58 protein-coding genes and 1 tRNA gene (1 of these 59 only partly in view) are annotated in these 55,743 nt (G+C 51.8%); 37 read left to right on the top strand and 22 right to left on the bottom strand.

Going from position 1 to position 55,743, the window contains the following annotated elements:
- Positions 1-8: 8 nt before the first annotated feature.
- The 3 genes from pgtC to pgtA are packed head-to-tail and all read left to right on the top strand — an operon-like array spanning position 9 to position 4,451.
- Complete coding sequence (pgtC, locus tag NNN64_RS01370) at positions 9-1,208, top strand: phosphoglycerate transport regulator PgtC (RefSeq protein WP_271440254.1); 1,200 nt, start codon at positions 9-11, stop codon at positions 1,206-1,208.
- Positions 1,205-3,214 carry a two-component system sensor histidine kinase PgtB gene (gene pgtB, locus NNN64_RS01375; RefSeq protein WP_271440217.1) on the top strand — a complete coding sequence of 670 codons (2,010 nt, stop codon included), beginning with the start codon at positions 1,205-1,207 and terminating at the stop codon, positions 3,212-3,214. The genes pgtC and pgtB overlap by 4 nt, the downstream gene beginning before the upstream one ends.
- Positions 3,204-4,451: a two-component system response regulator PgtA gene (pgtA, locus tag NNN64_RS01380; protein WP_271440218.1), complete on the top strand. Its 1,248-nt coding sequence runs from the start codon at positions 3,204-3,206 to the stop codon at positions 4,449-4,451. Before pgtB ends, pgtA begins: the two co-directional genes overlap by 11 nt.
- Positions 4,452-4,551: 100 nt before the next feature.
- Here pgtA and NNN64_RS01385 read toward each other — a convergent pair whose 3' ends face one another.
- Both NNN64_RS01385 and NNN64_RS01390 read right to left on the bottom strand, forming a co-directional pair.
- The gene (locus NNN64_RS01385) at positions 4,552-5,091 is read right to left on the bottom strand and encodes a DUF2058 domain-containing protein (RefSeq protein WP_271440219.1); all 540 of its coding nucleotides are present in this window, start codon (positions 5,089-5,091) and stop codon (positions 4,552-4,554) included.
- Positions 5,092-5,206: 115 nt separating this feature from the next.
- Positions 5,207-5,683 carry a WbuC family cupin fold metalloprotein gene (locus tag NNN64_RS01390; protein ID WP_271440220.1) on the bottom strand — a complete coding sequence of 159 codons (477 nt, stop codon included), beginning with the start codon at positions 5,681-5,683 and terminating at the stop codon, positions 5,207-5,209.
- Between the two features lie 168 nt (positions 5,684-5,851).
- Between NNN64_RS01390 and NNN64_RS01395 the strand changes: the two genes are divergently transcribed.
- Positions 5,852-7,231 (top strand): diguanylate cyclase, encoded by a 1,380-nt coding sequence (locus NNN64_RS01395; protein WP_137384247.1) that lies wholly within the window; start codon positions 5,852-5,854, stop codon positions 7,229-7,231.
- A gap of 156 nt (positions 7,232-7,387) precedes the next feature.
- On the opposite strand, the gene NNN64_RS01400 is transcribed toward NNN64_RS01395, so the two are convergent.
- The 6 genes from NNN64_RS01400 to NNN64_RS01425 form a co-directional block, all read right to left on the bottom strand.
- Positions 7,388-7,648, bottom strand: a complete 261-nt coding sequence (locus tag NNN64_RS01400; protein WP_079965309.1) for a Txe/YoeB family addiction module toxin — start codon at positions 7,646-7,648, stop codon at positions 7,388-7,390.
- Positions 7,648-7,893 carry a type II toxin-antitoxin system Phd/YefM family antitoxin gene (locus NNN64_RS01405; protein ID WP_052932205.1) on the bottom strand — a complete coding sequence of 82 codons (246 nt, stop codon included), beginning with the start codon at positions 7,891-7,893 and terminating at the stop codon, positions 7,648-7,650. The genes NNN64_RS01400 and NNN64_RS01405 overlap by 1 nt, the downstream gene beginning before the upstream one ends.
- A gap of 103 nt (positions 7,894-7,996) precedes the next feature.
- A complete protein-coding gene (locus NNN64_RS01410; RefSeq protein WP_271440221.1) occupies positions 7,997-8,242 on the bottom strand; it encodes a hypothetical protein in 246 nt (81 codons plus the stop codon).
- Positions 8,243-8,319: 77 nt separating this feature from the next.
- Positions 8,320-9,150, bottom strand: a complete 831-nt coding sequence (locus NNN64_RS01415; RefSeq protein WP_271440222.1) for a hypothetical protein — start codon at positions 9,148-9,150, stop codon at positions 8,320-8,322.
- Between the two features lie 382 nt (positions 9,151-9,532).
- Positions 9,533-9,604 (bottom strand) — tRNA-Arg (locus tag NNN64_RS01420).
- A 75-nt stretch (positions 9,605-9,679) separates the two neighbouring features.
- Positions 9,680-10,621, bottom strand: coding sequence for a formate/nitrite transporter family protein (locus NNN64_RS01425; RefSeq protein WP_271440223.1), 942 nt, complete (start codon positions 10,619-10,621; stop codon positions 9,680-9,682).
- A gap of 286 nt (positions 10,622-10,907) precedes the next feature.
- On the opposite strand from NNN64_RS01425, the gene mlaA reads away from it, so the two are divergent.
- Positions 10,908-11,663, top strand: coding sequence for a phospholipid-binding lipoprotein MlaA (gene mlaA, locus NNN64_RS01430; RefSeq protein ID WP_005129765.1), 756 nt, complete (start codon positions 10,908-10,910; stop codon positions 11,661-11,663).
- Between the two features lie 60 nt (positions 11,664-11,723).
- On the opposite strand, the gene fadL is transcribed toward mlaA, so the two are convergent.
- Positions 11,724-13,055, bottom strand: coding sequence for a long-chain fatty acid transporter FadL (fadL, locus tag NNN64_RS01435; protein ID WP_005129763.1), 1,332 nt, complete (start codon positions 13,053-13,055; stop codon positions 11,724-11,726).
- A 371-nt stretch (positions 13,056-13,426) separates the two neighbouring features.
- Between fadL and NNN64_RS01440 the strand changes: the two genes are divergently transcribed.
- The 4 genes from NNN64_RS01440 to sixA all read left to right on the top strand — a co-directional run bounded on the left by NNN64_RS01440 (position 13,427) and on the right by sixA (position 18,039).
- Positions 13,427-13,711, top strand: a complete 285-nt coding sequence (locus NNN64_RS01440; protein ID WP_271440224.1) for a YfcZ/YiiS family protein — start codon at positions 13,427-13,429, stop codon at positions 13,709-13,711.
- A gap of 176 nt (positions 13,712-13,887) precedes the next feature.
- The gene (fadI, locus tag NNN64_RS01445) at positions 13,888-15,198 is read left to right on the top strand and encodes an acetyl-CoA C-acyltransferase FadI (RefSeq protein WP_271440225.1); all 1,311 of its coding nucleotides are present in this window, start codon (positions 13,888-13,890) and stop codon (positions 15,196-15,198) included.
- Positions 15,198-17,345 carry a fatty acid oxidation complex subunit alpha FadJ gene (fadJ, locus tag NNN64_RS01450; protein ID WP_271440226.1) on the top strand — a complete coding sequence of 716 codons (2,148 nt, stop codon included), beginning with the start codon at positions 15,198-15,200 and terminating at the stop codon, positions 17,343-17,345. The genes fadI and fadJ overlap by 1 nt, the downstream gene beginning before the upstream one ends.
- A 208-nt stretch (positions 17,346-17,553) precedes the next feature.
- A complete protein-coding gene (gene sixA, locus NNN64_RS01455; protein WP_048211041.1) occupies positions 17,554-18,039 on the top strand; it encodes a phosphohistidine phosphatase SixA in 486 nt (161 codons plus the stop codon).
- Positions 18,040-18,139: 100 nt separating this feature from the next.
- Here the strand turns inward: sixA and smrB are convergent, their stop codons facing one another.
- Complete coding sequence (gene smrB / locus NNN64_RS01460; RefSeq protein ID WP_271440227.1) at positions 18,140-18,691, bottom strand: endonuclease SmrB; 552 nt, start codon at positions 18,689-18,691, stop codon at positions 18,140-18,142.
- 166 nt (positions 18,692-18,857) lie between these two features.
- Here smrB and prmB point away from each other — a divergent pair, with 166 nt between their 5' ends.
- The 6 genes from prmB to NNN64_RS01490 are packed head-to-tail and all read left to right on the top strand — an operon-like array spanning position 18,858 to position 23,408.
- Complete coding sequence (gene prmB, locus NNN64_RS01465; protein WP_271440228.1) at positions 18,858-19,790, top strand: 50S ribosomal protein L3 N(5)-glutamine methyltransferase; 933 nt, start codon at positions 18,858-18,860, stop codon at positions 19,788-19,790.
- A 39-nt stretch (positions 19,791-19,829) separates the two neighbouring features.
- Positions 19,830-20,915 (top strand): chorismate synthase, encoded by a 1,086-nt coding sequence (gene aroC, locus NNN64_RS01470; protein WP_271440229.1) that lies wholly within the window; start codon positions 19,830-19,832, stop codon positions 20,913-20,915.
- Positions 20,916-20,918: 3 nt separating this feature from the next.
- Positions 20,919-21,743: a penicillin-insensitive murein endopeptidase gene (gene mepA, locus NNN64_RS01475; protein WP_271440230.1), complete on the top strand. Its 825-nt coding sequence runs from the start codon at positions 20,919-20,921 to the stop codon at positions 21,741-21,743.
- The gene (locus NNN64_RS01480) at positions 21,743-22,552 is read left to right on the top strand and encodes a sulfite exporter TauE/SafE family protein (RefSeq protein ID WP_016153874.1); all 810 of its coding nucleotides are present in this window, start codon (positions 21,743-21,745) and stop codon (positions 22,550-22,552) included. Before mepA ends, NNN64_RS01480 begins: the two co-directional genes overlap by 1 nt.
- Positions 22,552-23,100 carry an elongation factor P hydroxylase gene (locus NNN64_RS01485; RefSeq protein ID WP_271440231.1) on the top strand — a complete coding sequence of 183 codons (549 nt, stop codon included), beginning with the start codon at positions 22,552-22,554 and terminating at the stop codon, positions 23,098-23,100. The genes NNN64_RS01480 and NNN64_RS01485 overlap by 1 nt, the downstream gene beginning before the upstream one ends.
- A 32-nt stretch (positions 23,101-23,132) precedes the next feature.
- The gene (locus NNN64_RS01490; RefSeq protein ID WP_005129722.1) at positions 23,133-23,408 is read left to right on the top strand and encodes a YfcL family protein; all 276 of its coding nucleotides are present in this window, start codon (positions 23,133-23,135) and stop codon (positions 23,406-23,408) included.
- Between the two features lie 151 nt (positions 23,409-23,559).
- On the opposite strand, the gene mnmC is transcribed toward NNN64_RS01490, so the two are convergent.
- Complete coding sequence (mnmC, locus tag NNN64_RS01495) at positions 23,560-25,560, bottom strand: bifunctional tRNA (5-methylaminomethyl-2-thiouridine)(34)-methyltransferase MnmD/FAD-dependent 5-carboxymethylaminomethyl-2-thiouridine(34) oxidoreductase MnmC (RefSeq protein WP_271440232.1); 2,001 nt, start codon at positions 25,558-25,560, stop codon at positions 23,560-23,562.
- 159 nt (positions 25,561-25,719) lie between these two features.
- Here mnmC and fabB point away from each other — a divergent pair, with 159 nt between their 5' ends.
- Positions 25,720-26,940, top strand: a complete 1,221-nt coding sequence (gene fabB, locus NNN64_RS01500) for a beta-ketoacyl-ACP synthase I (RefSeq protein ID WP_005129715.1) — start codon at positions 25,720-25,722, stop codon at positions 26,938-26,940.
- Positions 26,941-26,995: 55 nt separating this feature from the next.
- Here fabB and NNN64_RS01505 read toward each other — a convergent pair whose 3' ends face one another.
- The 3 genes from NNN64_RS01505 to NNN64_RS01515 all read right to left on the bottom strand — a co-directional run bounded on the left by NNN64_RS01505 (position 26,996) and on the right by NNN64_RS01515 (position 28,281).
- A complete protein-coding gene (locus NNN64_RS01505; RefSeq protein WP_271440233.1) occupies positions 26,996-27,505 on the bottom strand; it encodes a YbjP/YqhG family protein in 510 nt (169 codons plus the stop codon).
- On the bottom strand, positions 27,505-27,873 hold the full coding sequence (locus NNN64_RS01510; RefSeq protein WP_271440234.1) for an NlpC/P60 family protein: 369 nt from the start codon (positions 27,871-27,873) through the stop codon (positions 27,505-27,507). Before NNN64_RS01510 ends, NNN64_RS01505 begins: the two co-directional genes overlap by 1 nt.
- Before the next feature lie 150 nt (positions 27,874-28,023).
- Positions 28,024-28,281 (bottom strand): helix-turn-helix domain-containing protein, encoded by a 258-nt coding sequence (locus tag NNN64_RS01515; RefSeq protein WP_271440235.1) that lies wholly within the window; start codon positions 28,279-28,281, stop codon positions 28,024-28,026.
- 171 nt (positions 28,282-28,452) lie between these two features.
- Here NNN64_RS01515 and NNN64_RS01520 point away from each other — a divergent pair, with 171 nt between their 5' ends.
- Both NNN64_RS01520 and NNN64_RS01525 read left to right on the top strand, forming a co-directional pair.
- On the top strand, positions 28,453-28,827 hold the full coding sequence (locus NNN64_RS01520) for a hypothetical protein (RefSeq protein WP_271440255.1): 375 nt from the start codon (positions 28,453-28,455) through the stop codon (positions 28,825-28,827).
- 179 nt (positions 28,828-29,006) lie between these two features.
- Positions 29,007-30,185, top strand: coding sequence for an MFS transporter (locus NNN64_RS01525; protein WP_271440236.1), 1,179 nt, complete (start codon positions 29,007-29,009; stop codon positions 30,183-30,185).
- Here the strand turns inward: NNN64_RS01525 and flk are convergent.
- Positions 30,182-31,189, bottom strand: a complete 1,008-nt coding sequence (gene flk / locus NNN64_RS01530) for a flagella biosynthesis regulator Flk (protein WP_271440256.1) — start codon at positions 31,187-31,189, stop codon at positions 30,182-30,184. The two genes, NNN64_RS01525 and flk, sit on opposite strands and share 4 nt — an antisense overlap.
- A 108-nt stretch (positions 31,190-31,297) precedes the next feature.
- Here flk and pdxB point away from each other — a divergent pair, with 108 nt between their 5' ends.
- From pdxB to hisP, 15 genes are all read left to right on the top strand, one after another.
- A complete protein-coding gene (gene pdxB / locus NNN64_RS01535) occupies positions 31,298-32,434 on the top strand; it encodes a 4-phosphoerythronate dehydrogenase PdxB (protein ID WP_271440237.1) in 1,137 nt (378 codons plus the stop codon).
- Between the two features lie 67 nt (positions 32,435-32,501).
- Positions 32,502-33,515, top strand: coding sequence for an aspartate-semialdehyde dehydrogenase (locus NNN64_RS01540; protein ID WP_271440238.1), 1,014 nt, complete (start codon positions 32,502-32,504; stop codon positions 33,513-33,515).
- Positions 33,515-34,327: a tRNA pseudouridine(38-40) synthase TruA gene (truA, locus tag NNN64_RS01545; protein WP_271440239.1), complete on the top strand. Its 813-nt coding sequence runs from the start codon at positions 33,515-33,517 to the stop codon at positions 34,325-34,327. Before NNN64_RS01540 ends, truA begins: the two co-directional genes overlap by 1 nt.
- Positions 34,328-34,351: 24 nt before the next feature.
- Positions 34,352-35,011 carry a DedA family protein gene (locus NNN64_RS01550; RefSeq protein ID WP_003028140.1) on the top strand — a complete coding sequence of 220 codons (660 nt, stop codon included), beginning with the start codon at positions 34,352-34,354 and terminating at the stop codon, positions 35,009-35,011.
- Between the two features lie 149 nt (positions 35,012-35,160).
- The gene (gene accD / locus NNN64_RS01555; RefSeq protein ID WP_137384179.1) at positions 35,161-36,075 is read left to right on the top strand and encodes an acetyl-CoA carboxylase, carboxyltransferase subunit beta; all 915 of its coding nucleotides are present in this window, start codon (positions 35,161-35,163) and stop codon (positions 36,073-36,075) included.
- Between the two features lie 69 nt (positions 36,076-36,144).
- Positions 36,145-37,413, top strand: a complete 1,269-nt coding sequence (folC, locus tag NNN64_RS01560) for a bifunctional tetrahydrofolate synthase/dihydrofolate synthase (RefSeq protein ID WP_271440240.1) — start codon at positions 36,145-36,147, stop codon at positions 37,411-37,413.
- On the top strand, positions 37,403-38,065 hold the full coding sequence (dedD, locus tag NNN64_RS01565; protein ID WP_271440241.1) for a cell division protein DedD: 663 nt from the start codon (positions 37,403-37,405) through the stop codon (positions 38,063-38,065). Before folC ends, dedD begins: the two co-directional genes overlap by 11 nt.
- 202 nt (positions 38,066-38,267) lie before the next feature.
- On the top strand, positions 38,268-38,756 hold the full coding sequence (gene cvpA / locus NNN64_RS01570; protein ID WP_005129678.1) for a colicin V production protein: 489 nt from the start codon (positions 38,268-38,270) through the stop codon (positions 38,754-38,756).
- A gap of 33 nt (positions 38,757-38,789) precedes the next feature.
- Positions 38,790-40,307, top strand: a complete 1,518-nt coding sequence (gene purF, locus NNN64_RS01575; protein WP_137384176.1) for an amidophosphoribosyltransferase — start codon at positions 38,790-38,792, stop codon at positions 40,305-40,307.
- 96 nt (positions 40,308-40,403) lie between these two features.
- Positions 40,404-40,973, top strand: coding sequence for a UbiX family flavin prenyltransferase (locus tag NNN64_RS01580; protein WP_271440242.1), 570 nt, complete (start codon positions 40,404-40,406; stop codon positions 40,971-40,973).
- A 287-nt stretch (positions 40,974-41,260) separates the two neighbouring features.
- Positions 41,261-42,043, top strand: a complete 783-nt coding sequence (gene argT / locus NNN64_RS01585; RefSeq protein WP_271440243.1) for a lysine/arginine/ornithine ABC transporter substrate-binding protein ArgT — start codon at positions 41,261-41,263, stop codon at positions 42,041-42,043.
- A 247-nt stretch (positions 42,044-42,290) separates the two neighbouring features.
- Positions 42,291-43,073, top strand: a complete 783-nt coding sequence (gene hisJ / locus NNN64_RS01590) for a histidine ABC transporter substrate-binding protein HisJ (protein WP_003028120.1) — start codon at positions 42,291-42,293, stop codon at positions 43,071-43,073.
- Positions 43,074-43,259: 186 nt separating this feature from the next.
- Complete coding sequence (locus NNN64_RS01595; protein ID WP_271440244.1) at positions 43,260-43,946, top strand: histidine ABC transporter permease HisQ; 687 nt, start codon at positions 43,260-43,262, stop codon at positions 43,944-43,946.
- Positions 43,943-44,650: a histidine ABC transporter permease HisM gene (gene hisM, locus NNN64_RS01600; RefSeq protein ID WP_271440245.1), complete on the top strand. Its 708-nt coding sequence runs from the start codon at positions 43,943-43,945 to the stop codon at positions 44,648-44,650. Before NNN64_RS01595 ends, hisM begins: the two co-directional genes overlap by 4 nt.
- 13 nt (positions 44,651-44,663) lie before the next feature.
- Positions 44,664-45,437, top strand: a complete 774-nt coding sequence (gene hisP, locus NNN64_RS01605; RefSeq protein WP_271440246.1) for a histidine ABC transporter ATP-binding protein HisP — start codon at positions 44,664-44,666, stop codon at positions 45,435-45,437.
- A 33-nt stretch (positions 45,438-45,470) separates the two neighbouring features.
- Here the strand turns inward: hisP and NNN64_RS01610 are convergent, their stop codons facing one another.
- The 4 genes from NNN64_RS01610 to yfcG all read right to left on the bottom strand — a co-directional run bounded on the left by NNN64_RS01610 (position 45,471) and on the right by yfcG (position 48,023).
- Entirely contained in the window at positions 45,471-45,986 is a 516-nt protein-coding gene (locus NNN64_RS01610; RefSeq protein WP_271440247.1) for a GNAT family N-acetyltransferase, read from the bottom strand.
- A 71-nt stretch (positions 45,987-46,057) separates the two neighbouring features.
- The gene (locus NNN64_RS01615) at positions 46,058-46,951 is read right to left on the bottom strand and encodes a TIGR01777 family oxidoreductase (RefSeq protein WP_271440248.1); all 894 of its coding nucleotides are present in this window, start codon (positions 46,949-46,951) and stop codon (positions 46,058-46,060) included.
- 19 nt (positions 46,952-46,970) lie between these two features.
- Positions 46,971-47,333 (bottom strand): dihydroneopterin triphosphate 2'-epimerase, encoded by a 363-nt coding sequence (gene folX, locus NNN64_RS01620; protein WP_005129505.1) that lies wholly within the window; start codon positions 47,331-47,333, stop codon positions 46,971-46,973.
- A gap of 54 nt (positions 47,334-47,387) precedes the next feature.
- Positions 47,388-48,023, bottom strand: a complete 636-nt coding sequence (yfcG, locus tag NNN64_RS01625; protein ID WP_271440257.1) for a GSH-dependent disulfide bond oxidoreductase — start codon at positions 48,021-48,023, stop codon at positions 47,388-47,390.
- 134 nt (positions 48,024-48,157) lie between these two features.
- On the opposite strand from yfcG, the gene yfcF reads away from it, so the two are divergent.
- Genes yfcF through yfcD form a run of 3 tightly spaced genes read left to right on the top strand, consistent with a single transcriptional unit; the run spans position 48,158 to position 50,020 of the window.
- The gene (gene yfcF, locus NNN64_RS01630; protein WP_271440249.1) at positions 48,158-48,802 is read left to right on the top strand and encodes a glutathione transferase; all 645 of its coding nucleotides are present in this window, start codon (positions 48,158-48,160) and stop codon (positions 48,800-48,802) included.
- A 55-nt stretch (positions 48,803-48,857) separates the two neighbouring features.
- Entirely contained in the window at positions 48,858-49,409 is a 552-nt protein-coding gene (yfcE, locus tag NNN64_RS01635; protein WP_271440250.1) for a phosphodiesterase, read from the top strand.
- A 56-nt stretch (positions 49,410-49,465) separates the two neighbouring features.
- Positions 49,466-50,020, top strand: coding sequence for an NUDIX hydrolase YfcD (gene yfcD, locus NNN64_RS01640; protein ID WP_048211064.1), 555 nt, complete (start codon positions 49,466-49,468; stop codon positions 50,018-50,020).
- A gap of 85 nt (positions 50,021-50,105) precedes the next feature.
- Here yfcD and yfcC read toward each other — a convergent pair whose 3' ends face one another.
- From yfcC to ackA, 3 genes are all read right to left on the bottom strand, one after another.
- Complete coding sequence (yfcC, locus tag NNN64_RS01645) at positions 50,106-51,626, bottom strand: putative basic amino acid antiporter YfcC (RefSeq protein ID WP_271440251.1); 1,521 nt, start codon at positions 51,624-51,626, stop codon at positions 50,106-50,108.
- A 216-nt stretch (positions 51,627-51,842) separates the two neighbouring features.
- Positions 51,843-53,984, bottom strand: a complete 2,142-nt coding sequence (pta, locus tag NNN64_RS01650) for a phosphate acetyltransferase (RefSeq protein ID WP_137384163.1) — start codon at positions 53,982-53,984, stop codon at positions 51,843-51,845.
- Between the two features lie 75 nt (positions 53,985-54,059).
- The gene (gene ackA / locus NNN64_RS01655; RefSeq protein ID WP_006683648.1) at positions 54,060-55,262 is read right to left on the bottom strand and encodes an acetate kinase; all 1,203 of its coding nucleotides are present in this window, start codon (positions 55,260-55,262) and stop codon (positions 54,060-54,062) included.
- A 339-nt stretch (positions 55,263-55,601) separates the two neighbouring features.
- Between ackA and yfbV the strand changes: the two genes are divergently transcribed.
- A protein-coding gene (gene yfbV / locus NNN64_RS01660) for a terminus macrodomain insulation protein YfbV (protein WP_003028087.1) crosses the window boundary here: on the top strand, positions 55,602-55,743 show its start. The gene runs 314 nt beyond the window's last position; only the first 142 of its 456 coding nucleotides appear in the window; the start codon lies at positions 55,602-55,604; the stop codon falls past the right edge of the window.

The raw sequence follows: 55,743 nt of genomic DNA on the forward strand, positions 1-55,743 counted from the left end.
TGTGTTTTATGTCGCTGTCGGCGACCTGTCTGGCACAGGGGAAGGAGCTGGTGATGGCGACGACGTTTTCCCCGGGGGCAACGGCCTGGATTATTCAGCGCTGGCAAACGGAGCCGGGGTCCGTGATGATCCGCACGCTGAACCGGACCAGTTCTTCTCTCGAACAATTGCTCGATACGGCGAATGCGGAAAACGTTGACCTGATTTTAACCTCTTCGCCGATGCTACTACAGCATCTTCAGGAGCATCAGAAACTTGCTCCTTTTGATAACGCATTGCCGGAAAGCCAGCGGCTGGTGCCTGAGTCAATACGGTCGACGTCTGTAGCCGTGGCGATCTCAGGATTTGGTCTGCTGATTAATCGTTCAGCACTGACGGCGCGACATCTGCCTCCACCGACGGACTGGGGGGATTTAACGCATCCTAAATATCAAAATGCCCTGCTGATGAGTAGTCCATCGCGCTCCGATACCAATCACCTGATGGTTGAATCACTGCTGCAGCAAAAGGGGTGGCAAGAAGGTTGGGCGACATTGCTGGCCAGTGCCGGGAACCTGGTGACCATCTCATCACGCAGCTTTGGTGTTGCGGATAAAATTAAGAGCGGATTGGGCGTTGCGGGACCGGTTATTGATAACTATGCCAATCTGCTGCTCAATGACCCCAATCTGACCTTTACTTACTTCCCACACTCTGCGGTCTCGCCGACCTACGTAGCTGTGCTGAAAAACAGCCCGCGTGCCAATGAAGCACAACGTTTTATCCGCTATTTATTGAGCCCGGAAGGACAGCGGATCCTTGCCGATGCGAATACCGGTAAATATCCGGTAACGTCGCTGGCAGCAGATAACCCGCGTGCAGCCCAACAGGCCATTTTGATGAAACAGCCACCGCTTAATTACCGTCTGATCCTGAAACGTCAACAGCTGGTCCAGCGGATGTTTGATACGGCCATCAGTTTCCGCCTCGCACAGCTTAAGGATGCCTGGCGAGCGCTGTACAGTGCGGAAGCACGTCTGAAACACCCGTTACCCGAAATCAGAGCGCTGTTAACCCAGGTCCCAATCGACGCCAGGAGCAGCGAAGATGAAGCCTGGCTTGCTCAATTCGATAATAAAAGTTTTGCTGAACAGCAAATGATGGAGTGGCAACTCTGGTTTCTTAACAACCAGCGCCTGGCGATATCAAAACTGGAAGAACTACAATGAAAGGCGGTTCGCTATGGCAACGTCTTCGTCAGCTCAGCATCAGCAGCAGTTTGCGGGGTGCTTTTCTGACGGGAGCTTTACTGACGCTAAGCGTGAGCTGTGTCAGTTTGTATTCCTGGCATGAGCAAAGCTCGCAAATCCGCTATTCGCTCGATGACTATTTCCCGCGCGTGCATTCCGCTTTTTTGATTGAAGGGAATCTTAACCTGGTTGTCGATCAGCTTAATGAATTCCTGCTTGCCCCCAACACGACTGTACGGCTGCAACTGCGCAATCAGATCATAGAACATCTGGACAAAATTGAACTGCTGAGTCGGGGATTGCAACCCACGGAACAGCAACAGCTGGCGGTGATTTTGCAGGATAGCCGGGCGTTGATGACCGAGCTGGACAGGGTGCTCTACAACATGTTCCTGGTACGCGAAAAAGTCAGCGAACTTTCCGCGCGAATCGACTGGTTACATGATGATTTCACGACCGAACTGAACTCTCTGGTGCAGGATTTCACCTGGCAGCAGGGAACGTTGTTGGATCAAATTGAAGCGAAAAATGGTGACGCGGCGTTGTACCTGAAACGCGCCAGGGAGGTGCAAAATGAGCAGCAACAGGTGTACACGCTGGCAAGAATTGAAAACCAGATTGTCGATGATTTACGCGACAGGTTGAATGAACTGAAGTCAGGTAGCGACGACGGCATGCTGGTAGAGAATCATATTCGTTATCTGGAAAATTTGAAGAAAACGGCGGATGAAAATATCCGCACCCTGGACGACTGGCCCAGTACTATCACGTTGCGACAAACCATCGACGAATTGCTGGAAATCGGGATGATGAAAAACAAAATGCCCGATACGATGCGCGATTACGTCGCGGCGCAAAAAGCGCTGGTTGATGCCAGTCATGCCAGAGAAGCTACGCTTGGTCGTTTTCGAACATTGCTTGAGGCTCAGTTGGGAAGTAGTCATCAGCAAATGCAGATGTTTAACCAGCGACTGGAGCAGATTGTTCGCGTCAGCGGTGGGCTTATTCTGCTGGCGACGCTATTGGCGCTGCTTCTTGCCTGGGGGCTCAACCACTACTTTATCCGTTCACGGTTGGTGAAGCGTTTTACCGCGCTCAACCAGGCCGTGGTGCAAATTGGTCTTGGCAGAACCGATGCCTCGATCCCGGTTTATGGTCGTGATGAGCTAGGGCGCATTGCGGGGTTACTGCGCCATACGCTGGGTCAGCTCAATACGCAAAAAAGTCAGCTTGAGCAGGAAGTGGCAGAGCGTAAGGAGATTGAAGCCGATCTGCGAGCGACCCAGGGCGAATTGATTCAGACGGCGAAACTGGCGGTGGTTGGACAGACCATGACCACGCTGGCCCACGAAATCAATCAACCACTGAATGCCTTGTCGATGTATCTGTTTACTGCGGGCAGGGCAATTGAACAGGAGCAGTTGGTGCAGGCCAGAAGTACGTTAACCAAAGCTGAAGGACTCATTACCCGTATCGATGCCATTATTCGCTCATTACGGCAGTTTGCGCGCCGGGCCGGGCCGGGGGCTCCACTGCATCCGGTCGATTTACGACAAACCTTCAGCGCGGCCTGGGAGTTATTGTCTATGCGGCATAAACCGCAGCAGGCTACGCTTTCGCTGCCGGTTGAGTGCGTGTGGGTTACGGGCGATGAGGTGAGAATTCAGCAAGTTCTGGTAAACATACTGGCAAATGCGTTGGATGCCTGCCCGATTGCCGCGAAGATTGACGTTCACTGGCAGACCGAAGGTAGTACGGTATGTGTCTTTGTCAGCGATAATGGCCCCGGCTGGCCTGGTGCACTGCTGCCGTCGCTATTAAAACCGTTTACCACCAGTAAGGATGTTGGTCTTGGTATTGGGCTATCAATTTGTGTCTCGTTAATGACGCAGATGAACGGTGAGCTACGCCTGGCATCGACGCTGGGGCGCAATGCCTGCGTGGTACTGCAATTCAACCTGACGGATGTAGAAGATGTTGAGTGATGAATATTCTGTTCTGCTGATTGATGATGATGCCGATGTCCTTGATGCTTACACCTTGTTGCTTGAGCAGGCAGGCTATCGGGTATGCGCGTGCAATAACCCCTATGATGCCCGAAATTGGCTACAGGCTGACTGGCCCGGTATCGTCCTGAGTGACGTGTGTATGCCCGGCTGTAACGGTATCGAACTGATGGCTCTTTTTCATCAGGATGATAACCAACTGCCGATCCTGCTGATTACCGGACATGGTGATGTGCCGATGGCGGTGGATGCGGTGAAGAAAGGGGCATGGGATTTTCTGCAAAAGCCGGTCGATCCCGGCAAGCTGCTGTTGCAGGTTGCAGAGGCGTTGCAGCAGCGAAAATCTGTGATTGCCCGTCGTCATTACTGCCAACAAAAGCTGCAGGTTGAGCTGGTTGGCTACAGCGACTGGATAAATCAGTACCGTCAACGCCTGCAGCAACTGGCAGAAACGGATCTTGCCGTCTGGTTTTATGGGGAGCCGGGGACGGGACGCATGACGGGAGCCCGTTATCTGCATCAACTGGGACGTAGCGCCCAGGGGCCGCTTATTCGCGCAGAGCTCACCATCGGGAACACCGCTCAGCTCGATGAGCTGATTGCACAAGCGCAAGGCGGGACGCTGGTATTAAGCCATATAGCGTGTTTGACGCGCGAGCAGCAGCAGCAGTTGGTTCACCTGCAAAGCCAGGAGCGGCGTCCTTTTCGGTTAATTGGTATTGGTACGACATCGCTGGTGGAGCTGGCGGCAACAAACCAGATCGTGGCCGAACTGTATTACTGCTTCGCCATGACGCAAATCGCCTGCCAGCCTCTATCCCTGCGCCCGGACGATATTGAGCCGCTATTTCGCCATTACCTGCAAAAAGCCTGCCTGCGTCTGAACCACCCCATTCCGGAGGTCGACGGGGAATTGCTGAAAGGGATGCGACGTCGTGTATGGCTGAGCAATGTGCGAGAGCTGGCAAACGCCGCAGAGCTTTTTGCCGTTGGGTTGCTGCCATTGGCGGAAACCGCCAATCCGCAGTTGCATATGCCGGAACCGACACCGTTAGATCGCCGGGTTGAAGAGTATGAGCGGCAAATCATTACCGAAGCGCTAAATATTCATCAAGGGCGTATTAATGAAGTGGCAGAATATCTGCAAATTCCGCGCAAAAAACTGTATTTGCGGATGAGAAAATACGGGCTAAGCAAAGAGCATTATAAGTTCTAGAGAGAGGAGGCGCGGTTATGATAAGGGTAATTGAATGAACATCTGAGTCGTCACCTCATTATTAGAAAAAATGCCGGACTTATTATCCGGCATTTTTCACTTACCACATTAAATCGTCAGGTACGACGAAGTCAGCATACGGATCGTCTTCGTCTTTCGCTTCCTGGCTCAGCTCACAATTTAAGACGATGTAGCTGTCGTCACGTTGTGCAATTTTATCGGCAACGACGGCCGGGATAATAGCATATTCACTGTCGCGGTCGCTTTCGGCAGTCAGCCGGGCAATAGCCAGACGCCCTTTAATCAATTGCGCCTGTGTCAGCTTATCCACGTAGATTTTTTTTATCAGATTATTATCGGTGAAGTTATACCCAATATCACCTTTAGAAATGGTGATTTTGTTCATTTCAATAAGCTGCTTTATCTGCGCTTTGTATTCTTTCGACAGCGTCGCTTGTTTCTGTTGATCGCTTAACTGCTTATCCCGTTCAATTTGTGCTTTTTTATTCTCTTCAACCGCTTCTCTGGCTTCACGGGCCTGAACGCGCGATTTTTTCGCTGTTCTCTGTACTTTCGCCATTTTTTTGCTGGAGACTAAGCCAGCTTTCAGCATCTGCTCTTGTAGGGTGAGTTTTGTCATTTTTGCGTCTGATCCAATAAAATCGTTGTCAGGATTATAACCTTAACGTCCAACGGGATGCCAGAATACGGGGTTTGCCAAACTGGTTTGGCTTCTGTCTGTTACCGCGACAGGCTCAGGCGCTAAACGGCGCATCTCCGGGCTGAACATGCTGATACCAGGCTATCAACTCAGCCGTACCGGGCTCGCCCTCGGCAGGCGCCCAGGCCGCAACGTCTTGTTCGGCCACGGGTTGATAACCACCGTGTTTAACTTCAAAAATAACGCCCCCCTTATCCAGGGACAAGACGGCGTGCCAGGTACCGGCATCCATCTCCAGCGCCATACAGTCCTCTCCTAACACAACACGCCGCGTAACGACGCCGCTCTCATCAAAATTCAATACCACAAAGCGCCCGCTGAGAGGTAATAACAGCTCAAAGGTATGTGGGTGGCGATGAGGACGGACATAGGTTCCGGGTTCCATCGCAATCGCCAGACGCTGAACGGGATCGCTTAGTTGCGGATGAAAATTACGATGTGCGCGCAAGCGAGGAGAATGGGCTGCCGCTTCACTTTGTTGTTGCAGATCGCTGAAGGTTATTTGTTTCATGTTAGCCGCCAGAAAGGAGTCCAGTGTCAGTCAGTCTGTTTGGATTGTGCAAAGCAGTGTATGTGAAGGCGATATTGGTAGGGAAGGCATTCATACCCAATAATCATAACAGACTATAATTTGCCAGCCGTATCGAAAAAGGTAACAACTTACCCTGAGGACCATCCTATGGAAACCTATCTACAAACCGTGAAGGACGAGTGGGTACAGTTGATTAATGAGACGGACCCATACGTCCATCAGCTTGCAGCACAACTGGCACATGTTCATGCGCCGGTGCTGATCGCAGAGTTTTACCGCGTTGTATTGGCTGACCCTAATGCCGCGGAGTTTTTAACCACCGAGCAGGTAGAAAGGCAGCTACAAGAAGCATTACGTCGTTGGCTTATCGATGTGCTTTCCTGCCAGGTAGAACAGGTTGAAGAACAGATGCGTGCCCAGCAGCGTGCCGCGGATGTTCACGCTCGCATCGGGATCTCTGTTGATCTGGTTGAAATGGGCTTCAGAGTACTAAAAAAATTACTGCTGCCGCTGATTAATACCAGCCCGCACACCTCTGAAATCAAACTCAACATTTACCACTACGCCATCAACAGTATCGATCTGGCGATGGAGGTTATGTCACGAGCGTATGTCTTCAGTGAGAACAATGCGGCCAAAGAGGACGAAAACTATCGCATCTTCTCACTGATGGAGAATGCAGAAGAGGAAAAGGAACGGCAGACTAACGCGTTACTGACGTGGGAAATGACGCTGCTTTATAAAGTCATGTTTGACTCCAGCATCGGGAATAGCAGCCCGCTTGGTCAATCTGATTTTGGACTGTGGTTTAGCCATAAGGGACGTCACTACTTCAGTGGGATTGCTGAGGCAGGACATATATCCCGCCTGATCCAGGATTTTGATGACATCTTTAAAGATATCCGCATCTCTGACGATGCCCTCGCCAGTAAACCGCGGCGGGTTAAGTTTTTGCAGCAAACACGGAACATACTCTCGCAAATCGTCACTTTACTGCGCGAACTGTTTGATGAAGTCTCGCGACATGAGGTGGGGATGGACGTGTTGACGCGCTTGCTGAACCGTCGTTTTCTGCCAACCATTTTTAAACGCGAAATCATTCACGCCAGTCGGAGCGGGATACCTCTTTCGACGCTGCTGATTGATGTCGACAAATTTAAGCAGATCAACGATACGTGGGGACATAACACCGGAGATGAGATCCTGCGTAAAGTTGCCGGTGCGTTTTATGACAATGTGCGTACCTGCGACTATGTTTTTCGTTATGGCGGCGATGAGTTCCTCATCATCCTGACCGAAATCACCGTGGCAGACACTCTGCGCATTGCGGAGCGGATCCGCAAAGGTGTGGAGAGAATTAAGGTGAACTCTCCGACAGGCGAACCCATTTTACTTTCTCTTTCAATCGGTGCAGCGATGTTTAATGGACATCCCGATTATGAGCGCCTTATCCAGGCGGCTGATGAAGCGCTATATGGCGCAAAACGCCGAGGGAGAAACTGTGTGGAGCTATGGCAAGTACCGTGATGGTGAAATAAATCGCAGCGTTGCGTGATAGATGTGATGGTGTCCCCTGCAGGAAACGCATCTAATGATAACTTATTGATATTCAATTTGTTTTTATGATGATAATTTAATTAGCTGGCAAAGTTTAAGGCAAACCCGCCAGCCAGGGAAAAGCTGTTAGATCGTGGTGTAGTGATAACGACACGCGACAATGTACAGATCGCCTTGCTCAACGTAATACACCAGACGGTGTTCTTTCGTGATGCGACGTGACCAGAGGGGCTTACGGTGCTTTAGCGCCTCCGGCTTCCCTATCCCCTTGAAGGGGCTTTCCTTAGCCGATTTGATTAACTCCATTACCTTGTTATGCGTCTTTGGGTCATTCTCGGCCCAGTACTGAAGATCGCTTTTTGCCTGCGGGGATATCCTGACTTTCATTAAATGTCCAGTTCCTCATAATCGCCGCGTTCGAGCGATGCAAGGCTGGCTTCAATGTGTGCCGCGTTCGCCGGGTTACTGAACAGGTGTAACGTTTCCTGAATCGATGCGAACTCCTCCGCGTCGATCATTACCACGCTTTTAGCACCCTTACGCGTAACCAGGATTGGCGCACGATCATCATTAGCCTGCTGCATCAGGTCAGCTAAATGCTGTCGAGCATCGGTGTAGTTTACGTGTTGCATGACTTCTCCAGGGTGTCGAGACTTGATGGTTCAATCATGGCATACGTACAACTACTTGTACATGTGATTTTATGTTACTTATTTAGTTGTGATCGAACTATTATCAAATAGCGACAAGTGCTGTGTGGTGCAAAGCTGATTGGCGTACCAGCGTTAAAGGCTCCCAGCGCTTCGCGAGAAACCAGATAACCAGGGCCACCATATGTTCAGTATGCGGATATGTTGACAATAATAAGCATGCTTTGGCGCGCGTGTTATTGCCTTTGGCTGTTACCCGATGCCAATCCAGCATTTCTGATTTTGCGTATATTTGATTTTGGCGAGCTAAGCTCAAGTGAAGTGACGACATTGGTACCCCCCTCTTTCTAATTCCAATTCGATGGGGGGCATTCTCATGTATTGCATTGTCGTAAGTCGCGAAAGTCGCTAGCTGTTTTCGTTTTTAGCTTTCGCTTCTTTCATCCAGTTCTGTAGCGTCCTATCCGTTTCTGTGATTGTAAATCCTTTAGTTTCAAGAGCTTTACGAAATTCTTTCGCGGTCATCCTTGGAGCATAATGTTTTAACGCCTCTGCTTTGTTGTTGTTACCTCTTGGGGATTGGCTCTTTCTGCCTCCATTGCTGCGCTGGATATGCGTTAGTGCAGCCCAATGACGCATGATCCGATTGCTTTCCTTAAATGCGTTATCGACATCCCAGTGATTTAGCGCCTCCCGGATAACAGCTGGACGCTCCTTCACACTTTTGGTGCTTAAGTCGATTCCACGCTGTTTGCAGATGTGGTAATAGATTGAATCTTTTATATGACCGGGAGTAGTGAGTAAGCCGTACCGGTTCCTCATCACGTCAATCACCTTGAGGTTTTCTTGCACTTCACCGCAGATAAGGCTGATAAGTTCGGCGGATAAATGGCGTAGCTGCAACTCACTCAGCTTGGAGCAATGAATATCTGCTGCAATCCCCCCAATGTATCCAGCGTTGTTACGATAATCTGCTAACAGTTTATCTTTCCAGAATTCTACTAGCTCATCGCTGCGCAACTCGTTAGGGATGTTTGTTGGCGATTCGCCTTTTTGACACTCCCAAAGTGAGATTTCAAGTTGTTCAAGGCGTAGGTTTGACAGTGCCAAATCTTTTTCGTATTTGGCTATTTTGTCTTTTTCTTCTCTAATCTGCTTTTCGTAGTAGCTGCAACATTGACTCCAATCAGGCTCGGTTTTGCAGTTAATTTGCTCAGTAATTTTTAATTTATCTGTCATAGTATTCGCTGTTACGGAATAAAGAACGAGAAATTTAAGCACGGTTCTGATCGTTAAACTTTCAACTTTGCCTCATGTGTTTTTTGAACGTATTCCATGATCAAATACAAAGCTGTAGCTCGCATTATTGCCCAACTCGTTCATCAAGGTTTGATATTGGCAAGCCAACGTTATGTGTTTATCAGTCTCCCCGGATAGTTCGTGACAAGGCCATAAGTATCCCTCCCGAAGTTCTAACAGCGTGAGGGTACTTTAAAGGGACACTTTTAGTTGTGTTTCTGGGTGCTATTGGCTGGACATGGTTGGATATTGATTTCGGCTCTAAGCCTTGTGTGGTGAGGGTTTTGTGGGATTATTTAGTGGGGGACATAAGCGCTCAAAGTGTCCCCTGCAGGAATCGAACCTGCAACTAGCCCTTAGGAGGGGCTCGTTATATCCATTTAACTAAGGGGACGAAGCGGCACGAGTATAGCGTTTTTTACTCTCAACGGTAAGTCTCAGGCTGCCTGACTGCTCAAACAGTCGCCATTCAGGTCTGTTTTTTCTGGTTTTTCTGCGGTTGTGCTTCCCGCTTTGCTTGCAACCTGGCTTCTTCCTTGCGTTTATTGCTCATATCATTGCGGATCTGCGCGTGACTCATCAGCGCAAAGATAAATGTCCCGCCACAGATATTTCCGGCCAGTGTCGGTAAGGCAAAAGGCCAGAAAAAGTCGCCCCAGTGCAGTGTTCCATTAAAGACCAGATAGAGAATTTCAACTGAACCCACGACGATATGTGTGGTATCGCCTAAGGCAATCAGCCAGGTCATCAGGACAATGACGACAATCTTTGCGGCTCCGGCGGCGGGAAACATCCAGACCATCGTGGCAATCAACCATCCGGAGACAATGGCATTGGCAAACATCTCCGTCGGGTTATTTTTCATTACATCCATGCCTATTTTGACGAAGGCGTCGCGGGTCGCCTCATCAAAAATCGGCATGTATTCAAACGCCCATGCTGCAACCCCGGTGCCCACAATATTACCCAGTAGTACTACGCCCCACAGACGCATCAACAGACCAAAATTGCCGAGGGTGGGGTTTTGCATAACGGGTAAGACGGCGGTGACGGTATTTTCCGTAAAGAGTTGTTGGCGGGCCATAATCACAATAATAAAGCCGAAGGTATAACCGAGATTCTCCAGCAAAAATCCGCCGGGAACACCCTCCAGTTGTACGTGAAAAATTCCCTTTGCCAGCAGTGAGGCTCCCATTGACAGTCCGGCAGCGATGGCTGACCACAATAGCGCCATCGCGTCGCGTTCCATCTCTTTTTCTCCGTCCTGGCGGATATGCTCGTGGATCGCCATTGCACGTGAGGGGAGTCTGTCCTCATTGAGTTCTATCTTTTTTCCGCTCCGCTTTTCTTCGCTTTCCACCTGGAGTTCGTCGCTGTGACGATCAATCTTCTCTTTTTCGATGTCATTCATACCAGGATCCTGAATAAGCACGTATTGCTAAAGCGTAGCGGTTTTTATTTGAAGGCTGGTGGATAAAGTCTGAAATCGCAAAAATGGTAACGCATGTTTTTATTGGCTTCGTTAAAATGAACCATCACTGTGTCTGTATTACCAGGCTATGATCAAATCAGTAAGTTAGGGCATATAGACATCGATTGACGTGCTGTTACAATCGCTCACATCTAATCAGGCGGATACATCATCGTTCCGTCATGGATGGCAATCAGCGATAGCCATAATACACAGGGAGACACTTATGAAGCTTCGCCTGTCGGCGCTTGCGCTGGGAACCACACTTTTGGTGGGGTGTGCGAGCTCCGGTACTGAACAGCAGGGGCGTTCGGACCCATTTGAAGGGTTCAACCGCACCATGTACAACTTCAACTTTAATGTGTTGGATCCATATGTTGTTCGCCCGGTGGCTGTAGCCTGGCGTGATTATGTTCCGCAGCCGGCCCGTAATGGTTTGAGCAACTTTACGGGCAACCTTGAAGAACCGGCTGTCATGGTTAACTATTTCCTGCAAGGCGACCCCTATCAGGGGATGGTGCATTTTACCCGTTTCTTCCTGAATACCTTGCTAGGTATGGGCGGGTTTATTGATGTGGCGGGAATGGCGAATCCGAAGTTGCAGCGTGTTGAACCACACCGCTTCGGCAGCACATTAGGCCACTATGATGTCGGTTACGGTCCGTATATGCAGCTTCCGTTCTACGGCAGTTTCACGCTGCGTGATGATGGCGGCGATATGGTGGATACGCTGTATCCGGTTCTGTCCTGGTTAACCTGGCCATTGTCGATAGGTAAATGGACGGTTGAAGGAATTGAAACGCGTGCGCAACTGCTCGATTCTGACGGGCTGCTGCGCCAATCTTCAGATCCTTACATCATGGTGCGTGAAGCTTACTTCCAGCGTCATGACTTTATTGCGAATGGCGGTAAACTCAAACCCGAAGAAAACCCGAACGCAAAAGATATTCAGGATGAGTTAAAAGAGATCGATTCTGAGTAAGGAATTGAGGCAAATAAAAAGGTGAGCTAAAAAGCTCACCTTTTTTACGTCTGATGAAAATCAGAATGCGTAGTTCAGGTTCATACCGTACAGCCAGGCTTTCCCTTCTGATTCGAAGGAGTACGGGCCTTCTTCGAATTTCACTTTCTGACCGTGCATATAAGAAATGCCGACATCCAATGAAGCATCTTTATTAAACGCATAGGTGGTACCCGCACTCAGCCAGAAGCGGTCCTGATCCGGAATAGAGATGGAACGGCGGTTAGCTGGAACTGGGCTATCATCGAAAGCGATACCGGTACGGAATGTCCAGGTATCATCATAGTAGTAGGTAGTACCCAGCGCGATGCGGTAAGAGTCTTTGAAACCTTCTTCTTTATAGAACAAGGTCTGACCGTTGCTGCCTTTCGCTTTCAGCTCCTGGAACTGACTCCAGCTGGTATACGCCATGCTGTAGTGAACCGCCCACTGTGGTGCAACGCGGTTATAACCTGAGAATTCCCACATTTCTGGCAGATTCAGATCCAGTGAACCGTCGATTGTGTTGCCGTTAGTGCCAGCAGGCAGGCTAGCGAACACCGGGCGCAACTGCGCTGGAATACGGTCCATTGATGGCAGGCTGCTGCGGTAATCACCGTCGAAGTCAACTTTTACTTCCGAACGGTAGGTGAAACCGTAACGGTTGTCTTTATCCACTTCATAAAGAATACCGGCGTTCCAGCCGAAGCCCCATTCGTCACCCTTCAGGCGCGCAATCTGGGTATCTGCCGGGTATTGTGCGGCCAGTGCGGGAGGAACCCGGCCACCAGAGCCTGCAACGATTTGCTGCGGCAGGTCGCCTGCATAACGCTCAAGCTTCGCTTTGGCATAGACGGCGTTAAAACCGAGGCCGAAGCTAAAATGATTATTCAGACGGTAGGCACCGCTCAGGTTTAAGTTGAGCGTTTCCAGATCGGTTTTTCCGCCCATCGAGCCGGCTGCATAATTATTGTTAAACTCCGTTGCCAGACCATAGTTAGAGGTAACTGAGGCCCCCCAACCAAATTGATCGTTAATTGGGGCAACAAAGTGCACGTTCGGTATCCAGGCGGTTGGGGCGATATTATCCTGGCTGGCGTCGTTACCAATACGTGAGCGTCCGGAAATATCGACATCCGGGTCAACGAAAATCGCACCAGCAGAGAAAGTAGGGCGATCAAACATCATGATCAGCGCGGGGTTACGACTGGCGTTACCTGCATCATCTGCAATAGCGCCTTCACCCGAATATGCCCGGCCAAGGCCAGAGGAAGAAAATTCGTTTAACTGAAAGCCTGCAGACCAGGCCTGTGTGGAGATAATTGCCACTGCGACTGCGAGAGCAGACTTTGTAAACAGGGTTTTCTGGCTCATGACCATAACCTCATAGATTTATTTTTATACAAACTATGTTACATGCCGTAACAGGAGCGCGAAGTGTAGGGTCTGAGGTACCACATAGAAATCAGACCAGTGGCGAGAGTATAGGTCGGACCAGCCAGAATGTTGCAAGTATGTTTATAAATATTTTCAATTCTGATCTAAGAAACGCGATCCAGCTGGCAAAATTGCGGGTGCGCGCACTCACCTGTTTGGGCGATTTTTGTTTTAGATCATTTTTAAGTGTGATTTCGGTCACTTATCTCATTTCATACAATTAACGACTGGAGAGGCGAATAATGGGAGCGTAAAATATCCCCATCGTTTATCTGGCACCTCAGGTGCGAATACAGAGGAAATCTACAATGAGTAAATGCAGTGCTGATGAAACCCCGGTTTGCTGCTGTATGGATGTTGGCACCATCATGGACAACTTCGATTGCACCGCTTCCTACAGCCGCGTGTTCGCGAATCGCGCAGAGGCAGAAGAAACGCTGGCCGCTCTGACTGAGAAGGCACGCAGCGTGGAATCTGAACCTTGCAAAATCACCTCGACTTTCACTGAAGAGTCTGAGGGTGTGCGTCTGGATATCGACTTTGTTTTTGCCTGTGAAGCTGAAACGCTGATTTTCCAGCTGGGCTTGCGTTAATCCCTTCTGCTAATGCCCTTGTCACCTAGTGGCAAGGGCATTTTCGTAACAGTCAGTGACTATTCACTGTGTCATAGCTCTCACTTTCTTTTCTCCCCGCTTGGCTAAATGTAAAAAATTGGTTAAGACTGTGATCAGGTCAGACCACTTATTTTTATTTTTTACAGGGGAGTGTTATGAGTCAGGCTTTACCGCTGGTTACCCGCCAGGGCGACCGTATCGCCATCGTGAGCGGATTGCGTACGCCATTTGCCCGTCAGGCTACCGCGTTTCATGGCATTCCCGCCGTTGATTTGGGAAAAATGGTTGTTAGTGAATTGCTGGCTCGCAGCGAAATACCCGCTGACGTGATTGAACAACTGGTTTTTGGCCAGGTGGTTCAAATGCCAGAAGCCCCCAATATTGCCCGGGAAATTGTTCTGGGAACCGGGATGAATGTGCATACGGATGCTTACAGCGTAAGCCGGGCTTGTGCAACCAGCTTTCAGGCCGTGGCGAATGTTGCAGAAAGCCTGATGGCCGGTACTATTCGTGCTGGGATTGCCGGCGGCGCAGATTCCTCTTCCGTTCTGCCTATTGGCGTCAGCAAAAAGCTGGCGCGAGTACTGGTGGATGTCAATAAAGCCCGCACAACCGGACAACGTCTGAAGCTCTTCTCCCGATTGCGCTTGCGCGATTTGATGCCTGTGCCACCGGCTGTTGCTGAATATTCCACCGGTTTACGCATGGGGGATACCGCCGAGCAAATGGCCAAAACCTATGGTATTACCCGAGAGCAGCAGGACGCGCTGGCGCACCGTTCTCATCAGCGCGCGGCTCAGGCATGGTCTGAAGGAAAACTTGCGGATGAGGTGATGACAACCTACGCGCCCCCCTTTAAAGATCCTTTTTCAGAAGATAACAATATTCGCGGTAACTCGACGATGGCGGATTACGCCCGGTTGCGTCCGGCATTTGACAGAAAACACGGTACCGTTACGGCGGCCAACAGCACGCCGTTAACAGATGGTGCTGCGGCCGTGATTTTGATGACGGAATCGCGTGCGAAAGAGTTAGGGCTGGTACCTCTGGGATATCTGCGTAGTTTTGCCTTTACCGCTATTGATGTCTGGCAGGACATGCTGTTGGGGCCTGCATGGTCGACACCACTTGCCCTGGAGCGCGCAGGGTTAACCATGGCGGATTTAACGCTCATTGATATGCATGAAGCCTTTGCCGCACAAACGCTGGCGAACCTCCAGTTGCTGGGCAGCGAGCGTTTTGCCCGCGAAGTGCTGGGGCGCTCCCATGCTACTGGCGAAGTCGACGACAGTAAATTTAACGTGCTGGGTGGCTCAATTGCCTATGGGCACCCATTCGCCGCAACCGGTGCACGAATGATCACCCAAACCCTCCATGAATTACGCCGTCGTGGCGGTGGGTTTGGTTTAGTCACCGCATGTGCGGCAGGTGGTTTGGGTGCGGCAATGGTTCTGGAGGCAGAATAATGGAAATGACATCGGCTTTTACGCTCAATGTGCGTCTGGATAACGTCGCCGTTGTCTCCATTGATGTACCCGGAGAGAAAATGAATACCCTGAAAGCGGAGTTTGCTTCTCAGGTTCGGGCCATTCTGAAACAAATTCGCGACAATAAAGCGTTGCGTGGCGTCGTGTTCATTTCGGCGAAACCCGATAATTTTATCGCCGGTGCCGATATCAATATGATAGGTGATTGCCGCAGCTCACAGGAAGCTGAAACGCTGGCCCGTCAGGGGCAGCAGATCATGGCGGAAATTAATGCATTGCCGATCCCGGTTGTCGCCGCGATTCATGGTGCCTGTCTGGGCGGTGGGCTGGAGATGGCGCTGGCCTGCCATAACCGTATCTGTACCGATGACGTTAAAACCGTGCTGGGTTTACCGGAAGTGCAGCTAGGCCTGCTTCCCGGTTCCGGAGGCACCCAGCGATTGCCCCGTCTTATTGGTGTCAGTACAGCGCTGGATATGATCCTGACAGGAAAACAGCTCCGGGCAAAACAGGCGCTAAAAGTGGGGTTGGTGGATGAAGTTGTACCACAGACCATTTTGCTGGAAGCCGCGGTTGAACTGGCTAAAAAAGACAGTTCGGCGCACCGGGTTCTGCCCGTACGTGAACGCGTGTTGGCGGGGCCGCTGGGACGTGCGCTGCTGTTTCGTATGGTCAGCAAAAAGACGGCGCAAAAAACGCTGGGCAACTACCCCGCAACGGACCGCATTCTTGAGGTGATCGAAACCGGTCTCGCGCAGGGCAGCAGCAGCGGCTATGAGGCGGAAGCTCGCGCGTTTGGCGAGCTGGCGATGACTTCGCAGTCTAAGGCGCTACGGAACATCTTTTTTGCCAATACCGATGTGAAAAAGGATCCCGGTAGTGAAGCGAAGCCCGGCCCGCTGAATAGCGTCGGTATTTTGGGCGGTGGCCTGATGGGCGGCGGTATTGCTTACGTCACTGCCTGTAAAGGTGGCTTGCCGGTGCGCATCAAAGATATTAATGCTAAAGGAATCAACCACGCGCTGAAGTACAGTTGGGATCAACTTGAAACGAAGGTTCGTCGCCGTCATATCAAAGCGGGTGAACGTGACAAACAGCTGGCGCTGATTTCGGGAACCACCGATTATCGCGGTTTTGCTCATCTCGATCTGATTATTGAAGCAGTATTCGAAGATCTGTCGTTAAAACAACAGATGGTGGCAGAAATTGAACAAAATTGCGCCCCTCATACTATTTTTGCATCGAACACCTCATCTTTACCGATTGGCGACATTGCGGCTAATGCTGCCAGACCTGAACAGGTAATTGGTCTGCACTTCTTTAGCCCGGTAGAAAAAATGCCACTGGTGGAAGTGATCCCGCATGCAACAACCTCTGAGCAGACGATTGCCACAACCGTTAAGTTAGCGAAAAAACAGGGCAAAACGCCGATTGTTGTCCAGGATAAGGCAGGCTTTTACGTTAACCGTATTTTAGCGCCTTACATCAACGAAGCGATTCGCATGCTGACCGAAGGCGAACGTGTCGACACGATTGATGCCGCGCTGGTTAAGTTTGGTTTTCCGGTAGGGCCAATCCAACTTTTGGATGAGGTCGGAATTGATACGGGCACTAAAATTATACCAGTGCTTGAGGCCGCATATGGAGAACGTTTTAGCGCGCCTGCAAATGTTGTTGCTTCAATTTTGAATGACGATCGCAAAGGTAGAAAAAATGGTCGGGGTTTCTATCTTTATGGCGCGAAAGGGCGTAAAAGCAAAAAACAGGTCGACCCTGCAATTTATACGCTTATTGGCGTCCAGGGTCAGGGCCAACTCGCAGCCCCGCAAATTGCCGAGCGGTGTGTCATGTTAATGCTTAACGAAGCAGCACGCTGTTTTGGTGAGCAGGTCGTCCGCAGCGCACGTGATGGTGATATCGGCGCTGTATTTGGTATTGGTTTTCCGCCATTCCTCGGCGGCCCGTTCCGGTATATGGATTCTCTCGGTGCGGGTGAAGTGGTTGCGGTTCTGCAACGACTGTCCACGCAATATGGTTCACGGTTTACTCCGTGTGAACAGTTATTGCAGATGGCGGAACGTGGTGAAAGATTCTGGAATATCGGGGAAACTGACCTGAATTCATGAGGTCAAAGGTAGGATGAATCCGCACCGAATGTATGTGTTGCGCTCAAAATGTAAACAGAGATTGACTATACTTACGCCGTTGAGGTAAAAAACAGCGTTTCATTCGGTGAATGGATAAGGCACAATGCCGGCCACCACATAGTTACCACAGCCAATAGGGGCTTTGTGTAAACGTGTTGGTGATTCTGGTTAACAAAAGCGGTGCAATATGCAAGTTTTTATCATGCGTCACGGCGACGCGGCCCTCGATGCCGCCAGTGATTCGGTTCGTCCTTTAACCTCTTGTGGTTGTGACGAATCTCGCCTGATGGCGAACTGGCTGAAAGGTCAAAAAGTGGATATCGAACGTGTTCTGGTGAGCCCGTTCCTACGAGCCGAACAGACGCTGGATGTGGTGGGAGAATGTATGAACCTGCCAGCCGGTGTGGATGTTTTGCCGGAGCTGACTCCCTGCGGCGATGTCGGTCTGGTCAGCGCCTATTTACAGGCTCTGGCCAATGAAGGTATCGCGACGGCGCTGGTGATTTCTCACTTACCGTTAGTGGGATATCTGGTGTCTGAGCTTTGCCCGGGTGAAACGCCGCCGATGTTTACCACATCTGCGATAGCCAGCGTAACGCTTGATGAGAGCGGAAAGGGCATTTTTAACTGGCAGATGAGCCCGTGTAATTTGAAAATGGCAAAAGCGATTTAATCGAATCCGTGCCATGTTTCATCGTCCGGATAAGGCAGAGTCGCCATCCGGAAAATAAAAGAGCCGCAAATGCGGCTCTTTTTGTTTCTGAATTGCTGCCTCAGGGAAGTTCCGGTGGCAACCACTCTTCCACTTCGATCAGTACCAGCAGTGCGGCATCGCCACCGTACTCTTTCGGTGCCTGATGGAAGGCCATCACATGCGGATGTTGTGCCAGCCACAGCGGCGTTTGCTGTTTCAGAATGTGCTTCCCGTGGCCATGCATTACGCAGGCGCAAAAGACATGCTCACGACGACAGGCGGCAATCAATGCACCGAGCTCCTGTTTGGCCTGTTGTTGCGTCAATCCGTGCAAATCAAGAAACAGCTCCGGGGAGTAATCACCACGGCGCATTTTCTTCAGTTCAAAATGGCTGACATCGGACCGCACGTATCTTACCGGACCGTCCGTGTTCAGCAGCGGCTGAAATTCATCCGAGAAATAATGGCTGGCATCAGCCTGTTCCTGTAGCAGTCTTTTGACCGGAACCTCAGTGATTTTTTTGCGTAGTGGTCGATGGACAATGGTGTCCTGCTTAATTTGCCGGGTGCCGGTCATCAGCTGGCGAAACAGCGTCTGATCCTCCTCGCTGAGCGATGTTTTCTTTTTCATTCGAGTGTCTCATCTTTTATTTTCCGTTAGTTTAACCCGACTCGACGGGCATCCGATCGCTTAAAACGCAATTTTCGCGTTCAGGCTCCGTGTGAATGCTGATTTATCGCCGTCTTCGTGGCAAACTAGCCGCCGAATTTAATGCGAGCATGCCCTGGAGGAATACGTGGATAAAATTTTCGTCGATGAAGCAGTGAGTGAACTGCATACCATTCAGGACATGTTGCGTTGGGCGGTCAGCCGTTTTAGCGCAGCGAACATTTGGTATGGCCATGGTACGGATAACCCGTGGGATGAGGCCGTACAGCTGGTGCTGCCGTCTCTTTATCTGCCGCTGGATATTCCAGAGGACATGCGTACCGCACGTCTGACATCCAGCGAGCGTCATCGTATTGTTGAGCGTGTGATCCGTCGCGTCAACGAGCGTATTCCGGTGGCTTACCTGACTAACAAGGCCTGGTTCTGCGGGCATGAATTCTATGTTGATGAGCGCGTGCTGGTTCCGCGTTCGCCTATTGGCGAGCTGATCAATAACCGCTTTGCGGGTCTTATCAACGAGCAGCCGCAGCATATCCTCGATATGTGCACCGGCAGCGGTTGTATTGCTATCGCCTGCGCCTATGCTTTCCCGGAAGCTGAAGTGGATGCGGTTGATATTTCGACGGATGCGCTGGCGGTTACCGAACACAATATTGAAGAGCACGGTCTGATTCATCACGTAACGCCGATCCGTTCCGACCTGTTCCGCGATTTGGTGAAAATCCAGTATGACCTGATTGTCACTAACCCACCGTATGTTGATGCGGAAGACATGTCAGACCTGCCGAACGAATACCGTCATGAGCCTGAACTGGGTCTGGCATCCGGTAGTGATGGACTGAAGCTGACTCGCCGTATTTTGGGCAATGCTCCGGACTACCTGTCTGATAACGGTATTCTGATTTGTGAAGTCGGAAACAGCATGGTACATCTGATAGAGCAATACCCTGATGTGCCGTTTACCTGGCTGGAATTCGACAACGGTGGAGACGGTGTATTCATGCTGACCAAAGAGCAGTTGATCGCCGCTCGTGAGCACTTCAGCATTTACAAAGACTAAATACACGCGCAGATACACAACACGCATAACGGAGCCGTGATGGCAGGAAATACAATTGGGCAACTCTTTCGCGTAACAACCTTCGGCGAATCACACGGGCTGGCGCTCGGTTGTATCGTTGATGGTGTTCCGCCGGGCATTCCTCTGACTGAAGCCGACCTGCAGCACGATCTCGACAGGCGTCGTCCGGGCACGTCGCGTTACACTACCCAGCGTCGGGAACCGGATCAAGTGAAGATCCTCTCCGGCGTATTCGACGGCGTCACCACCGGTACGAGTATTGGCCTGCTGATTGAAAATACCGATCAGCGTTCTCAGGATTATGGTGCCATCAAGGATGTTTTCCGTCCAGGACACGCCGACTATACCTACGAGCAGAAATACGGCTTGCGTGATTACCGTGGCGGTGGACGTTCATCCGCTCGTGAAACGGCAATGCGTGTAGCGGCGGGAGCAATCGCCAAGAAATATCTGGCGGAAAAATTCGGCGTTAAAATCCGTGGTTGTCTGACTCAAATGGGCGATGTTCCGCTGGAGATTAAAGACTGGTCTCAGGTCGAATTGAATCCCTTCTTTTGCCCGGACCCGGATAAAATCGAAGCGCTGGATGAATTGATGCGCGGGTTGAAAAAAGAGGGCGACTCCATTGGCGCCAAAGTCACCGTTGTTGCTGACGGTGTGCCGGCGGGTCTTGGTGAACCTGTTTTTGACCGTCTTGATGCCGACATCGCGCATGCGTTGATGAGCATTAACGCTGTAAAAGGCGTAGAGATTGGCGATGGTTTTGACGTTGTGGCGCTACGTGGCAGTCAGAACCGTGATGAGATCACCAAAGACGGTTTCCAGAGCAACCATGCGGGTGGCATTTTGGGAGGGATCAGCAGCGGGCAACAAATTATTGCCCATATGGCGCTGAAACCGACGTCCAGCATCACTGTACCTGGGCGTACTATCAACCGCTTTGGTGAAGAAGTCGAAATGGTAACCAAAGGACGTCACGATCCGTGCGTTGGGATCCGCGCAGTGCCGATCGCAGAAGCGATGCTGGCTATTGTGTTGATGGATCACCTGTTGCGCCAGCGGGCGCAAAATGCGGATGTGAAGACTGACATTCCACGCTGGTAAGAAATGAAAAAAACGGCACTTGCGGCGCTGGCTCTGTTTGCCAGCACCGCCTGTCTGGCGGCAACGCCCTGGCAGAAAATTACCCATCCGGTTGCGGGCAGCGCGCAGTCTATCGGCGCGTTTTCCAATGGCTGTATCGTGGGGGCGGATACGCTTCCGGTACAGTCAGAACATTATCAGGTGATGCGCACCGATCAGCGTCGCTACTTTGGTCATCCGGACCTGGTGAGGTTTATCCAGCGTCTGAGTAATCAGGCCAATAGTCAGGGGCTGGGTACGGTGTTAATCGGCGATATGGGTATGCCGGCCGGTGGGCGATTCAATGGCGGTCACGCCAGCCACCAGACGGGACTGGATGTGGATATTTTCCTGCAACTGCCAAAAACGCGCTGGACCCAGTCGCAACTGCTGCGACCGCAGGCGTTAGATTTGGTCTCACAGGATGGCAAACGTGTCGTGCCGTCACTGTGGAAGCCGGAGATTTTCAGCCTGATCAGGCTGGCTGCAAAAGATAATGAAGTAACGCGTATTTTCGTGAACCCGGCGATTAAGCAGCAACTTTGCCTGGATGCAGGGACCGACAGGGACTGGTTGCGTAAAGTGCGGCCATGGTTCCAGCATCGTGCGCATATGCATGTCCGGTTACGTTGCCCTGCCGACAGTCTTGAGTGCGAAGACCAACCGTTACCACCACCGGGTGACGGCTGCGGCGTGGAGTTGCAAAGCTGGTTCGAACCTCCAAAACCTGGAACCACCAAGCCTGAGAAGAAGACACCGCCGCCGTTGCCGCCTTCCTGCCAGGCGCTACTGGACGAGCATGTACTCTAATGGATCATTTTGCCTCTCTGTTTATGGTGTCGCCACTGCTGTTAGGTGTGCTTTTTTTTGTGGCGATGCTGGCAGGTTTTATTGATTCTCTGGCCGGAGGCGGTGGTTTACTCACCATTCCGGCATTGATGGCGGCCGGGATGCCACCCGCGCAAGCGCTGGCGACCAATAAGCTGCAGGCCTGCGGGGGATCTATCTCTTCCTCCCTCTATTTTATTCGTCGTGGTGTGGTTAACCTGGCGGATCAGAAGCTCAATATCTTCATGACCTTTATCGGCTCAATGAGCGGCGCACTATTGGTTCAGCACGTGCAGTCAGATATTCTGCGCCAGATCCTGCCGGTTCTGGTTATCTGTATTGGCCTTTACTTTCTGTTAATGCCGAAAGTGGGCGAAGAAGATCGGCAGCGTCGATTGCACGGGTTGCCTTTCGCGCTGGTAGCCGGTGGCTGTGTTGGCTTTTACGACGGTTTTTTTGGCCCGGCAGCGGGATCATTTTACGCGCTGGCCTTTGTCATGCTGTGTGGCTATAACCTCGCGAAGTCGACAGCCCATGCCAAGGTATTGAATGCCACATCGAATATCGGCGGGCTATTGCTGTTTGCTCTCGGCGGCAAAGTGATTTGGGCGACCGGGTTTGTGATGCTCATTGGCCAGTTTATTGGCGCACGGATGGGGTCGCGACTGGTGCTCAGCAAAGGACAAAAACTCATTCGGCCGATGATTGTCATTGTTTCCGCAGTGATGAGTGCCAAATTACTTTACGATAATCATGGACAGGAGATTCTCCACTGGCTGGGGATGAACTAATGAATAATACCCATCACTACGAACAGTTAATTGAGATTTTTAACGGCTGCTTTGCCGATGAATTTAATACCCGTCTGATTAAAGGCGACGACGAACCGATCTATCTTCCTGCCGATGCGGAATTACCGTATCACCGTATCGTTTTTGCGCATGGTTATTACGCCAGCGCGTTACACGAAATATCACACTGGTGCATCGCCGGCAAGGCGCGCCGTGAGCTGGTCGATTTTGGTTACTGGTACTGCCCGGACGGGCGTGACGCGAAGACGCAATGCCAGTTTGAAGATGTGGAAGTGAAGCCGCAGGCGTTTGACTGGCTGTTTTGCATGGCGGCGGGCTACCCGTTTAACGTCAGTTGCGACAACCTGGAAGGGGACTTTGAACCGGATCGCGTGGTATTCCAGCGTCGCGTTCATGCCCAGGTGATGGAGTACCTGGAACAGGGGATCCCCGAACGCCCGGCGCGTTTCATTAACGCACTACAGAATTATTATCACACGCCTGAACTTAAGGCGGAACAATTCCCGTGGCCCGAAGCGCTCAACTGACGCCGATGCCACGTTTACAATGAGGAAAGAAGATGATCGCGGAGTTTGAATCACGCATTCTGGCATTAATCGACGATATGGTAGAGCACGCCAGCGATGATGAGTTGTTTGCCAGTGGTTACTTGCGTGGGCACCTGACGCTGGCCGTTGCTGAACTGGACGGTGGTGAGGACCATTCCGCTGAAGCATTGTACGCCAATGTGACCAGCAGCCTGGAGAAAGCCATCAGTGCGGGCGAACTCTCGCCACGTGACCAGGCATTAGTGAAAGAGATGTGGGACACCTTGTTCCAGAAGGCGACAAAATAATCATTGCCCGTAGCCGACCGCCATCCGGCATTCTCAGCTTGCCGGGTGGCGCTACGCTTACCCGGCCTACGATTTTTTTACCCACAAACGATTCAGATTGGGGTTGTAGGCCTGATAAGCGCCGCGCATCAGGCAATAATGAGATGGTATCTTATTTCACCGTTTTACCCTTCAATAACTTCCGTACCCACAGACGATTCGGATTCAGCGCCGCCAGCGTGCTGGCATCCATTGGGATCGGTTCATCACTCATTTGCGCGGCCAGAATTTCTGCACATAGCGGGGCAGAACATAGCCCACGTGACCCCAGCGCGCCTAACATGAACAAATCCGGGTATACCGGTGCGCTTAAAGCATGTTCTTTGTCTTCTGCAAGCCGGGCATACTGATCGAGAGTGGTGTTATAGTCCGGCACATTACCGACCATCGGTAAATGATCGCGCGTGGCACAACGGACGCCGCAACGGGCAGCATTGTCACTGACATTCACTTCTTTCGCCCATGCCGCATTCGGCAAGCAGTCGATCAAACGCTGACGGTTTTGTTGCTGGTCATCATGACGGAATGACGTCTCCTCACTCCCCCGATGATAGCTGGCGCCAATACAGTGCTGCTGATTTTCCGGATTTTGCGGGGTAAGGTAGCCGTCGTAGCACAGAACCTGACGCAGTGCGGAAAGCGAAGGCGTCGTGGGAATGTGACTTACCTGACCGCCAACGGAATACACCGGTAGTGATTGAGTCTGTTCAAAACGGTGAATACAGTGCCCGTTCGCCAGAACCACGACCTCATGTGTTACCGCTTCTCCGCTGGCGAACTGCAGCTGCCAGCTATCGGTGTGATGAGCAAGTGAGGTCAGGGTGTGTTGGTACTGGGTACGTAACCCAAGAGTTGTCGCATAGTCGAGAACGGCAGTGGTGAGCTGTGCCGGACACAGCCATCCACCGGCCGGGTACTGGATGCCATCACATTCGGTCATAACGCCTGTGGTTTGCAAGATTTGGTCTGCGTCCACCCCGACGGCGAGTGCCTTGGGAAGTTCAAGTGACAGCATTTGGTTGATTTTCTGTTGGCTTTTCTCATCCCAGGCGAGCTGCGTGACGCCACACCAGTCATGGGCAAAGTTAACGGGTAGGGCATCGTACAGGCGACGAGCAAAGGTAAATGCGGTGGGGAAGAAAAGCGTAATCGCTGCGTCATGTTTGCTGAGCAACGGATAGAGTGCACCCTGACGATTGCCGGAAGCTCCCTGCGCAGGTTTATCGTCAGCGCAGTAGAGTGTGACCTGCCAGCCTCTACGCAGTAGCGCCAGAGACAGTAATGCGCTGGCAATACCACCGCCAATAATGGCCGCTTCACGTTTCTTCGTTCCTGTACGCAAAAACCACGGGGCTGATGAAGGGGGCGTCATCGTCTGTTCCATCACGCCACACAGCATTTCACGTTTTCGACCAAAACCTTTGCACTTCTGCATTGTAAATCCGGCTTCCTGCAATCCCCGGCGTACAAAACCAGCCGAAGTGAAGGTTGCCAGCGTACCACCCGGTCGGGCCAGTCGAGCCATGGCATTAAAGAGTGTTGGCGTCCACATATCCGGATTTTTTGACGGGGCGAAGCCGTCCAGAAACCAGGCATCAACCTGTTGGTTCAGGGACTCGTCCAGCTTTCCGGTGAGTTCGTTGATGTCACCGAACCACAGATCCAGAGTAACCCGCCCCTCATCAAGCAGTAGACGATGGCAACCAGCCAGCGGCAGTGGCCACTGTGCCTGGAGTTGCTCTGCCCACGACGCCAGTTCCGGCCAGTGCTGATGCGCTAACGCCAGATCCTCACGCGTCAGCGGGAATTTTTCAAAACTGATGAAATGTAATCTTTCCAGGGTAGCGTCAGGGTGTGCGTTGCGAAAGGTGGCGAATGCCTGCCAGAGCGTGAGGAAGTTTAGCCCGGTACCAAAGCCACTTTCTGCCACCACGAACACCGGGCGAGGGTGCACAGGAAAACGTTCGGCGAGGTGGTTGCCACCGAGGAAAACGTAACGTGTCTCTTCCAGCCCGTTATCATTGGAAAAATAGACATCATCAAAATCTCGGGAAACAGGTGTACCCTCAGCGTTGAATTCAAGGTTGGCAGGTTGTATAGCGTATTGTTTCACGTAAGTTACTCGTCTGACAGGCTGTGCCCCGATCTTAACGAGGAGTGCCTGGCTGCGCAAATTTCCACATTAAATGGCTGATCGGACTTGTTCGGCGTACAAGTGTACGCTATTGTGCCACTCGAAACTTTAAAATAGTGCGACTTACAGAGGTATTGAATGAAACGTGCAGTGATTACTGGCTTGGGCATCGTTTCCAGCATCGGTAATAACCAGCAGGAAGTCCTGGCATCTCTGCGTGAAGGACGTTCAGGGATCACTTTCTCTCAGGAGCTGAAGGACTCCGGCATGCGTAGCCACGTCTGGGGCAACGTAAAACTGGATACCACTGGCCTCATTGACCGCAAAGTAGTGCGCTTTATGAGCGACGCATCCATCTATGCTTTCCTTTCTATGGAGCAGGCAGTGGCTGATGCCGGCCTTGCTGCAGAAGATTACCAGAACAATCCGCGCGTTGGCCTGATTGCAGGTTCCGGCGGCGGCTCCCCGCGTTTTCAGGTATTCGGTGCTGACGCAATGCGTAGTCCGCGCGGTCTGAAAGCGGTTGGCCCGTATGTGGTCACCAAAGCGATGGCATCCGGCGTTTCTGCCTGCCTCGCGACACCGTTCAAAATCCACGGCGTTAACTACTCCATCAGCTCTGCCTGTGCGACTTCTGCACACTGTATCGGCAATGCTGTTGAACAAATTCAGTTGGGCAAGCAGGACATCGTTTTTGCTGGCGGCGGCGAAGAGCTGTGCTGGGAAATGGCGTGCGAGTTCGACGCAATGGGCGCGCTGTCTACCAAATATAACGACAACCCGTCTCAAGCTTCCCGTACTTATGATGCACACCGTGACGGTTTTGTTATCGCAGGCGGCGGCGGTATGGTTGTTGTCGAAGAACTGGAACACGCACTGGCTCGTGGCGCGCACATCTACGCTGAAATCGTAGGTTACGGCGCAACGTCTGATGGCGCAGACATGGTTGCTCCGTCAGGTGAAGGTGCAGTTCGCTGCATGCAGATGGCGATGCACGGTGTTGATACCCCGATTGATTACCTGAACTCCCACGGTACTTCTACTCCGGTAGGCGACGTGAAGGAACTGGGCGCAATACGCGAAGTCTTTGGCGATAACAGCCCGGCCATTTCTGCAACCAAAGCCATGACCGGTCACTCACTGGGTGCGGCTGGTGTTCAGGAAGCTATCTACTCTCTGCTGATGCTGGAGCACGGTTTTATCGCGCCAAGCATCAACATTGAAGAGCTGGATGAGCAAGCTGCAGGTCTGAACATCGTGACTAAACCGACCGAGCAAGCGTTGACGACTGTTATGTCTAACAGCTTCGGTTTTGGCGGCACCAACGCCACGCTGGTTATGCGTAAGCTGAAAGCATAAGTCTCGGCTCATGCCGTACACGAAAGGGAGCCGTCAGGCTCCCTTTTTTACTTATTCATCTTTTGTACTCTGGTGCGATCTCCGCAGACCATGCTTTCGCACGGGTAATATCCCCGGCACTGTAGATGGGCTGTTCATAACGATCGCTAATATCGCGAACGCGATAAATTTTCCAGCGCCTGTCTTCCCAGCGCGTATACACTTCCAGCAGCATGGGTGCCTGGCCTGTCGGCCCACCTAATTGTACTTCCACCTTTTCGCCACCGAGAAAGGGTTGAGCCGGCTCAACCCGTAACAGCGGGATCCATTTTGGGTCGTAATCCTGTACGTACATAAAGTAGTCAGAATCCAGGATTTCCTGCTCGTAAAGGGAATCAATCAGCGTGAGGCGTTCGATAACGTCTTTCGCCACATAACGTTGCATGAGCGCGGACGTATCTCGATCTTGTGTGTAGGCGGACATCCACGCGAGATAGAATTGTTTAACATCCTGAGTGCTGTCACTGCGTGATGAAGAGCAGCTACAAAGGAACAAAACCAGAGCAATCAGCGAGAACGCTTTCATTACTGCTTCCTGTAAATAGTATATGGCGGTTTTGCCGCCCGATAGCCAGGCCCCGCCCACCTATCACGTTGTCTAAAATCGGAGTACCACTCCTGACCGTCAAATATCGCCATATGACCGCTTGGGTTTCCTCCCTCATACGGTTGAATGATGATTACATCTCCTGCCCGGGGCTGTTCAACGTGGCCAATGGGGCTGAAACCGGCACTTTTTAGCATGGGGCCATAATCTTTAGCATGATAAGTATGCCCAAGAGTGATACCTCCTGCCTGAATAGCTTTGCGGGTAAATTCCGCGCAGCGTCCTTGAGAATGTGAACCCGCGTGTGATTTAGCATAATTAACCGCTGTTGTTTTATTCCAACTCATCATGACTCCTGTTAATGGAATAGGTAATAAATTCGTATGTTGCTTTAACAGGATTTAATCTGATGGGAATGACCGATAGTGCTATTAATATCGTAAATATATTTGATTGAGATATTAATCAATCTGCCGGGTAAATTATGGATAATATATTTATAATTGATGGTTATTCTTTGTGACGACTTTTTTTGCTGATTTCGTGAGATAGCGTGACGGCCAAATTACGTCCGGCGTGGTTTCCAGCGCCTGTGCGATGATCTGTTCTGCACGCGGCCAACTGCGGGTAAATACATTACGCAGCGAGTCAGGAGATAAACCCGCCGAACGTGACAATTCTCTGAGTGTAATACCTCTTTTTTCCAGTGCACTTTTAATATCTGCACGATGCCAGTCTTGGCTTTTTTGTTCCATTCTGTAATCCTAAGAAGATGTGTTATCGGCACCGATATTTTTCAGGTTATAAATTAGAAAGACAAAAGAACGTTACTTTCTTTTTATCGTGGGAATATTGCCAGAATTAATTTGAAATTTCGCGAAAAAGAAAAAATATTTTTATTTCATCAGCAGAAAGGAAAGAAACTGATGGTAAAAGAGTGGTTCACGGTAAAGGAGTGTCTTGAATTACCGGGGTTTCCAGGAAGCGCACCCGCTGTTCGCCTGCGCTTAAATACTTACAGTGAAGGGAAAGAGGGCGTTAAGCGCAAGCGTGCGAAATCTAAGGCCGAGGAATTTCATATTTCTGTGTTCCCACTGTATGTACGCTCGTATCTGAATGAAAATGAGAAAACAGAAGCACCAGATCGCAACATCGTGCAGGAAGCAGGACCCAAAGAGATTTGGGATATGATGTTCCTGCTCCTGACGCCGCAGCAGCGTGAACAGGTAACCGGGCGGTTCAGAGCGAAAGGCATTGATGCGGTATTTCCCTTTTTGTTCGTAGAGAAATCACCGCTTTGACACGCACGGCTATGCTTTCACAGTTGACAGCCAGGGCCACTCGCAGGCAGACTCCAGCTTCAACATTATCCTCTTGATAATGCGTAAGCGTTTAACGTTATCCAACGCACCTTAATCCTGATAGTCAGGTAGAGGGGGCGTGGACATTCCTCGCCTTACTCTGCATTTTGGAGTAACGCATGACAGCTGTAACCCAACAAGAAAAAACACCTTCGGCGAATTTTTCGCTGTTTCGTATCGCTTTTGCGGTTTTCCTGACCTATATGACGGTCGGTTTACCTTTGCCCGTTATTCCTCTGTTTGTGCACCAGGAGCTGGGCTATGGCAATACCATGGTCGGTATCGCTGTGGGCATCCAGTTTCTGGCAACGGTATTAACACGTGGTTATGCCGGTAGGTTAGCCGATCAGTATGGCGCCAAGCGCTCGGCGCTGCAGGGGATGTTTGCCTGTGCGCTGGCGGGTGCAGCGTGGTTGCTAGCGGCGCTTTTGCCCGTTTCCGTTCCGGTGAAGTTTGCGTTGTTGATTGTCGGACGTTTAATTCTCGGTTTTGGTGAAAGCCAACTGCTCACCGGAACGCTGACCTGGGGGCTTGGGCTGGTCGGGCCAACACGCTCCGGTAAGGTGATGTCGTGGAACGGAATGGCGATTTACGGCGCGCTGGCGGCCGGTGCACCGCTGGGGCTGCTGATCCACAGCCATTTTGGCTTCGCGGCGTTGGCAGGTACCACGATGGTATTACCGCTGTTGGCATGGGCGTTCAACGGTACCGTCCGTAAAGTCCCTGCCCATGCAGGAGAGCGTCCTTCCTTGTGGAGCGTGGTGGGGCTTATCTGGAAACCGGGTCTGGGCCTGGCGCTGCAGGGCGTTGGTTTTGCGGTAATCGGTACTTTTATTTCGCTCTACTTTGTCAGCAATGGCTGGACGATGGCAGGGTTTACCCTGACTGCGTTTGGTAGCGCGTTTGTGCTGATGCGTATTCTGTTTGGCTGGATGCCAGACAGGTTTGGCGGGGTGAAGGTCGCGGTTGTCTCTTTGCTGGTTGAAACTGCGGGTCTGATTTTACTGTGGCAGGCTCCATCCGCCTGGATTGCACTGCTGGGAGCCGCATTAACCGGTGCCGGGTGTTCGCTGATCTTCCCGGCGCTGGGCGTGGAGGTCGTGAAGCGAGTGCCTGCCCAGGTTCGTGGTACGGCTCTCGGCGGTTACGCCGCATTTCAGGATATCTCCTACGGCATAAGCGGTCCTGTCGCCGGGGTTCTGGCCACTGCGTACGGTTACTCCTCGGTATTCCTTGCCGGGGCGATTTCCGCTGTAGTGGGCATTTTCGTGACGCTGCTGACTCTGCGAAAAGGTTAAGCAAGCAACCAGAACAGGGCTAATGCTACCAGCAAGGCGACAAACATCAGCCCTGGTCGTGCCGACAGTGTTTTTACCGTTTCAATCACCGGCGCGAACGGGCTGAAAATGGGTTGAAGATGACGCGGATCGTTTAATTCCTGCTCCCGATCACGTTCCACGCGGCGCAGGAAAATTTGATTCAGCAAGTCCTGCACTTGTACCGCTGTCAGGATCGTTTGCGGCTGGATCTGGTACGTTTGCTGCGCATACTCTTTTATGGTTGTTAGCTCATTTGGTTCCAGCGGCTGTTTTAGCGCCGCCTGCAGCGTTTGCAGCGTTGGCGCATTTTGCAGGCTGAGGGTCTGGCGTGCCTGCAGCCATGTCACCAGATGGGTGAACTGTTTTGCCGGGATAAGCTCGCCGCTTTTTACACCAGACAGTTCCAGCATGGACTGCCAGATCATTTTCCCCGACTCTCCCGTGGCGGCAGCCAGCTTAGTGACCAACTGATTCAACGTATTGTGCTCGGCGGGTAATAAAGGGCGATCGGTTGCCGGCCGCTGCTGCGGCTGCGGAATTGAAAGCTGCCCTTGTTGCAACAAGGTGAGAACGTTCTTCAACTGCTCAGGCGTGAGCTGGCTGAGCGCCGTTTGCCCGTACTGCTGACGGATAAAATCACTCACCGCCTGGCGGGTATTTCCCTGGCTCAATAATTCAGTGAGCTGCGACAGAACCTGACGGTTAGCATGATTCTGCTGAGCAACCCCCAGACGCTGATTCAGGTTTTGCTCAGCTGCAGGGAAGTGACGTGACTGCAGCGGCGTATCGTTTTTAACGCCCAAATCGTGCTTCATTCCAGCCCACACCTCAGCGCTTTGCTGTTGGGTAAGCGAAATCAAACGGGTAATCAGTCGTTCCAGAACGGTACGCTGCTGCGTGGACAGTGGCTGCTCGCCGGCAACGGAAGGGGGAGTTTGGCCTTCGCCAGGAGGGCGTGCGGGCGTACCTGAAATGGGCTGCATCATCTCTGTTCCTTAAATCTGTGCTAACCAGGTCTCGCAGTATGCCTGGCGGCGAGATTATGGCACACTTGCCCGGTTAACTCTCGTTCTCAAACAGGTGAGAAAGACGTGAAAATCCTCGTTGATGAAAATATGCCCTATGCCCGCGAACTGTTCAGTCGTTTGGGGGAGGTCAAAGCGGTTCCCGGTCGCCCGATTCCCGTCGCAGAACTGGATGATGCGGATGCCTTAATGGTGCGCTCGGTGACGAAAGTAAACGCATCGCTACTCAGTGGAAAACCGGTAAAGTTTGTCGGTACGGCAACGGCAGGCACTGATCATGTGGATGATGCCTGGCTTGCGCAGTCAGGCATTGGTTTTTCTGCTGCTCCCGGCTGTAATGCGATTGCGGTAGTGGAATATGTCTTCTCTGCGCTGCTGATGCTGGCTGAGCGCGACGGTTTTACGTTACGTGACCGTACGGTCGGTATTGTTGGTGTAGGTAATGTGGGAGGGCGTTTACAGGCGCGACTGGAAGCATTAGGGATCCGCACCTTGCTGTGCGATCCACCGCGTGCCGATCGGGGCGACGAAGGCGATTTCCGCGCACTGGAAGAACTGGTTGAGCAAGCCGATGTGTTGACCTTCCACACGCCGCTGTTCAAAGATGGTCCGTACAAAACGTTGCACCTGGCCGATGAGGCGCTGATTAGCCGCCTGAAACCGGGCACCATTCTGATTAATGCCTGCCGCGGGCCGGTCGTGGATAATTCCGCCTTACTGAACCGACTCAACGCCGGGCAGCCGCTGAGCGTCGTGCTGGATGTCTGGGAGGGTGAACCTGACCTGAATGTGGCACTGCTGGAGAAAGCGGACATTGGCACGGCACACATTGCCGGCTATACCCTGGAAGGGAAAGCGCGTGGGACAACGCAGGTCTTTGAGGCCTATAGCAAATTTATTGGCCGTGAGCAGCACGTTGCATTAAACACGCTGTTGCCCGCGCCGGAATTTGGCCGTATTACCTTGCATGGTCCGTTAGATCAGCCAACACTGAAAAGGCTGGTTCATTTAGTGTATGATGTGCGCCGCGACGATGCGCCACTGCGCAAAGTTGCTGGAATTCCGGGTGAATTTGATAAACTGCGCAAGAATTATCTTGAACGTCGCGAGTGGTCGTCTTTATACGTAATGTGTGACGACGCTGCTGCCGCAGCCCTGTTGTGTAAGCTGGGTTTTAACGCCGTTCATCATCCGGCACATTAATGTCTTCTTAATGCTCCCTGTTGAATAATACGACAGGGACGCTTATGTATTTCTGGAGTAAATCACCATGTCTGAAGGCTGGAATATTGCCATTCTGGGCGCAACGGGCGCCGTAGGCGAAGCCCTGCTCGATACGCTGGCTGAACGCCAGTTCCCGGTCGGTGAAATCTATGCGCTGGCACGTAATGAAAGTGCTGGTGAACACCTGCGTTTTAACGGTAAATCGGTCATTGTTCAGGATGTCGCTGACTTTGACTGGACCCAGGCTCAGTTGGCATTTTTTGTCGCGGGAGTTGAAGCTACTGCGGCATGGGTGGAAGAAGCAACCAATGCCGGTTGTCTGGTGATTGACAGCAGTGGCCTGTTTGCGCTTGAACCTGACGTTCCGCTGGTCGTCCCGGACGTTAACCCATTTGTACTGGCAGACTACCGCAATCGCAACGTTATCGCGGTGCCAAACAGCCTGACCAGTCAACTGCTTTCTGCGCTGAAACCGCTGATCGATGACGGTGGTCTTTCACGGATTACGGTAACCAACATTATCTCGGCTTCTGCCCACGGTAAAAAAGCGGTAGACGCGTTGGCCGGACAAAGTGCGAAATTGCTCAACGGGATCCCGATTGACGAGGATGACTTCTTTGGTCGCCAACTGGCGTTCAATATGCTGCCGCTGTTGCCCGATCGCGAAGGCAGTGTGCGCGAAGAACGTCGTATCGTCGATGAAGTCCGTAAAATTATGCAAGATGATGGTCTGTTGATTTCAGCCAGCATCGTGCAGTCACCGGTGTTCTACGGTCATGCGCAGATGGTGAATTTTGAAGCGCTGCGCCCGCTGGCCGCAGAAGAGGCGCGTGATGCCTTTACTCGTGGTGAAGATATTGTTCTGTCAGAAGAGACCGATTTCCCGACCCAGGTTGGCGATGCGTCTGGTACACCGCACCTGTCAATTGGTTGCGTGCATAACGACTATGGTATGCCGGAGCAGGTTCAGTTCTGGTCCGTGGCGGATAACGTGCGCTTTGGCGGTGCATTGATGGCAGTAAAAATTGCGGAAAAACTGGTGCAGGAGTACCTGTACTAATGTCTGACCTGCAACAGCCGTCAACGCATAAAATTGCGCTGGGCATTGAGTATGACGGCAGCAAGTATTATGGCTGGCAGCGCCAGAATGAAGTGCGCAGCGTTCAGGAAAAACTGGAAAAAGCGCTCTCTCAGGTTGCTAATGAACGCATCACTGTATTTTGTGCGGGCCGCACGGATGCAGGTGTTCATGGTACGGGACAGGTGGTGCATTTTGAAACCACCGCGCAACGTAAAGATGCGGCGTGGACGCTGGGGGTAAATGCGAATTTACCTGGTGACATTGCCGTGCGCTGGGTGAAAGCTGTACCGGATGATTTTCATGCCCGATTTAGCGCGACGGCTCGCCGTTATCGCTACATCATCTACAATCATCGGTTGCGTCCCGCCGTTTTGGGAAAAGGCGTGACGCATTACTACGAGCAGCTGGATGCTGAGCGTATGCATCGTGCGGCTCAGTGCCTGATTGGCGAGAATGATTTTACCTCGTTTCGGGCAGTGCAGTGTCAGTCACGCACGCCGTGGCGTAATGTGATGCATATAAACGTTACGCGTTTCGGCACTTATGTGGTGGTGGATATTAAAGCGAATGCCTTTGTACATCATATGGTCAGGAATATTGTCGGCAGCCTGATGGAAGTAGGCGCCCACAACCAGCCGGAGAGCTGGATTGCAGAACTGTTAGCAGCAAAGGACAGAACGTTAGCAGCAGCAACGGCGAAGGCGGAAGGTCTGTATCTGGTCGCGGTAGATTACCCTGACCGGTTCGACCTGCCAAAACCGCCTATGGGCCCGCTATTTCTGGCGGACTAATTTGAGTCGTATAAAGGCATAATTATGGATCTGATTTACTTTCTTATCGATTTTATCCTGCACATTGATGTGCACCTGGCGGAGCTGGTCGCGGAATACGGTATCTGGGTATACGCTATTCTGTTTTTGATTCTGTTCTGTGAAACGGGACTGGTGGTCACGCCGTTCCTGCCAGGAGATTCGCTGCTGTTTGTCGCCGGTGCACTTTCTGCGCTGCCAACCAACGATCTTAATGTTCATCTGATGGTGGCACTGATGATTGTGGCGGCGATTGTGGGCGATGCGGTGAACTACACTATTGGCCGATTGTTCGGGGAAAAACTTTTCAGTAACCCGAACTCCAAAATTTTCCGCCGCAGCTACCTGGATAAAACCCATGCGTTCTACGAGCGTCATGGCGGCAAAACAATTATCCTGGCGCGTTTCGTGCCAATCGTGCGTACATTTGCGCCGTTTGTTGCCGGTATGGGACATATGTCCTACCGTCACTTTGCGATGTATAACGTCGTAGGCGCATTGCTGTGGGTATTGTTGTTCACCTACGCAGGCTACCTGTTCGGCGATCTGCCGATCGTCCAGGAAAACCTGAAATTATTGATTGTGGCGATTATCGTCCTTTCCGTATTGCCGGGGGTGATTGAAGTAATTCGCCATAAGCGTGCTGCGTCACGGGCTGCAAAATAGAAAGTAACTCAGCGGTTCGACCACTTTTTTATCCAAAGTTTCGGGCTGTTATGTTTTAATGTGCAACATTCATGGTCTGTTTGGGGTAAAAATGGCATTATGCGCCCCTTATAACAAAGCTGACTAGGGTTCAGGCAGAAAGGTCACCAATGAGCTGGATTGAACGAATTAAAAGCAACATTACTCCCACCCGCAAGGCAAGCATTCCTGAAGGGGTGTGGACCAAGTGTGATAGCTGCGGTCAGGTTTTATACCGTGCTGAGCTGGAACGTAATCTTGAGGTCTGTCCGAAGTGTGACCATCACATGCGCATGTCGGCGCGTAATCGCCTGCATAGCCTGTTAGATGAAGGTTCTCTTGTGGAACTGGGAAGCGAGCTTGAGCCGAAAGATGTGCTGAAGTTTCGTGATTCCAAAAAATACAAAGACAGACTGGCTTCTGCGCAAAAAGAAACCGGTGAGAAAGACGCGCTGGTGGTAATGAAAGGTACGCTTCACGGCATGCCGGTCGTTGCAGCTGCATTCGAGTTCGCTTTTATGGGCGGCTCCATGGGCTCTGTCGTCGGCGCGCGTTTCGTCCGTGCGGTTGAACAGGCGCTGGAAGACAACTGCCCGCTGATCTGTTTCTCCGCGTCTGGCGGAGCGCGTATGCAGGAAGCGCTGATGTCACTGATGCAGATGGCAAAAACATCTGCGGCGCTGGCAAAAATGCAGGAACGCGGTTTACCGTACATTTCCGTACTGACTGACCCTACCATGGGCGGTGTTTCTGCAAGCTTCGCGATGCTGGGCGATCTCAACATTGCTGAGCCGAAAGCGCTGATCGGCTTTGCAGGTCCGCGAGTTATTGAGCAGACCGTACGTGAAAAACTGCCACCGGGATTCCAGCGTAGTGAATTTCTGATCGAAAAAGGCGCTATCGATATGATTGTACGCCGCCCGGAAATGCGTCTGAAACTGGCAAGTGTTCTGGCGAAGCTGATGAATCTGCCCGCGCCGAATCCGGATGAACCACGTGAAGGTGAGGTGGTACCTCCGGTACCCGATCAGGAATCAGAGGCCTGATAACTGAAAAGGGCAGGGCCACAGGCGCTGCCCTTTTGCTTTTCTCAACGTAACGAATCTACAGGCATCATGGACAATAAACGTATTCCCCAAGCCACGTCGCCCCTGGCCTCGTGGCTTTCTTATCTGGAAAACCTGCACAGTAAAACCATCGATTTAGGTCTTGAACGCGTGAGTCTGGTGGCGCAAAAACTGGGCGTATTAAAACCTGCGCCGTTTGTTTTTACCGTCGCGGGAACCAACGGTAAAGGCACGACTTGCCGAACGCTGGAGTCCGTGCTCACCGCGGCCGGATATAAAGTTGGTGTATACAGTTCTCCTCACCTGGTGCGCTACACAGAACGTGTCCGCGTGCAGGGGGGCGAGTTGCCGGAATCTGCGCATACCGCTTCGTTTGCAGAGATTGAAGCGGCGCGCGGCGATATTTCCCTGACCTACTTTGAATACGGCACACTGTCAGCATTGTGGCTGTTTAAACAGGCGCAGCTTGATGTGGTGATTCTGGAAGTGGGTTTAGGCGGCCGTCTTGACGCAACCAATATCGTCGATTCCGATGTCGCGGTGGTCACCAGCATTGCGCTTGACCATACTGACTGGCTGGGGCCCGATCGCGAAAGCATTGGCCGCGAGAAGGCGGGTATCTTCCGTGCAGAGAAACCGGCTATTGTCGGTGAACCGGAAATGCCCTATACCATCGCGGATGTGGCGCAAGAGACAGGGGCGATACTGCAGCGCCGTGGTGTGGACTGGCGCTATTCGGCTACAGAGAACGACTGGTCATTCACTGATAGCCACGGTACGCTGACGCAACTGCCGTTACCGCAGGTCCCGCAACCTAACGCCGCAACCGCACTGGCAGCACTGAGAGCCAGCGGACTTAACGTCAGCGAGCAGGCGATTCGTGAAGGTATCGAGCAGGCTATTTTACCGGGGCGTTTTCAGATTGTGAGCGAGTCACCGCGGGTGATTTTTGATGTTGCTCATAATCCGCATGCGGCAGAATATTTGACTGAACGTCTGAAAAAGTTAGTGAAAAGCGGGCGCGTACTTGCCGTTATCGGTATGCTACATGATAAAGACATTGCCGGTACGTTAGCCTGGTTGAAAAGCGTGGTTGACGATTGGTATTGTGCGCCTCTGGAAGGCCCGCGTGGTGCATCGGCAGAACAACTGCTGGAGCATCTGGGTAATGGCGAAGCCTATGACAGCGTGGCTCAGGCATGGCTTGCGGCCCTGGCCGCGGCAAAACCAGAAGATACCGTGTTGGTGTGTGGATCGTTTCACACTGTCGCACATGTCATGGAAGTACTAGACGTGGGGAGAAGCGGTGGCGAGTAAGTTTCAGAATCGATTAGTTGGCACGATTGTGCTGGTCGCGCTTGGGGTGATTGTGCTTCCCGGGCTGCTCGACGGGCAGAAAAAACATTATCAGGATGAGTTTGCGGCGATCCCGCTGGTACCAAAACCTGGCGATCGCGATGAACCGGACATGATGCCTGCGGCGACGCAGGCACTGCCAACGCAACCGCCGGAAGGTGCCGCAGAAGAGGTACGTGCCGGTGATGCGGCCGCGCCGTCGTTGGATCCATCGCGTTTGACGGCAGCAAACAACGCAGAGTTCGATCCTATCCCTGCGCCTGTGGAGCCACCAAAACCTAAACCGAAGCCGCAACCTGTTGCTGCTGCTCCGGCGCCCGTTCCAGCACCAGCACCGAAACCGGTCGTCGAAGACGCGCCGGCACCAACCGGGAAAGCCTACGTTGTGCAGCTTGGTGCGTTGAAAAATGCGGATAAGGTCAATGAGATTGTCGGTAAGTTACGTGGTGCGGGCTTCCGGGTATATACTTCCCCGTCAACGCCGGTACAGGGTAAAATAACCCGAATTCTCGTTGGGCCTGATGCGTCCAGAGATAAGCTGAAAAACTCGCTGGGGGAACTGCAGAAAATCTCCGGCCTGAGTGGGGTTGTGATGGGGTATACCCCTAATTAAGGGGCTGTCTCATGTCGGTCGGATACGGTATTAACACCGCTATCCGGCAGTGCCCGAAGAGGCATAAAACCGTATGGCGTTGAAGATTTTTTCAGCGCCATTTTTATTTACGCGTGGAAAGGAAATCCCTACGCAAACGTTTTCTTTTTCTGTTAGAATGCGCCCCGAACAGGACGACAGGGCGTAAAATCGTGGGACACTTATGGTCTGGATTGATTACGCCATTATCGCGGTGATTGGTTTTTCCTGTCTGGTTAGCCTGATCCGTGGCTTTGTACGTGAAGCATTATCGTTGGTGACTTGGGGTTGTGCTTTCTTTGTCGCCAGCCATTACTACACTTACCTGTCTGTCTGGTTTACGGGCTTTGAAGACGAACTGGTTCGGAATGGGATTGCTATCGCGATACTGTTTATCGCGACACTTATCGTCGGCGCTATCGTTAACTTTGTGATAGGCCAGCTGGTGGAGAAAACAGGCCTGTCGGGTACTGACAGGGTGTTGGGGATCTGCTTCGGTGCTCTGAGAGGGGCGTTGATCGTCGCCGCCATATTGTTCTTTCTCGATACATTTACCGGTCTGTCGAAAAGTGAAGACTGGAGTAAGTCGCAGCTGATCCCGCAGTTCAGTTTCATCATCAGATGGTTCTTTGACTATCTGCAAAGCTCGTCAAGTTTCTTGCCCAAAGTATAAACTTTGGGTCGTTGCTGAACGAGGAAAAGACGTATGTGCGGTATTGTCGGTATCGCCGGTGTTATGCCGGTAAACCAGTCGATTTATGACGCGTTAACGGTGCTCCAGCACCGTGGTCAGGATGCCGCAGGCATCATCACCATTGATGCCAATAACTGCTTCCGTTTGCGTAAAGCAAACGGAATGGTGAGCGATATTTTTGAAGCGCGCCATATGCAGCGTTTGCAGGGCAATATGGGCATCGGTCATGTGCGTTACCCAACGGCTGGCAGCTCCAGCGCCTCCGAAGCTCAACCTTTTTATGTCAACTCACCGTATGGCATCACGCTTGCCCACAACGGCAACCTGACCAACGCGCATGAGCTGCGTAAAAAGCTGTTCGAAGAAAAGCGCCGTCACATCAATACCACTTCTGATTCAGAAATTCTGCTGAATATTTTCGCCAGCGAGCTGGATAACTTCCGCCATTATCCGCTGGAAGCCGACAATATTTTTGCCGCGATTGCAGCGACCAACCGTCAGATCCGTGGTGCCTATGCCTGTGTGGCGATGATTATCGGTCACGGTATGGTGGCGTTTCGCGATCCTAATGGTATCCGCCCGCTGGTGCTGGGCAAACGCGATATCGGCGACGGCCGTACCGAGTACATGGTGGCGTCTGAGAGCGTGGCGCTGGATACGCTGGGCTTTGAATTCCTGCGTGATGTTGCTCCTGGTGAAGCGGTGTATATTACCGAAAAAGGCCAGTTGTTTACCCGCCAGTGTGCCGATAATCCGGTCAGCAACCCATGCCTGTTTGAATATGTTTACTTCGCGCGTCCTGACTCCTTCATCGACAAGATTTCCGTCTACAGCGCCCGTGTGAATATGGGAACAAAGCTTGGCGAAAAAATTGCCCGTGAGTGGGAAGACCTGGATATCGACGTGGTGATCCCCATTCCTGAAACCTCTTGTGATATCGCGCTGGAAATTGCCCGGATCCTCGGTAAGCCATATCGTCAGGGGTTTGTGAAAAACCGCTATGTGGGACGTACCTTTATCATGCCGGGTCAGCAGCTGCGCCGTAAATCCGTGCGCCGTAAGCTGAATGCCAACCGCGCTGAGTTCCGTGATAAAAATGTACTGCTGGTTGATGATTCCATCGTGCGTGGAACGACTTCAGAACAGATTATCGAAATGGCGCGTGAAGCTGGCGCGAAGAAGGTTTATCTGGCCTCTGCCGCACCGGAGATTCGCTTCCCTAACGTTTATGGCATTGACATGCCAACAGCGACGGAGCTGATTGCTCATGGTCGTGAAGTAGACGAGATCCGCCAAATCATTGGCGCGGATGGGCTCATCTTCCAGGATCTGAACGATCTGATCGATGCTGTGCGTGCTGAGAACCCGGATATTCAGCAGTTTGAATGCTCCGTGTTTAATGGCGTCTATGTCACTAAAGATGTTGACCAGCAGTATCTCGATTTCCTGGACTCTTTGCGTAATGACGATGCCAAAGCGGTATTGCGCCAGAACGAAGCGGAAAATCTTGAGATGCACAACGAAGGTTAACGTTTGCTCGTAAGCAAGGGGGCAACCTGCACCCTTGCTTGCAACTCACCGTAAATTCCTGCAAAGTCGGCCCTGAACAAGCAAGGGCGATTAAACATGAAACGACTCATCATTGGTATTTCCGGCGCAAGCGGTGCAATTTATGGCGTGCGGCTGTTACAGGTTTTACGCGACGTTGCTGACGTGGAAACCCATTTGGTGATGAGCCAGGCGGCGCGACAGACGCTGGCGCTGGAAACGGACCTCTCTGTACGTGACGTGCAGGCCCTGGCGAATGTGAATCACGATACGCGCGATATCGCCGCCAGTATCTCCTCCGGTTCTTTTCAGACCGCCGGAATGGTTATTCTGCCGTGTTCAATCAAAACGCTTTCTGGCATCGTTCACAGCTACACCGATGGACTGCTTACCCGTGCGGCAGATGTGGTGCTGAAAGAACGCCGTCCGCTGGTGCTGTGTGTACGTGAGACTCCGCTGCATCTCGGGCACTTGCGTCTGATGACTCAGGCGGCAGAAATTGGCGCGGTGATTATGCCACCCGTTCCCGCCTTCTATCATCGGCCACAGACGCTTGATGATGTGATTAATCAAACGGTTAATCGCGTACTTGATCAGTTTGATATCACTCTTCCGCAGGACCTGTTCACTCGCTGGCAAGGGGCGTAAGCCGTTCCATCAGCGTGCAAAGAAACATCCGTTGCCCTGTTTCAGGGCAATTTTGTAACCGCGATCATATCCTCAACATTTAATTCGTTAAAACGCAACGAAACGCTGCGGTTCAACCGTCAGACCTGCTATCTTCAAAATCAGGACAATATTGCAACGTTTTATTAACATATTTAACGTCGAATATCCTCATCGATGCGAAAATGGCATAAGACCTGCATGAAAAAGTCTGCAAACACACAACACAACGTAAAACATAATAAAATTACGCCACTTGAGGGTTATGTATGAAGAAGACGGTTCTTGCTTTGTCTTTGCTGGTAGGACTCTCCGCCACCGCGGCCAGCTACGCAGCACTTCCGCAGACGGTTCGTATTGGTACAGATACAACGTACGCTCCTTTTTCCTCTAAAGATGCCAAAGGCGATTTTGTCGGTTTTGATATCGATCTGGGAAATGAGATGTGTAAACGTATGCAGATCAAATGTACCTGGGTCGCCAGTGATTTTGATGCGCTGATCCCGTCGCTCAAAGCGAAAAAAATTGATGCCATCATCTCTTCGCTTTCCATCACCGAGAAACGCCAGCAAGAAATTGCTTTCTCAAACAAACTTTACGCAGCAGATTCACGTCTGATCGCGGCGAAAGGCTCCCCAATTCAGCCGACTCTGGATTCACTCAAGGGTAAACATGTTGGCGTACTGCAAGGTTCGACGCAGGAAGCCTATGCCAATGATAACTGGCGCAGCAAAGGCGTGGATGTTGTGGCCTATGCGAACCAGGATCTGATCTATTCTGACCTGACGGCGGGCCGTCTGGATGCGGCATTGCAGGACGAAGTCGCAGCCAGCGAAGGTTTCCTGAAACAACCTGCAGGTAAAGATTACGCGTTTGCCGGTCCTTCAGTAAAAGATAAAAAATACTTTGGCGACGGGACCGGGATTGGTTTACGCAAAGACGATGTCGAGCTGAAAGCGGCGTTTGATAAAGCGCTGGGCGAACTGCGTAAAGATGGTACCTACGACAAAATGGCGAGTAAGTATTTTAACTTTAATGTCTACGGCGATTGATACGCTGAAACGGGGAATTAACTGCACCATAGGGGTTAACCATTACGGTGCATAATGATTTCAGTGCACTGTTTTGGTGCTTTTATCGTGGTCTTAATAAGCATGATTGCATACTTAAGCGCTTTTCATGCAAATAAATACCGCTGACAAGGTAGAATGCTTTGCCTTGTCGGCCTGATTAATGGCACGATAACTGCACCTGGTCCTGTAAAGATCCCCTATAAAAGACAGTCTGTTGAGGATAGTTATGAAAAAACTGGTGTTGTCTCTTTCTCTGGTTCTGGCTTTCTCCAGTGCTACCGCAGCATTTGCAGCCATCCCGCAAAAAATTCGTATCGGTACAGATCCTACTTATGCACCGTTCGAATCGAAAAATGCACAGGGTGAATTGGTCGGTTTTGATATCGATCTGGCTAAAGAGCTCTGCAAACGCATCAATACACAATGTACCTTCGTGGAAAACCCGCTGGATGCGCTGATCCCTTCGTTAAAAGCGAAGAAGATCGATGCCATCATGTCGTCGCTTTCCATTACTGAAAAACGTCAGCAAGAGATTGCCTTTACCGACAAGCTTTATGCAGCAGACTCTCGTCTGGTGGTTGCTAAAGATTCCGCTATTCAGCCGACCATCGAGTCTCTGAAAGGTAAGCGTGTCGGTGTGCTGCAGGGCACGACTCAGGAAACGTTCGGTAACGAACACTGGGCGCCAAAAGGCATTGAAATCGTCTCTTATCAGGGGCAAGACAATATCTATTCTGACCTGACTGCCGGGCGTATTGATGCCGCATTCCAGGATGAAGTCGCGGCCAGCGAAGGCTTCCTGAAGCAGCCAGTAGGTAAAGATTACAAATTCGGCGGCCCGTCAGTGAAAGACGAGAAACTGTTCGGCGTCGGTACCGGTATGGGGCTGCGCAAAGACGATAATGAACTGCGCGAAGCACTGAATAAAGCATTTGCAGAGATGCGTGCTGACGGTACTTACGAGAAGCTGGCGAAAAAGTATTTCGATTTTGATGTTTACGGCGGTTAATCACCGCAGGTGCTGATAAAGCCCGTAGATTTTTGACGCGTTGAATTTATGCCTGATGGCGCTGCGCTTATCCGGCCTACGGTGATTGTGTAGGCCGGATAAGGCAAAGCCGCCATCCGGCATTTAACGGTTAGTCTGAAATCAAAAGAGGCTTATTACTCCACCACACACGACAGGACAGGCAGCATGTTGTATGGCTTTTCAGGTGTTATTTTACAGGGCGCGATTGTTACGCTGGAGCTGGCTCTCAGCTCGGTAGTGCTGGCGGTCATGATAGGCCTTGTTGGCGCGGCAGCGAAGCTTTCGCAAAACCGGGCAATGGAGCTTATTTTCGAAGGGTACACCACGCTTATCCGCGGGGTTCCCGATCTCGTCTTAATGCTGCTCATTTTCTACGGATTACAAATCGCGCTGAACACGATTACCGACGCAGTGGGTATCAGTCAGATTGATATCGATCCGATGGTTGCAGGGATTATTACGCTCGGATTTATCTACGGAGCCTATTTTACGGAAACCTTCCGTGGCGCGTTTATGGCAGTACCGAAAGGTCATATTGAAGCGGCGACGGCATTCGGTTTTACCCGTTCGCAAATTTTTCGCCGCATTATGTTTCCAGCAATGATGCGCTTTGCCTTGCCGGGGATTGGCAACAACTGGCAGGTTATTCTGAAGGCCACGGCGCTGGTGTCACTGCTTGGACTTGAAGATGTGGTGAAAGCCACTCAGCTTGCCGGAAAAAGCACCTGGGAGCCGTTCTATTTTGCCGTGGTATGTGGGGTCATCTATCTGGTGTTTACCACCGTGTCTAATGGTGTGCTGCTGTACCTTGAGCGCCGCTACTCCGTGGGTGTGAAGAGGGCTGACCTGTGATTGAAATTATTCAGGAGTACTGGAAATCCCTGTTGTGGACTGACGGCTATCGCTTTACCGGCGTGGCGATCACATTGTGGTTGCTGATCTCATCGGTGGTGATGGGCGGGATTCTGGCACTGTTTTTGGCGATTGGTCGTGTATCAAGCAATAAATTTATCCAGTTTCCTATCTGGTTGTTCACCTATATTTTTCGTGGAACGCCGCTGTATGTTCAGCTGTTGGTGTTTTATTCCGGCATGTATACGCTGGAGATTGTGAAAGGGACAGATTTTCTCAACGCGTTTTTCCGCAGCGGGCTGAACTGTACCGTACTGGCGCTGACGCTGAATACCTGTGCCTACACGACGGAGATTTTTGCCGGGGCCATCCGTTCCGTGCCGCATGGCGAGATTGAAGCCGCACGAGCTTACGGTTTCTCTTCCTTCAAACTGTACCGCTGCATTATCTTGCCTTCCGCACTGCGTATCGCGTTACCGGCATACAGCAACGAAGTCATTTTAATGCTGCATTCCACGGCGCTGGCATTTACTGCGACGGTGCCGGATTTGTTGAAAATCGCCCGTGACATCAACTCGGCAACCTACCAGCCATTTACCGCATTCGGTATTGCCGCTGTACTGTATTTGATGATTTCGTATGTCCTGATCAGTTTGTTCCGTAAAGCGGAAAAACGCTGGTTGCAGCATGTATCCTCTAAATAGTTCGAGTAACACGATGCCTGAGAATAAATTAAACGTTATCGATTTACATAAGCACTACGGCGAACATGAAGTGCTGAAAGGGGTATCGCTGCAGGCCAATGCGGGTGATGTTATCAGCATTATTGGTTCGTCAGGTTCAGGTAAAAGTACCTTCCTGCGCTGCATTAACTTTCTGGAAAAACCGAGCGCCGGAACGATTGTGGTTAGCGGTCAGAATATTGGTCTGGTACGCGACAAAGACGGTCAGTTGAAGGTTGCAGATAAAAATCAGCTGCGTCTGTTACGTACGCGACTGACGATGGTTTTTCAGCACTTCAACCTGTGGAGTCACATGACGGTGCTGGAAAACGTCATGGAAGCACCTATCCAGGTGCTGGGGCTGAGCAAGCATGAAGCCCGCGAGCGTGCGGTGAAGTATCTGGCCAAAGTCGGTATTGATGAGCGCGCGCAGGGGAAATACCCGGTGCATCTGTCCGGCGGTCAGCAGCAGCGTGTGTCAATTGCCCGTGCGCTGGCGATGGAGCCGGAAGTTCTGCTGTTTGATGAACCCACCTCGGCGCTAGACCCAGAGCTGGTCGGCGAAGTGCTGCGCATCATGCAACAGCTGGCTGAGGAGGGGAAAACCATGGTGGTCGTGACGCATGAAATGGGGTTTGCCCGCCACGTATCCTCACACGTTATTTTCCTGCATCAGGGAAAAATTGAAGAAGAGGGCAATCCGGAGCAGGTGTTCGGGAACCCACAAAGCCCGCGTTTACAGCAGTTCCTTAAAGGATCGCTGAAGTAATTGAGTTGCCCGGAGGCGCTATGCTTGCCGGGCCTACCGTTTTAACGCGCTGTACTCCAAACGATAAACCCAGTCGTCATGCGCTATGCCGTTCACTTCATAGGCTTTTTCAAGCACCTGAGTGCGTGTAAATCCTGTTTTTTCCAGAATGCGTATCGATCCGGTATTCCCAGCTAATACATAGGCATTTATCGCCGTTACGCCAGCCTGTTGAAAGGCATAATCGCACACGGCACGTACGGCTTCGCTGGCAATACCTTTTCCTTGCGCCCGCGGCGTGATGGCATAGCCAATATCCGCTTCCTGAGGATAAAGATGGCTTATCTGTAAGCCAATATCACCCAGTTGCGCCGTGTTGTTGTGCTCACGGATAACAAAGGTATGTCGAGCGGAAAGGCGTCTGGCGAAGAGCAGGCGAGTATCTTTGGTTGGGGCGATATCCCCCATGAAACGCATGACGTCAGGATTTTCTCGTAGCCGCTGGAAAAAAGGCCAGTCAGCGAGTTGGTACAAAGAGAGGGTAAGTCGGGGTGTTGATATTATCGCCATAACGTCGCCATCGTGGTATTCGGTTTTTTAACCATACCACCACAATGGCAACAGTGAAGGGATATCAGACATTATCGGATGACATCGGCCAGCGCTTCTTCCAAATCGTACCAACGAAACGCAAAACCGGCCGCTTCCAGGCGTTTGGGCAACGCACGCTGACCCCCGAGGACCAGCACCGAGGATTCGCCCATCAGCAGCCGCATAGCGGCCGCTGGAACGCGCAGGATCGCCGGGCGGTTTAGGGCATGACCCAGCGCATGGGCAAACTGCTCATTGCGAACCGGGTATGGCGAAACCATGTTGAAGGGACCGCGCAGATCGTTGTCCAGCAGCCAGATAATCCCGTTGACCATATCGTCAACATGGATCCAGGCCAGGTATTGACGCCCATTACCGATAGGACCGCCAAGCCCCAGACGAAACGGTGGGACCATCTTAGCGAGGATCCCGCCCGTAGAGGCCAATACAACGCCAGTACGCAGCAAACATACGCGCGTTCTGTCGCTTTGCGCAGCGCTGGCGATCTGTTCCCACCGGGCGCACAACTTATGGGTGAATTCATTGTGTGGCGGTTCTTCTTCCGTCACAACGACTTCACCCAGATCGCCGTAGTATCCCGTAGCGGAACCAGAGATGAGTACGGCAGGCGGCGTGTCGCTGACCTTGATTAAATCGACCAGTTTCTGCGTAATCCCCCAGCGGCTCTGGCACAAACGCTCTTTTTGCTCAGCGCTCCAGCGTTTGTCAGCGATAGGTTCTCCGGCAAGATTGATGACAGCATCAATGCCATCGAGGTTTTGCTGCTCTTCCAGCCCTTTCCATAGCGTGACCCGGGAGTCCAGAATCTGACGAGCCTTATCAGGAGCACGTGTCACTACGGTAATCTGATGCCCCAGTTCCAGCAGGCAGGGGATCAAATGACGTCCAATCAGGCCAGTACCGCCGGTAATCAGAATCTGCATGTCGCCTCCCGGGTTATGTTTAGCGCTGCCAGCTCAATGTCATGGAAACGGAGTCGGCGTAACGCAATGCGTGAAGTTTATCGATCTCCACTTCAGCATAAGTGACCCAGTGATGTTCGCGTGCGATATCGAGCACATCTTGCGTTAATTTTTCCAACAATGAGAAGCGGTTACTCTCAACGTGCGAAATGATGCTCTTGGTGATGGTGCGATAATTCAGCGCGTCGTTGATATCTTCACTGGTCCGGGCTTTGTCTGCGGGATAGTGGATGGCAATATTGATGACGATATCCTGTCGGTTCAGGATCTCTTCTTCTTTAATGCCGATAAAAGTGCGCAGACGAAGGTTTTTTATACGAATAATTGCGTCAGGTTGTGACATTGCAGGTTTCCTCCATGTATGAACCTTTTCATGATACACGAGAACCGAATCGCGTTAACTTTTCTCGCTTTGCGCTTGCTGCATCGCCCGTTCTGTTGCGGGACGAGTACGGATACGTTCGTACCAGTTATTGACCGCTGGATAGTTGTCGAGGTCGATACGCTGGCGCTGGTGGAGATTAATCCACGGCCAGCAGGCAATGTCGGCAATGCTGTAATGATCGCCACCCAGCCAGGGGGATATTTCCAGACGTTTATTCATGACGTTGTACAGTCGCTGGGTTTCTACCTGATACCGTTCAATAGCGTAGGGGATAGTTTGCGGTGCGAAGTGGCTGAAGTGATGATTTTGTCCGAGCATTGGCCCAAGTCCGCTAACCTGCCAGAAGAGCCACTGCAGCGTGGTGTGGCGCTCGCGTAATTCACCGCTGAGTAGCTTACCGCTCTTTTCCGCCAGGTAGAGTAAAATCTCACCAGACTCAAACAGGCTAATGGGTTTTCCACCATCCTCCGGGGCGCAGTCGATGATGGCCGGAATTTTATTATTCGGTGAAATCTGCAAAAAGTCAGGGCGGAACTGGCTGCCTCTGCTGATATCTACATGTATCAGGCGGTACTTTAACTGTGCCTCTTCGAGAAACAGTGTGATTTTGTGCCCGTTTGGCGATGGAGTGTAGTAGAGGTCGATCATTTTCAGCGTCCGTTTTGTCATGAACCGGGTCACTACAAGTATAGAAGCTGCTAACGTGCGTGAGTTTTCATCAAGTGACAGCGAGAGAAAGACTCTATATTTTGAAAGCAAGCCAATACACTTCAGAGGACATTATGAGCAAACCTGCAATTACGCTGTGGTCAGATGCCAATTTTTTCTCCCCTTATGTGCTGTCTGTTTATGTCGCTCTGCAAGAGAAAGGGCTGCCTTTTACGCTGAAAACTGTCGACCTCAATAGTGGTGAACACTTGCAACCTTCATGGCAAGGGTATGCGCTGACGCGTCGTGTACCGGTTCTGGACATTGACGGTTTTGAACTGAGTGAATCCTCGGCGATTGCCGAGTTCCTGGAAGAGCGTTTCGCTCCACCGCAATGGGAGCGTATTTATCCGCACGATCTACAAAAACGGGCTCGTGCCCGCCAGGTTCAGGCCTGGCTCCGTAGCGATCTGATGCCTATCCGGGAAGAGCGTTCGACGGATGTGGTTTTTGGTGGCGTGAAGAAAGGTCCGTTGACGGAAGCAGGAAGGGCCAGTGCGGAAAAATTGTTTGCCACGGCGGGCAGTTTACTGGCGCAAGGTAAGCAGAATTTGTTTGGTGAATGGTGTATCGCAGACAGCGATTTGGCGCTAATGCTTAATCGATTGGTTCTGAATGGCGATGATGTACCAGAACAGCTCGCGGAGTATGCCACCTTCCAGTGGCAGCGCGCTTCGGTACAACGTTTTATCGCGCTTTCAGCGAAGCGTTCCTGCTGAAAGTAGGGGCGTAATCCAGTATCATTGAAAGGTATTTTTCAACGAGGGGTGAGTGATGAAACTGATGTTCGCATCGGACATTCATGGTTCGTTGCCGGCTACGGAATGCGTACTTGAACGGTTTACCCAAAGTGGTGCGCAATGGCTGGTGATACTGGGCGATGTATTGAACCATGGGCCGCGTAATGCGCTGCCAGAGGGCTACGCGCCAGCGCAGGTCGCCGAGCGTTTGAATGAGCAGGCGTCGCGGATAATTGCAGTGCGTGGAAATTGCGACAGCGAAGTGGATCAGATGCTCCTGCATTTTCCAATAACCGCGCCGTGGCAGCAAATTCTGACTGACAGCCAGCGACTCTTTCTGACGCACGGACATCTTTTTGGTCCGGATAACTTACCACCGCTCAACGCCGGCGATGTGCTGGTTTATGGGCATACGCATTTGCCTGTGGCAGAGCGACGTGGGGATATCTACCAATTTAACCCAGGTTCGGTAAGCATCCCGAAAGGGGGATTTACGGCAAGCTACGGGATTCTGGATGATAATGTTCTTAGCGTGATGGCACTCAATGATCAAAGTATTATTGCGCAGGTCGAGATTAATCCGTAATTTACCCCACAAACGTAAACGCGCCGTAAGAGCGCTAGAAAAAAGAAGGTTTCCTGATGGTGGAACAGCGTCGTTTGGCAAGTACTGAATGGGTGGATATTGTGAATGAAGACAATGAAGTCATCGCACAATCCAGCCGGGAACAAATGCGGGCACAATGCTTGCGCCACCGTGCAACGTATATCGTTGTACACGATGGTATGGGTAAAATTCTGGTTCAACGTCGCACTGAGACAAAGGACTTTATGCCCGGTATGCTGGATGCTACCGCGGGGGGGGTTGTGCAGGCTGATGAGCAGCTTCTGGACTCCGCGCGTCGTGAAGCGGAAGAAGAATTGGGCATTGCCGGTGTCCCGTTTGCCGAGCACGGTCAGTTTTATTTTGAAGACCAGAACTGTCGCGTCTGGGGCGGGCTGTTTAGCTGCGTTTCTCACGGACCGTTTGCGCTGCAGGAAGAAGAGATTAGTGAAGTGTGCTGGCTGACGCCGGAAGAAATTACCGCGCGCTGTGATGAATTTACACCGGACTCACTGAAAGCACTGGCGCTGTGGATGACACGCAATGCCAAGAATGAAAGTGCGAAAGCCGAAAAACACGAAGAAGCTGAGTAAACTCAGCGCCGCCGATCCTGGATGACGGATCGGGACTCGTTGTAGGCCGGATAAGCCGTTGATGTGCATTATCCGGCCTTGTTGTTTAATGGTAGCCCATCATTTGCGCACCAATAACCACTACGCTGGACATAATAAACAGCAGGCCCAGCAGCGTGGCACCCACCTTCAACCAGTTGCGGAAGTCCACCCGACATACCCCTAATGTCGCCATCAGCGACGCAGAGGTTGGGTAGATAATATGACTGAAGCCGTCACCAAACTGAAAAGCCAACACGGTGACCTGGCGATTTACCCCAACCAGATCGCCCAGTGGTGCCAGTAGCGGCATAGTCAGTGCTGCCTGACCCGAACCGGATGTGACAAAGAAGTTAAACACAGCCTGGAAAAGCAGCATAAACCAGGCCGCAATCGCGTTGTCCAGGCCACTGATACCGTTGGCGATACTGTGCAGCAGGGTATTTAACACACTGGCATCACCCGCTTCGCCATTACCAACCAGCAGTAATATTCCCTTGGCAAAGCCGACCAACAGGGCTGGCGCGATCATCATTCGCGCACCCTCAGTAAACGAGGAGGCCATGATATTGACCGTCATACCGTTGAGTCGAAAAACAACCCCGATAATGCCAATCACCAGCCCCATGGTGAAAAACTGACTGGCAATTTCAGGAATGAACCACGCGTTGACGATAACGCCCCAGACCACCCAAATCATCACTGCGGTCAACACAATCAGGACCAGCCAGTCACCCAGTGTGAAACGTCGCTCGACGACCTCGTCCTGCTGCTCACGGAAGAAACGGTCCGATTCATGCACCCGGGACAGCAATGGGTTCTTCTTGATACGTGCCGCGTAGGCCAGCGTGAACGTCAGGCCGATCATCGTCGCCACAACCCACACGACGATGCGCAGACCCGAACCCGAGAGCACGGGCACACCCGCAATACCCTGTGCGACAACCACACAGAATGGGTTCATCCATGAGCTGGCAAAGCCAATTTGGGTGGCAATATAGGTCACCAGAACGGTGGTGATGCTGTCGTAACCTAACCGCACCATTAGCGGCGCAATGATAATGGCGAAGGCGACCGCTTCTTCCCCCATGCCAAAGACGGCACCGCCTAACGAGAAGAGAATAAACAGTACCGGGATAAACAAGACCTCATTACCCCGTGTATGACGGATCAGCGCCAGGATGCCGTTATCGATGGTTCCTGTGCGCATTACGATGCCGAATGCACCACCAATCACCAGCATAAACATAATGATGCCAACGGCGGTGCCAAATTTTGAACCGGAGGTTAACCCTTCAAACGGAAAATTCATCAGACCAGGGCTTTCATCGCCGGTGGTGAAGAACTTAACCCGGTGATATTGCTCTTCACCCGCATCGTTGGTCAGAATACGAAAAGAGTGGGGATCGACCACTTTACGCGTTTTGGTTTGTCCATCAACCTGGTACTGCACTTCCTGGCTGTCGAACATTCCGACGGGAACGACCCATGTTGCCAGACTGGTTAAAATGGCGACGAAAAAAATAATGACCAGCGTGTCGGGCATGGCCCATTTTTTCGCGGGTTGTGATTCTGTTACTGCAGACATAAAGGACTATCCCTGTTGCAAAGCAAAGAGGCTAAGTATGCAAACAGGAGAATAGTTATTCATTGATGCAGCGCATCTAAGCAAATATTTCAGAATTTGTTAATGAAAGGGACGGGCATAAAAAAACCGGAAATATCAGCTATTTCCGGTTTCAAGAATCACGCTATGTAGGTTGCAACGGATGCGTTTAGGTCACCATCCGGCGTACACAGCAGATTACTGCTGCTGGGAGGACTGGATCGCGGTCAGAGCGATGGTGTAGACGATATCGTCTACCAGCGCGCCACGAGACAGGTCGTTCACCGGCTTACGCATACCCTGCAGCATCGGCCCGATGGAGATCAGGTCAGCAGAACGTTGTACCGCTTTGTAGGTGGTGTTACCGGTGTTCAGATCCGGGAAGATGAACACGGTAGCGCGACCTGCAACCGGAGAGTTCGGCGCTTTGGATTTTGCTACATCAGCCATAACAGCCGCATCGTACTGCAGCGGACCGTCGATCATCAGGTCAGGACGTTTTTCCTGCGCCAGACGTGTTGCTTCACGTACTTTCTCTACATCGCTACCTGCACCAGATGTACCGGTGGAGTAGGAGAGCATTGCAACGCGTGGTTCGATGCCGAAGGCAATCGCGGAATCAGCAGACTGAATCGCGATTTCTGCCAGTTGTTCTGCGGTCGGATCTGGGTTGATCGCGCAGTCGCCGTAAACATAAACCTGATCCGGCAGCAGCATGAAGAACACAGAAGACACCAGAGAGCTACCCGGCGCAGTTTTAATCAGCTGCAGCGGTGGGCGAATGGTGTTTGCTGTCGTGTGCACGGCACCAGAAACCAGACCGTCAACATCGTCTTGTTCCAGCATCAGAGTACCGAGAACCACGTTGTCTTCCAGTTGTTCGCGAGCAACGGTTTCGGTCATGCCTTTGTTTTTACGCAGTTCGACCAGGCGAGCAACGTAGCTTTCGCGAACCACATCCGGGTCAACGATTTCTACGCCAGCACCCAGCTCAACGCCCTGAGACGCGGCAACACGGGTGATCTCATCCGGGTTACCCAGCAGTACGCAGGTTGCGATCCCACGTTCAGCACAGATAGCCGCTGCTTTAACAGTACGCGGTTCGTCACCTTCTGGCAGAACAACACGTTTACCGGCTTTACGCGCCAGTTCGGTCAGCTGATAACGGAACGCTGGCGGAGACAGACGACGGCTGCGCTCAGAGGTCGCGGTCAGAGATTCAATCCAGTCAGCGTTGATGTAGTTTGCAACGTATTCCTGAACTTTCTCGATGCGCTCGTGATCGTCAACCGGCACTTCCAGGTTGAAGCTCTGCAGGCTCAGAGAGGTCTGCCAGGTGTTGGTGTTCACCATGAATACCGGCAGGCCAGTTTCGAATGCACGTTCGCACAGTTTGTTGATGCGCGCGTCCATTTCGTAGCCGCCAGTCAGCAGCAGGGCGCCGATTTCTACGCCGTTCATTGCCGCCAGGCATGCTGCAACCAGCACGTCAGGACGATCGGCGGACGTTACCAACAGGGAACCTGCACGGAAGTGTTCCAGCATGTGCGGAATGCTGCGCGCGCAGAACGTTACGGATTTCACGCGACGGGTATTGATATCGCCTTCGTTAACGATGGTAGCGTTCAGGTGACGCGCCATATCGATTGCACGCGTTGCGATCAGATCGAAGCTCCACGGCACCGCGCCCAGTACTGGCAGCGGGCTGGATTCTTGCAGTTTAGCCGGATCAACTTTGATCACTTTCGCTTTGGAAGAGTCGTCGAAAATCTCGGACAGATCCGGGCGGGTACGGCCCTGCTCATCAACCGGTGCGTTCAGTTTGTTAACGATAACGCCGGTGATGTTGGTATTTTTCGCGCCGCCGAAGCTGCTGCGAGTCAGTTCAATACGCTCGTTCAGCTGTTCCGGAGTATCGGTGCCCTGAGACATCACGAAGACGATTTCCGCGTTCAGCGTTTTCGCGATTTCGTAGTTCAGAGACTGGGCGAACTGATGTTTACGGGTTGGGACCAGGCCTTCAACCAGTACAACTTCAGCATCTTTGGTGTTCGCGTGGTAGTTCGCGATAATCTCTTCCATCAGCACATCTTTCTGATTGCTGGACAGCAGAGATTCCACGTGGCTCATCTTCAGCGGCTCAGCGGCTGGCAGAGAGGAGTTAGCACGCACGATGCTGGTAGTCTGGTCTGGTGCATCGCCACCGGCACGAGGTTGAGCGATTGGCTTAAAGACGCTCAGACGAACGCCTTTGCGTTCCATAGCACGGATCACGCCAAGGCTGACGCTGGTCAGGCCGACGCTGGTTCCGGTAGGGATCAGCATAATAATACGGGACACGGTTTATCCTCTTTCGTTACCGCCAATTTAGACGGGTTACAAAACAGCACCGCCAGCTAGGCTGGCGGTGTGAAATCAGGCAGTCAGACGGCTCGCGTCTTGCGCGATAACCAGTTCTTCGTTGGTTGGGATAACCACCGCAGGACGGGTACCTTCTTTGTTGATGAAACCAGATTTGCCGAAACGTGCGGCCAGGTTACGTTCGTGGTCAACTTCGAAGCCCAGAACGCCCAGTTTGCCCAGAGACAGTTCACGAACCATCGCTGCGTTTTCACCAATGCCACCGGTGAAGACAACCGCATCCAGACGACCATCCATCAGCGCGGTGTAGGAACCGATGTATTTCGCCAGACGGTGGCAGTAAACGTCCATTGCACGTTTAGCGTCTTCTTTGGTGGTGTAGTTATCTTCAACATAACGGCAGTCGCTGGTGACTTCGGTCAGACCCAGCAGGCCAGACTCTTTGGTCAGCATTTTGTTGATCTGGTCAACGCTCATGCCCAGGGTGTCGTGCAGGTGGAAGATAATCGCCGGGTCGATGTCACCGGAACGCGTACCCATCACCAGACCTTCCAGCGGGGTCAGACCCATGGAGGTATCAACACATTTACCATTACGGATTGCAGAAACAGAACCGCCGTTGCCCAGATGGCAAGTGATGATGTTCAGTTCATCAACCGGTTTGTTCAGCATTTTTGCCGCTTCCTGAGTCACGAAGAAGTGGCTGGTACCGTGCGCGCCGTAACGACGAACGCCATGCTCTTTGTACAGGCTGTACGGCAGAGCGTAGAGGTAAGATTCTTCCGGCATAGTCTGATGGAACGCGGTGTCGAACACAGCCACGTTTTTGTCTTTCAGGCTTGGGAAGGATTTCAGCGCTTCTGCGATACCGATCAGGTGAGCCGGGTTGTGCAGCGGTGCGAAAGAGGCGGAATCTTTGATGCCCTGGATAACGGAATCGTCAATAACCACGGAGCTGGTATACTTCTCGCCGCCGTGTACGATACGGTGACCAATTGCAGTCAATTGCGCGGACAATTCTGGTTTTTGTGCCAGAATAGTGTTAACGATAAAGTTCAGCGCTTCACTGTGAGCGGCGCCTGCACCTAAAGCCGCTTCTTGTTTACCGCCGTCCATTTTCCACTTGATACGTGCTTCTGGGAGATGGAAACATTCGGCTAAACCAGAGAGGTATTCTTCACCGTTTACTGCATCGATGATGGCAAATTTCAGTGAGGAGCTACCGCAGTTCAGAACCAGTACTAACTTACTCGACATGGAAGTACCTATTTATGATACGTGGCTAAAAAAACGTCAGGGAGTCATAGAGCGTAGCGCATGATGACACCGACGTTTATGATTAACATCATGCGCCAGGGTCTTTTTGGGCACGATGGAATAAATACCTTTGAGTCTATGCCATTTTGCGTATTTTTCAGCCAATGGCATACTGTATGCCAATTTGACGACTCAATGATTTTGGACTAAAGGCCTTACAGGCCGGCACAGGATACCTGAATGTGGGTATCAAAGACAAAATGTTTTGAACGATGTCCTTTGCAGTTGTTGTTTTGCACAAATTTTTTAATTTTTATATGTGAAGTTGAGGTAACCGCCATGTCGACACCGGATAATCGCTCCGTCAATTTTTTTAGCTTGTTTCGCCGGGGACAGCACTACGCAAAGACGTGGCCAATGGAAAAGCGCCTGGCGCCCGTGTTTGTTGAGAATCGTGTGATCCGCATGACGCGCTATGCGA

It is taken from the genome of Citrobacter sp. Igbk 14 (assembly GCF_028069825.1).
Lineage (GTDB): Bacteria > Pseudomonadota > Gammaproteobacteria > Enterobacterales > Enterobacteriaceae > Citrobacter.

What these genes read in the sequence shown, in the direction of transcription:
- pgtC (WP_271440254.1), top strand. Translation starts at nt 9, where the DNA reads ATGTCGCTGTCGGCGACCTGTCTGGCACAGGGGAAGGAGCTGGTGATG.
- pgtB (WP_271440217.1), top strand. Translation starts at nt 1,205, where the DNA reads ATGAAAGGCGGTTCGCTATGGCAACGTCTTCGTCAGCTCAGCATCAGC.
- pgtA (WP_271440218.1), top strand. Translation starts at nt 3,204, where the DNA reads ATGTTGAGTGATGAATATTCTGTTCTGCTGATTGATGATGATGCCGAT.
- NNN64_RS01385 (WP_271440219.1), bottom strand. Translation starts at nt 5,091, where the DNA reads ATGACAAAACTCACCCTACAAGAGCAGATGCTGAAAGCTGGCTTAGTC.
- NNN64_RS01390 (WP_271440220.1), bottom strand. Translation starts at nt 5,683, where the DNA reads ATGAAACAAATAACCTTCAGCGATCTGCAACAACAAAGTGAAGCGGCA.
- NNN64_RS01395 (WP_137384247.1), top strand. Translation starts at nt 5,852, where the DNA reads ATGGAAACCTATCTACAAACCGTGAAGGACGAGTGGGTACAGTTGATT.
- NNN64_RS01400 (WP_079965309.1), bottom strand. Translation starts at nt 7,648, where the DNA reads ATGAAAGTCAGGATATCCCCGCAGGCAAAAAGCGATCTTCAGTACTGG.
- NNN64_RS01405 (WP_052932205.1), bottom strand. Translation starts at nt 7,893, where the DNA reads ATGCAACACGTAAACTACACCGATGCTCGACAGCATTTAGCTGACCTG.
- NNN64_RS01410 (WP_271440221.1), bottom strand. Translation starts at nt 8,242, where the DNA reads ATGTCGTCACTTCACTTGAGCTTAGCTCGCCAAAATCAAATATACGCA.
- NNN64_RS01415 (WP_271440222.1), bottom strand. Translation starts at nt 9,150, where the DNA reads ATGACAGATAAATTAAAAATTACTGAGCAAATTAACTGCAAAACCGAG.
- NNN64_RS01425 (WP_271440223.1), bottom strand. Translation starts at nt 10,621, where the DNA reads ATGAATGACATCGAAAAAGAGAAGATTGATCGTCACAGCGACGAACTC.
- mlaA (WP_005129765.1), top strand. Translation starts at nt 10,908, where the DNA reads ATGAAGCTTCGCCTGTCGGCGCTTGCGCTGGGAACCACACTTTTGGTG.
- fadL (WP_005129763.1), bottom strand. Translation starts at nt 13,055, where the DNA reads ATGAGCCAGAAAACCCTGTTTACAAAGTCTGCTCTCGCAGTCGCAGTG.
- NNN64_RS01440 (WP_271440224.1), top strand. Translation starts at nt 13,427, where the DNA reads ATGAGTAAATGCAGTGCTGATGAAACCCCGGTTTGCTGCTGTATGGAT.
- fadI (WP_271440225.1), top strand. Translation starts at nt 13,888, where the DNA reads ATGAGTCAGGCTTTACCGCTGGTTACCCGCCAGGGCGACCGTATCGCC.
- fadJ (WP_271440226.1), top strand. Translation starts at nt 15,198, where the DNA reads ATGGAAATGACATCGGCTTTTACGCTCAATGTGCGTCTGGATAACGTC.
- sixA (WP_048211041.1), top strand. Translation starts at nt 17,554, where the DNA reads ATGCAAGTTTTTATCATGCGTCACGGCGACGCGGCCCTCGATGCCGCC.
- smrB (WP_271440227.1), bottom strand. Translation starts at nt 18,691, where the DNA reads ATGAAAAAGAAAACATCGCTCAGCGAGGAGGATCAGACGCTGTTTCGC.
- aroC (WP_271440229.1), top strand. Translation starts at nt 19,830, where the DNA reads ATGGCAGGAAATACAATTGGGCAACTCTTTCGCGTAACAACCTTCGGC.
- mepA (WP_271440230.1), top strand. Translation starts at nt 20,919, where the DNA reads ATGAAAAAAACGGCACTTGCGGCGCTGGCTCTGTTTGCCAGCACCGCC.
- NNN64_RS01480 (WP_016153874.1), top strand. Translation starts at nt 21,743, where the DNA reads ATGGATCATTTTGCCTCTCTGTTTATGGTGTCGCCACTGCTGTTAGGT.
- NNN64_RS01485 (WP_271440231.1), top strand. Translation starts at nt 22,552, where the DNA reads ATGAATAATACCCATCACTACGAACAGTTAATTGAGATTTTTAACGGC.
- NNN64_RS01490 (WP_005129722.1), top strand. Translation starts at nt 23,133, where the DNA reads ATGATCGCGGAGTTTGAATCACGCATTCTGGCATTAATCGACGATATG.
- fabB (WP_005129715.1), top strand. Translation starts at nt 25,720, where the DNA reads ATGAAACGTGCAGTGATTACTGGCTTGGGCATCGTTTCCAGCATCGGT.
- NNN64_RS01505 (WP_271440233.1), bottom strand. Translation starts at nt 27,505, where the DNA reads ATGAAAGCGTTCTCGCTGATTGCTCTGGTTTTGTTCCTTTGTAGCTGC.
- NNN64_RS01510 (WP_271440234.1), bottom strand. Translation starts at nt 27,873, where the DNA reads ATGAGTTGGAATAAAACAACAGCGGTTAATTATGCTAAATCACACGCG.
- NNN64_RS01515 (WP_271440235.1), bottom strand. Translation starts at nt 28,281, where the DNA reads ATGGAACAAAAAAGCCAAGACTGGCATCGTGCAGATATTAAAAGTGCA.
- NNN64_RS01520 (WP_271440255.1), top strand. Translation starts at nt 28,453, where the DNA reads ATGGTAAAAGAGTGGTTCACGGTAAAGGAGTGTCTTGAATTACCGGGG.
- NNN64_RS01525 (WP_271440236.1), top strand. Translation starts at nt 29,007, where the DNA reads ATGACAGCTGTAACCCAACAAGAAAAAACACCTTCGGCGAATTTTTCG.
- flk (WP_271440256.1), bottom strand. Translation starts at nt 31,189, where the DNA reads ATGCAGCCCATTTCAGGTACGCCCGCACGCCCTCCTGGCGAAGGCCAA.
- NNN64_RS01540 (WP_271440238.1), top strand. Translation starts at nt 32,502, where the DNA reads ATGTCTGAAGGCTGGAATATTGCCATTCTGGGCGCAACGGGCGCCGTA.
- truA (WP_271440239.1), top strand. Translation starts at nt 33,515, where the DNA reads ATGTCTGACCTGCAACAGCCGTCAACGCATAAAATTGCGCTGGGCATT.
- NNN64_RS01550 (WP_003028140.1), top strand. Translation starts at nt 34,352, where the DNA reads ATGGATCTGATTTACTTTCTTATCGATTTTATCCTGCACATTGATGTG.
- accD (WP_137384179.1), top strand. Translation starts at nt 35,161, where the DNA reads ATGAGCTGGATTGAACGAATTAAAAGCAACATTACTCCCACCCGCAAG.
- folC (WP_271440240.1), top strand. Translation starts at nt 36,145, where the DNA reads ATGGACAATAAACGTATTCCCCAAGCCACGTCGCCCCTGGCCTCGTGG.
- cvpA (WP_005129678.1), top strand. Translation starts at nt 38,268, where the DNA reads ATGGTCTGGATTGATTACGCCATTATCGCGGTGATTGGTTTTTCCTGT.
- purF (WP_137384176.1), top strand. Translation starts at nt 38,790, where the DNA reads ATGTGCGGTATTGTCGGTATCGCCGGTGTTATGCCGGTAAACCAGTCG.
- NNN64_RS01580 (WP_271440242.1), top strand. Translation starts at nt 40,404, where the DNA reads ATGAAACGACTCATCATTGGTATTTCCGGCGCAAGCGGTGCAATTTAT.
- argT (WP_271440243.1), top strand. Translation starts at nt 41,261, where the DNA reads ATGAAGAAGACGGTTCTTGCTTTGTCTTTGCTGGTAGGACTCTCCGCC.
- hisJ (WP_003028120.1), top strand. Translation starts at nt 42,291, where the DNA reads ATGAAAAAACTGGTGTTGTCTCTTTCTCTGGTTCTGGCTTTCTCCAGT.
- NNN64_RS01595 (WP_271440244.1), top strand. Translation starts at nt 43,260, where the DNA reads ATGTTGTATGGCTTTTCAGGTGTTATTTTACAGGGCGCGATTGTTACG.
- hisP (WP_271440246.1), top strand. Translation starts at nt 44,664, where the DNA reads ATGCCTGAGAATAAATTAAACGTTATCGATTTACATAAGCACTACGGC.
- NNN64_RS01610 (WP_271440247.1), bottom strand. Translation starts at nt 45,986, where the DNA reads ATGGCGATAATATCAACACCCCGACTTACCCTCTCTTTGTACCAACTC.
- NNN64_RS01615 (WP_271440248.1), bottom strand. Translation starts at nt 46,951, where the DNA reads ATGCAGATTCTGATTACCGGCGGTACTGGCCTGATTGGACGTCATTTG.
- folX (WP_005129505.1), bottom strand. Translation starts at nt 47,333, where the DNA reads ATGTCACAACCTGACGCAATTATTCGTATAAAAAACCTTCGTCTGCGC.
- yfcG (WP_271440257.1), bottom strand. Translation starts at nt 48,023, where the DNA reads ATGATCGACCTCTACTACACTCCATCGCCAAACGGGCACAAAATCACA.
- yfcF (WP_271440249.1), top strand. Translation starts at nt 48,158, where the DNA reads ATGAGCAAACCTGCAATTACGCTGTGGTCAGATGCCAATTTTTTCTCC.
- yfcE (WP_271440250.1), top strand. Translation starts at nt 48,858, where the DNA reads ATGAAACTGATGTTCGCATCGGACATTCATGGTTCGTTGCCGGCTACG.
- yfcD (WP_048211064.1), top strand. Translation starts at nt 49,466, where the DNA reads ATGGTGGAACAGCGTCGTTTGGCAAGTACTGAATGGGTGGATATTGTG.
- yfcC (WP_271440251.1), bottom strand. Translation starts at nt 51,626, where the DNA reads ATGTCTGCAGTAACAGAATCACAACCCGCGAAAAAATGGGCCATGCCC.
- ackA (WP_006683648.1), bottom strand. Translation starts at nt 55,262, where the DNA reads ATGTCGAGTAAGTTAGTACTGGTTCTGAACTGCGGTAGCTCCTCACTG.